The organism is Corynebacterium sp. KPL2680 (assembly GCF_040225675.1).
Taxonomy (GTDB): Bacteria; Actinomycetota; Actinomycetes; order Mycobacteriales; family Mycobacteriaceae; genus Corynebacterium; species Corynebacterium rhinophilum.
The window spans coordinates 1-41,832 of the sequence record NZ_JBEHFM010000017.1 but is presented as its reverse complement, the minus strand read 5'-3'; the positions used below and the strand labels follow the sequence as shown (position 1 = coordinate 41,832).

Genomic DNA, 41,832 nt, shown 5'->3' with positions numbered 1-41,832 from the left:
CTAAGCCTGTACACGCTGATGGTACTGCAACCGGGAGGTTGTGGGAGAGTAAGTCACCGCCGACACCAAACAACAAACAAACAACAAAATAAAGTTTGTACCGAGAGGGGCAAGGACACCGATTCCAACGGTGTGCTTGCCCCTCTTCTTCGTGATCCCAGAATTTTCTATACTGAATCCCATGAGAACTCTTGCACAGGCGGTAACCGGTCTTGTCCGGTCTAATGATCCCGATCTGAACAAAGGTGCCCGGGGCGTGTATTACAGTGACCGTATATATGAAGCCGCTGAGCTTTTAGAACAGGCAGAAGAGGATCCTGCACAACTTTCTGGGATCGTGCCGCCAAGTCCATCCGATATCGTGCTTGTTGGTCTAGATGCGGTAGAAGAGGTCCTCAAGACTATTCCTCGGGTCAATGACTACGCCCATGCCGTAAGGGATGCCGGCGAAGTCTTGGCGCGGGTAGTTTCCTCCGCGGCACAGCAAGCTAGTTATTCTGGTTGCGCTTTGGCCGACTGGTTTATACGAATGAATCAGATTCTCCCAGCGGAAGAAATCGGCCTCGACCCAGTCTATTTGGCACCTGCCTTTGGTGAAGAGGGGGTGGCTCGCATCCGTTCGTGGAATACGGCGGAGCAAGGTAGTGGATACGTGGGGCGTCGGTTAGCGGTACTAGAAGGAACTAGTGAGGCCGTCCTTCGTCCCCATGGTCTCAAGGGAAGTGCGGCGTCGCGCTATGAGGAGATTATTGCCGGCCTTTGTGATATAGGCCGCTACGATCTTGCCTTCGATTGGTCCGAGAAGGCAGTTGGTGAGTGCGCCCCAGCGGAAATCCGAAATATCGCCTCGGGTTGGGCCGTACTTGCTAAGGAGCATTTTCCCGAACACTCGGAGCGCGTGGCTCGCAGTGTATTCGACACATATCCAGAACTGTCGTTCGCTCAACAACTCTATGCTGCGGGCACCGACAAGGCGAAATCTGCGGCGCATATACAAGACACGTTGGCGGCGAAGCCGTGGGACTTAGCGATGTTCCAGCACTTGTGCCTTGAAGACCCTGGACTTGCCTGGAGAACCGTCATAAAGGCGGGAATGGAGCAGTCAATGGCGCAACGATTCCTCGATGACCTCCCGGCTCAGGCTCTTCCCTTCGTTCGCGACGATGTCGCAACTTACCTAGATTCGACTAAGGTTGGTCGCGACATGGGCATCGAGCTGCTGCAGACCATGAGAGAAAAGTCGGCGGAACTTGGGGATCCCTGGGATGTGGACTTCAACGTGTTTTTGACAGGACTGCGCCGTCGCTACGCCGAACGGCATGTCATTTTAAGGCGACTGGACGAGGTTTCCCTTATCGCTTGATTTGGTTACTGAGAAAACGCAAAATTCGTGACTATGAGTGTGCAGGAAGTCAGCATTACAACGTGACTACAGCAAACCGCGGGCAATGCTCATGGGGTGGTGTACAAATCGCTTTACTTGTTGTAAACATGTTTACATGAGCGAGTCAGTAATTAGTTTGCGCGTTAACGCGAAGCAGAAAGAGCGCCTAGATGCGCTTGCTTCGCGGACTGGGCGGACTGGAGCCTTCTATCTTCGCAAGGCCCTAGATTCCTACCTCGATGAACTTGAGTATGTGTATGCGCTCGAAGCCGAATCCGAAGCAGCCCGACGCGGAGAATTGGACACGATCTCTTTGCAGGATTTAGAGGACGAGTGTGGTTTGGTCGATTGAGTTCACCCCGCGTGCGGCGAAGGCGTTCCGGAAGCTCGACAAACCGGTACAGAAACAAATCAGTAAGTTCCTTCGTGAGGTAGCAGAGTTAGACGATCCTCGTGTGCGCGGTAAGGGGCTCGTCGCGGACAAGTCTGGATTGTGGCGGTGGAGAGTAGAGGATTATCGAGTGATTGTTTCCATCCTCGATGAAACGGTGGTCGTCAACGTCATCGATGTAGGACATCGACGCAATATTTACCTTTAACCATTTGGCAAAGGTAAAAGAAAAAGCACCAGAAACAATCTGGTGCTTGAGAGTCCTGACTAGAGGACGAGCAGGTCATAGCGGGTGGATTTGACATCGGAAAGCCGCTTTCGGGCGCGCTCTAGGCGCTGCCATTGTTCCTGGGGGATGGATTTGCGGGCGATGGTGACGGTTTCAGCATCGGGGGTTCCCCAAGCAATGGGCATGGGGGAGATTTGCTGCCAATGCTCCTTATCGGAAGTAGAACGCTGGCCGGACACAGCGGCGACAGGCACCTTGGTGCCCACGGTGCGTTGGACGCCGGGAATGTAGGTTACCGTGCGCAGGCACGCGCCCCAGCGTGGGGGAAGGGACGGATCCACATTGGTATTCACCAAGGCAAGAAGGATCATGTCTCGTTCGTTGACCTGTGCGATGACGGCGGGAGCGAGCGGATAAGAATCATACAGCGATTGGGCCGTTCCCACCTTGCTTGCGGCGGCGACGCCGACGACGGCAACGACGATGCCAAAGAGGATGAGCCCTAATCCCACGGTTATCCCCCAGGAAAAGCTCCACCACACGGCGGCGCCGGCGATGATCAGGATGAGGCCGAAGATAAGCCCGGATACGCGAAGGCGGTTGGAATCGCGCAATAACTCGTTATTGGCCTTAGCAAAGGACTCGTCAACGTCGAACTTAAAGATCTTCATTGGCCTAAGTCTACTGCGTCCATGAGCCGGTAGGCATATCCTTGCTCGGCGAGGAAGCGTTGGCGGTGCATGGCGTAGTCCGCATCTAGGCTGTCGCGGGTGACTAGCGTATAAAAGAGCGCCGCGGTTTCCTTCGGACGCAGCAGGCGGCCGAGGCGTTGTGCTTCCTCTTGGCGGGAGCCAAAGGTGCCGGAGACCTGGATGGCTAGTGCAGCTTCGGGCAGGTCAATGGAGAAGTTGGCCACTTTGGATACGACGAGGATGGATAGCACGCCCTTACGAAATTGCTGGAAGAGCTTTTCGCGCTTGGCGGTAGAGGTGGTGCCATCGATGACGGGGGCATCGAGGTGTTCACCTAATTCGCGCAGTTGGTCCACGTATCCGCCGATGATGAGCGCTTGCTGGTCGTGGGAAGCAAGGATCTTATCGACGGCGCGGAGCTTAGCCGAGGCTTGTGCGGCGATGCGGTAGCGGTCGCGCGGCTGCGCGGTGGCATAGAGCATGCGTTCTTCCGGATCCATATCCACGCGGACCTCGATGCACTCCGCGGTGGCGATGTAGCCGGCCATTTCCAGCTCTTTCCACGGCGCATCGTAACGCTTCGGTCCGATGAGGGAGAACACATCGCCTTCACGGCCATCCTCGCGCACGAGGGTGGCGGTAAGCCCTAGCCGGCGCCGCGATTGCAGGTCCGAGGTCATGCGGAATACGGGTGCGGGAAGCAGGTGGACCTCGTCGTAGATAATAAGGCCCCAGTCGCGGGAATCGAAGAGCTCGAGGGCGCGGTATTCACCCTTGGTTTTCCGCGTGACCACTTGATAGGTGGCGATGGTAATCGGCTTGATTTCCTTCTTCTCGCCGGAGTATTCGCCGATATCGTTTGGAGAAAGCGTGGTGCGGCGCAGCAGCTCGTCGCGCCACTGGCGGCCGGCGACGGTATTGGTGACCAAGATGAGGGTGGTGGATTGCGCCTTTGCCATGGCGGCGGCACCGACGATGGTTTTGCCGGCACCGCAGGGCAGCACGACGACGCCGGAGCCGCCGGACCAGAAGGCATCGGTGGCGTATTCCTGGTAATCGCGCAGGTGCCAGCCGTCCTCGTTGAGCGCGATGGGGTGAGATTCGCCGTCGATATAGCCGGCAAGGTCTTCGGCGGGCCAGCCGGCCTTGAGGAGTTCTTGCTTGAGGCGGCCGCGTTCTGAAGGAGCCACGGCGATGGTGTTGTCATCGATGCGCGAACCCAGCAGTTTTCCTACCTTGCCGCGGGAGAGCTCGGTGAGGATAGCGGGCTCTTCGGATTCGAGGATGAGCCCGTGGGCGGGGTGCGCCTGGAGGCGGACGCGGCCGTAGCGGGACATGGTCTCGGCGACATCGACAAGCAGCGATTGCGGGACCGGGAACCGGGAGTAGGTTTCTAGGACATCGACGACCTGCTCGGCGTCGTGCCCGGCGGCGCGGGCATTCCAGAGTGCCAGGGAAGTAATGCGGTAGGTATGCACGTGCTCTGGGGCGCGCTCCAGCTCCGCGAACGGCGCGAGGGCGGTGCGCGCAGCTGCGGAATCTGGATGATCGACTTCCAGCAAGACGGTCTTGTCCGACTGCACAATCAGTGGTCCGTTCATGCGTCTAGGGTAACGGAGGTGATGCGGTGCAAGGGAAACCGGATGGTGGAGCCATCGGCGGCGCGGGCATCGATTTGGCCACCGGCGACGGTCAGTGGGGTGACGGTGCGGGTCTTGGTATTGCCATTTTTATCGGCGTAGCCAATGGTGATGGGGCGTGCGGTGCGCGCGGCGGCGTGGACCAGATCCAGGTTGGGCAGGCTCGGGGCCTCGCCGGTGGTGAGGTTGCGCAGCGCACGCGCTATATCCGGCGGCGCGGCCTGGGCGCGAGGGCTGGGTGTGGGAAGCGTTGCGGGCTCGGGCGCGATGGACAAGCTAGCGCCGTTTTCGTCCTCGGCAGCGGGGGAGAGGCCGTTTTCGCGCAGGCGCTCCAACAGCTCGCTGACGCGCAGCTGGGAAATCGCGACCGTGGGGGCCAGCAGGCGCAGCGGAGCGGCCTTCGCGGCGATCTGCAAGAGGGCTGGGTCCTCGCTGCGCAGGTAGGACAGGGCAGGACCGGAGCGCAAGGTGCCGTGGCGCTTGGTGATGTCCTCGATGTGGAACTCCAACGTATGCGGGACATCGCCATGCGCGGCGAAGAAATCGCGGATCTCCGTGCCCGTCATCCCGCGGTCGAGGCCGCGGCGAAGGGAGGCATCGCTAATGCGGTAAACGCTGGCGAGTCCTGGTGATTCCAAGTCCGCGAGGGACTCCAGGGTGTGGTGGGCCGCGGGCTCGAGGGGCCCTGGCACTAGCACGGTCATATCCGCCTGGACCAGGAAATAGTCGATGGTGTCGGGGGTGAGGGTATCGGCGGCATCGAAGCCATCGATAAGCACGCTGGTGGCTCGCCCGAGCGCGATGGCGCCGATCCATTCCGCCTCGCGGTGCAGCTCCTCGATGGTCTCTGGGGAGGTGTGCGTGGCAAAAAGGGGAAAGGAAAAATGCAGATCCGCTTGAAATTCAGCTGCGGACAGCGGCTGTGCGGAGTTGAGGTAAACATCGAGGATATGCCGGCGAAACTTGGGCAGGCGGTCGGTGCTGGCGGCGAGTACCCGGCCAGATTCCCACGGGGTCCAGGGGGAGTGTTCCCAGGCCACGAGGAGCACGCGCCACTGCGCGGCTAATCCTGCATCGAGCCACTCTTGGGCGGAATCGGTGGGTGCAAGGAAGTTTCCCTCGTACCCGGACGGTTCGCCGCGGTTGATAAGCCGCGCGGACAGGCCAAGCGTAATCAGGCGGCGCAGTTCTGGTTCCGCGATGTCCAGCTGCTTGCTGAGCTGGGCAAGGGGGCGCACGCCGACGGTTTTATCCTTGAGCAGCTCGATCGGCCGGGCACCGAGGGAAGAAATCAGCTGTTGCATGCCGCGCACCACGGACAGGCCCGCGGCGGTACCGGCGTCATCGGCCTTGCGGTCAACGGTGGGCTCGCCGCGCCGCGCGGAGGGCTCGGTGGGAATGTAGGGGACGGTCTGCCCCTTCATGGCGCGGTGCACCTCGCGCGGGAGGCGAACGGTCTGGGAGTCGACGCGCTGCAAGAGATGCTTGGCAATCAGCCGCGGCACGGGGTGGGACGGATTGGTCTCGCGGGTGGTACCGATGCCATTGGAGCGCGCCAGGGTGGCAAGGACGTGGCGTTCGTCTTCAGCAAGGGTATCGATTGTTGCGGGCGATACCTCGAGCTGATTAAGCAGCGACCAGCCGGTGGGCAGCGCAGGCATGACCTCTGGCGGAATCTGCACCGCGCCAAAGGCGAGGCCGCGTTCCTTGAGCTCGCGGGTGATGGCGGGGTTGTGGTCTTCTACCTCTGCAAGCTCGCCGCCGCGCTTGGCGATGTCCTCCAGCACCGCCAACTGCTGTGCGTTACACTCTGCTAGCGCTCGGGCGATAGAGGTGCGCAAGAGGAGCCGCGTGGCCAGCGCCGCGATGGAGGGCGGCAACGGGGTTAAAACATCGGGGCGGTGGCGAAGGATGGTGGCCAGTTCCTCTTCTGAAAGGGAATTAAGCCAGGTGCGAAAATGCGGGAGGTGGGAGGACTGAGTCATGATAAATCACAATTTTAGCGCCCGATTGAGTTACGTTTTTGCCCGAGGTTTGAAATAATAAAGCTATGTCGAATGAAAAGAATGGCTTTGTTTCCCCGGCGTGGCCGGACAATGAACACCGCGAGCATGCAATTACGGAAATTTCTGCGCCTTTTGCTGGTGCTTCCAGCCCTTATGGCGATGATTTGGTGTTGCCGATGCCGGCAGAGAAGTTGAACTACGTTCACCCTTATACCCGCATCAACCGCTAAAAAATTCCCCTTGCCGCAGAAGGCTAGGGGAATTTTTATGCGCTTATTTAGCGGCTGAAGGTCTCAACCAGCTGTGCAATCGGGTCGATGACGTCGCGGTTAGCGGAGTAGAACGCGTTAAAGTCGTGGCGGTTGGCGTGGTAGGCGTCCGAAATCTGTGCCGGTAGCTGCAGGCCGTAAGCGTTAGCGGTGTCCTTAACGAGGTTGTAGACGGCGTCTACGGCGAGCTCATCGGACTTGTTTTCTGCTGCCTGCTGTACTGGCTGCGGTGCTTCAGCAGGTGCGGAAGGGGCGGTGCGCTCGGTCGGCGCGGAGTTCAGGCCAAGGGAAGCCGAGCATGCAGGCCATGCGCCCCATCCCTGGTTAGCCAGGGTGCGCTCAGCGATGACAATCTGCTGCTCGCGGGTTGCCTGGTTAGCGGTAGGGGCGAACTCACCGCCACCGTATGCCTGCCAGGTCTGGGGGTTGAACTGCAGGCCGCCGTGGTAGCCATTGCCGGTGTTGATGTGCCAGTCACCGCCGGACTCGCACTGCGCGAGGCGGTCCCAGTCGGAGTCAGGGGCAGCGGCGGCGTTCGGTGCCATGATGGCAGCGGCTGCGCCCAAGGCAACGGTGCCTGCGGTGAACTTGGCGGCAAAGTGGTTAGTCTTAGCGGAGTGGCGTCCCATAAAAGTAGTCCTTTCCGTAGTGCCCGTTTTCGTGTAAATGTTTTGCGCCTAGAAGAAAGGATGGGCAGGGAAACCTTCTTTGCGGCGACACTGAGGGCCAGCGTAGTGGTTTATAACGAAATAGTCACGTTCTGGGCACTAAATGGGAAAGAATTGAGACTATTGTGGTTCCGTCCGCAATATTTCCGCAGGTAGTGACAGTGTTGTGAACTATGCCACACGACACGTGGAACTTCTGTTCTGTATAACTTCCAGCTAAACTTAAGAATTTACCCAAGAGAAGAGGTGGATACCTATGCCCATTGGCAAAGTGAAGTGGTATGACGCCGAGAAAGGTTTCGGTTTCGTTAGCAATCCGGGCGATGAAGACGTCTACGTCGGCCGGAATGTCCTGCCCAAGGGAGTAGAAGAAATCTTTCCGGGTCAGCGCATCGAATTCGATTTCGCGGCGGGGCGCCGCGGGCCGCAGGCACTGCGGGTGCGTGTGCTGGACAAGCCGCGCCGTCGCACGCCGTCGCGCAAGCCGGAAGAGCTCGGCAGCATGGTCTCAGATGTTATGACCCTGCTGGAATCGCAGGTGCAGCCGGTACTGAACTCGGGGCGCTACCCCGAGCGCAAGACTGGGCGCCAAGTAGCAGAAATCCTCCGCGCAATTGCGAAGGATTTAGATAGTTAATCATCCATGGTGGATAGGGACCACACGGTGGCGAGGGGGGTTTCTTCGCCATCGTCATCGGTGCCAATCATGAGGGAGGAGACTTCCACCACCATGAGCCGGGGGCGCTCGCCAGTTGATGCCTCGATGGGGTCTACCGAACCGGGGATATCTACCTCGGTCGTTTCATTCGCACCATGAGAGGTTTCGTCATTGGCGGCGGGGTCATCATAAATGGACAGCACCTTCCATTCGTGATTAGAAATCTCCCCGGGGATTTCCAGATGCAAGGTGTCATCCTCGCCCACCGTTAGTTGGGGGACATCGCCTTCGGGGCAATCGGTTCCCGGCTCGCATACGAGGTAGGGCGTGACCTCCTTGGTGTTATCCCCCACGGAGGCGGTAATAGCAATCTCGCTCGGCTCTGGGCCCGGGCGCGAATTGCGCCAGCTCTGAAAGATCACCACGGAGGCGACGATGACCGCCACGACCACGATGAGCGCGAGGATTTGCAGCAGCGACTTTTTCCTTGCTTCCTTACGGGTTGCCATGGCCCATTACTTTACTCGAACGCGGTAGAGCTCATCCCACCGCTTGCCGGTAAGCCAGAATTCATCGGTGCCCTCGATATGTGCGATGCCGTTTAAGACGTCATCGGGATCGGTATATTTCGATTTATCGATGGCATCGGTAGAAATCACCGCGGTTACCTTGCCAGAGGAGAGATCGATGCGGTGGATATCTTCACTGCCCCACACATTGGCGTAGACATCACCGTCCACGCATTCCAGCTCATTGAGATCTTCCACGGGCGAGCCATCGAGGGTGACCTCGGTGGTCGAGAGCTCCGCAAAGGTCTCTGGATCCATGTGCCGCAGGGTAGAGGTGCCATCGGACATGATGAGCTCGTCCTGGTTGGCGCATAGTCCCCAGCCCTCGCCGGCATAGGTGGCGGTGTCGGTGCGCTGGAAGTCGCCGTCATAGCGCAGGGATTGCCCGCGCTTCCAGGTCAATTGCCAGATGGAATTACCATATTGGGTAATGCCCTCCCCAAAAAGTGAGTCATCGAGGGCGCGCTCTTGCAAGATTTCGCCGGTTTCAGGGGAGAAGCGGATGAGTTTGGATTCGCCCCATTGCCCGGTGCCGAGCAGGAGGTTGCCCTCGCCGTCTTCTTCGAGGCCTTGTGTAAAGGAGTTCTCTGGTAGCGGCGCCCTATCGAGGACTTCCACTGAAAGGTGATCGGGGGAGGAAGCATCGGGAGAGTCTGAGGAACAAGCGGTCAAGGCGCAGCAGGGCACGGCAATGAGAGCGGCGCGGCGGAGAAACGGCATGCACCATATGTACCACTGTCGGCGGGCCATCATGAATAATGAGGGGCGTGAGTAAGCGAAAAGCAAATCCGTTGATCGATTCCCGCGCCGTACGCATCGCGCGTGAGGCATTGGAAGAGGTGGGGGAAGGGGGCATCGGCAAGCATAGGGGCGTAGCCGGAATGGGCCGCAACGTTGTCACCCATCGCTTTGAGGCGGATATGCCGGGCTACCCAGGCTGGGAATGGCAGGCCGTGCTCGCGTGCGCGGAAGGCTCGCGCTACGTCACCGTCAATGAGGTGGCGCTGGTACCGGGCGGGGAGGCGCTGCAGGCACCAGAATGGGTGCCGTATGAGGACCGAGTGCTGCCGGGGGATTTGGGTCCGGGGGATCTCATGCCGCCAGCCATCGATGATGAGCGCCTGAACGGAAATGAGCTTTCTGCCAAAGGTCTGGCGGATGCCAAGCAGCGCTGGCAAGAAGAATATGGCCCGACCTCGGAGATGGCAGCCAAGGCGCACCTGCAGTGTCGCACGTGCGCGTTTTATATGGGGCTCATGGATAACTTTGGGGTATGTGCCAATGAGTATTCCGCTGATGGCCGCGTGGTGCATGCGCGCTACGGGTGTGGTGCGCATTCGCAGACGCGGGTGAGTGAGGAGAAGGCGCCGGCCGCGGCCTTCGATGACGAAAAGCCTATTTACCAAGATTTTGAATTTGGGGATTAAAGCAGCACACTTAGGGCGTAAAAATACCGCTCTACGTGAAAGGGCACGGCGTGAAAGCCACTCTCGATCGCTATTTCCACATTTCTGAACGCGGTTCCACCATCGGAACCGAGCTACGCGCGGGAACGGTCTCGTTCTTCGCCATGGCATATATTATTTTGCTCAACCCGCTCATTCTGGGCACGAGCCCGGATGCGGAAGGCTATACCTTAGGCGTGCCGCAGGTTGCTGCGGCCACGGCGCTGGTCGCCGGCGTCATGTCCATCGCTTTTGGTGCGATTGCGAAGTACCCCTTCGCCATGGCTGCGGGCCTGGGCATGAATACCTTCGTCGCCATCAGCATGGTCGCCACCAGCGGGCTGACCTGGCAAGAAGCCATGGGCCTGGTGGTAATCGAGGGCCTTATTATCGTCCTGCTCGCCGTGTCCGGTTTCCGCACCGCGGTATTTGACGCCATCCCGCAGCCCATGAAGGCCGCTATGGGCGTGGGCATTGGCATGTTCATCGCCATGATCGGTTTCGTGGACGGTGGGTTTGTTACCCGCGTGCCCGATGCCGCGCAGACCACCGTGCCGGTGGGCCTAGGCATTAATGGTTCGATTGCCACCTGGCCGGCGGTGGTCTTTGTCATTGGCCTTATCATTTGCGCCTTCATGGTCATCCGCAATGTGCCCGGTGGGCTATTTATTGCCATCATCCTGAATACCGTGATTGCCTTTATTGTCCAGGCGCTCACGGACTCGGAGGACTGGGGCATGGCCGCCCCAGAGGCCCCAGATGCGCTGGGAGGCCTGCCGGATCTTTCCATCGTGGGCGATGTGAACCTGGTTGGCGCCTTTGCCAATATTGGCGTGATCTCCACGGTTCTGCTCATCTTTACCCTGCTGCTGACCAACTTCTTTGATGCCATGGGTACCATGACCGGGCTGGGTAAGCAGGCCAAGCTCGTGGATGACAACGGCAACCTGCCGGGAATGAAGAAGGCGCTGGTTGTGGAAGGTGCCGGCGCGGTTGCCGGTGGTTTGGGCTCGGCGTCCTCGAATACTGTCTTCGCGGATTCCTCTGCCGGCATTGCCGATGGCGCCCGCACCGGCCTGGCCAATATCATGACCGGCCTGCTGTTTATCGCGGCCATGTTTTTCACCCCGCTCTATGAGATCGTACCCATCGAGGCCGCAGCACCGGTGCTGGTCATCGTCGGCGTGATGATGGCCGCGCAGCTTACGGATATCCCGTGGACGCGCATGGAAGTAGCCATTCCAGCCTTCCTTACCATCGTGGTCATGCCGTTTACCTATTCCATTGCCAACGGCATTGGCGTGGGCTTTATTACCTTCGCGCTCATGTCCACCTTCGCCGGTAAGGCCAAGCAGGTGCACTGGATCATGTGGCTACTGGCGGGCTTGTTCGTCATTTACTTTGGCATCGATCCGATTTCGGAGGCCATCGGCTAGCCTGGAAGGCATGCATATTTCTGATCCCCGTGACCCTCGCCTGGACGATATTCGGAACCTCAACAAATCCGATAAATCCGGCGAGGGTTTGGTCATTGCAGAAGGCCCCTTGGTGGCCGCCCGCCTGATGGAATCGCGGTTCCCCATGCGCTGCCTGGTGGGCTTTCCCCACAAGCTGGAGGCCTTCTTTGCCGAGTACGGCGAGCCGGAGTGCCCCGTCTACGAGGTCTCGCGCGAAACCCTCGCGGAGGTCGCAGGCTTTGATATGCACCGCGGGTTGGTTGCCGCTGCGGGCCGCGCCCCAGAGCCGGAGGTGGGCGAGATTCTGGAGCGTTCCCGCACCATCGCCGTGCTGGAGGGCGTGGGGGATCATGAAAATATCGGCGCCATTTTCCGCCACGCGGCCGGCATGAACGTGGATGCGGTGCTGCTGGGCTCAGGTGCGGCGGATCCGCTCTATCGACGCTCGGTGCGCGTATCCATGGGCCACGCGCTGCGCGTGCCCTTTGCCCATTTGGAGGGAGGTTTCACCACGTGGCAGCGCTCCTTGCAGGCGCTTGCCGATGCCTCCTTTACCCTCATTTCCTTAACCCCCAACCCCCAGGCGGTGCACCTGGCAGAGGCCATGCACGGGCAGGACAAGGTGGCCATGCTCGTTGGCGCGGAGGGCCCTGGGCTTACCGAGCACGCAATGAAGGCCACCGATATCCGCGCGCGGATACCAATGGCCCCAGGAACTGATTCCCTAAACGTTGCGACCGCGGCCGCCATTTCCTTTTATGAGCGCCAGCGATCCTTAAGTGACTTAAACGTCTGACGCAGCCAGTTGCCAATCAGCGAACCGAGCTGCTTCGCGGTGGAAAGGATCTCATCGCCAGTGGAATCCGGCTCGGCATCGTGGTCCTCGTAGTCGTCATAGTCGTTGAGGCCCAGCCTGTTTGCGGATTGGGCGGCGAACTCGCTGACCGGCTGCTTTGGCTTCGGCGGATCGATCTTGGGCTCTGGGCGCCCGTCGACGGCATAGCCCACGACGTCCAGGTCCGGGCCTTCCTGTCCCACGGTGATGCCCAACCAGTGTTCTTGGGCGGCCTCCATTATGCTGTGGGGCCGAAACGGCAGGGAAATGCCGCCGAGGGATTCGTCCTTTTCACCGGCCCAGAACGGCGCCTCAAAGGGCTCGGGTAGGCCGGTGTCCTCGTAGAGGCGGTCACGGGTGGCGCACAGGCAGCGCTTGAGCTCGCCGCCTTCCCACAGCGCGAAGCCTGCATAGTCTTCGTCCGCGTTGCTAACCAGCGCGATAACCCGCTGGGAAGGAACCGCGTTTAAGAGGTCCTTCGGCAGCTGGGAAAGCAGGACTGAATCGCCCTCGCAGACCGTTTGCACCACGGTAATGCCCGGGTAGCCGCCGATGTAGTACTCATTCGGATCCGTCTGCGCGGAGCGGTTCAGGGGGAATTGCCCAATCGGGGTGACCGGGAACTTGGGGTTGAGCTGGGCTAGGAACTTGCGGCCGAACCCGCGGTCCGCCTTGGGCTCGGTCTTGAGAACTTCTTCGGCGCCGGGCTTGGAGATGTACCACAGCGTGAGAACGGCATGAGAGATGTCCACTGTTTAGTCCCTCGGGCGCTTGGTGTTGGAACGAACGCCCAAGAGCACGTCCTCCCAGTGTGGGGTGACGGCCTTGCGGCGGCGCTTCGAGGGCTTGGACTCGGAGGACGGATTCTGCAGGAATTCCTCTTCTTCCGTCTCCTCGCTGGAACCGGAAATATCGGTGACATTGGCGGGCTGATCGCCGTCAATGGCTTCGTCGTAGCGGCCGCTGCCCAGGGAGGTCAGCGAGCGCACCGGTTGCACGAAGTCCGGGTCCGTAAGGTCTGCCGCGACCGAGTTGCGGGCCTCGACCGTAGCGGGGGAGGACATGGACTGCTTGAAGGTCCATTCCGCCTCGTTTTCAGAAAGTCCCGCCTTCCAGGTCACGCGCACAACCCACGGCTCGCCCTGGTGGCGGTAGGCGTCCCACGTGGACTCCGAAAGGGAGTGGCCGCGGGCGGCAAAGGAGCTCGCCAGTACTTCCCACAGGGTGAGCTTGGCGGGGCCGTCGTCGCGCACTGGGTGGGCCTGCTTGGCCACCTCAGAAATGCGATTGCGCTCCAACATGACTGGGTAAGCAAAGGGCTCGATGCGCGATTCATCGACGTGTATCTCTTCCGCGAGCTCTGCCGTGGAAGCACCGGCACGGATGCGGTTTTGGATCTCCGCCGGCCGGATCTGCTTTTCTTCCTCTTCGTGGGAGGGCTTGGGCATCGGCGCTAGCTTCGGCGGTTCTGGCTTGCTAGCGGTGGGCGTGAGGGCGGAACGCAGCTCATCGGTGATGGGAAGGGAAAACTCTTCGCCTTCTTCGGTGCGTAGCACCAATGAGTCTTCGCTAGATTCGCTGTCAACGAGAAACAGCTCGCGCATAGTGTGGCGCTCCTTTGCCTATCGACGGAAGGACGGATCTGTGATGCAGTCAACTATAACGCGAAAACGCCCCGCGCCATGCGAGGCGGCGGGGCATGTTGATGACTTAGTTGGCATCCAGCACGTAGTCGATGCACTGCGTGAGCTTGGCGATGTCCTCGGTTTCAATCGCCGGGAACATGCCCACGCGCAGCTGGTTGCGGCCCAGCTTGCGGTACGGCTCGACATCGAGGATGCCGTTGGCGCGCAGGGTAGCGGCAAGTTGTGCGGCATCCACGGATTCGTCGAAATCAATGGTGCCCACGACCAGCGAGCGCGCTGCTGGCTCGCTGACGAATGGGGTGGCCTCTGGGCGGGATTCGGCCCAGTTGTACAGCGTGGAGGAGGATTCGGTGGTGCGCTTGACCATGCCGTCGAGGCCGCCATTGTCATTCATCCACTGAATCTGGTTATCCAGCATGAGCAGGGTGGCAATCGCCGGGGTGTTATAGGTCTGGTTCTTGCGGGAGTTATTCACCGCGGTCTGCAGGTTCAAAAACTCCGGAATGAAGCGGTCGGAGTTATTGATCTTTTCGATGCGCTCCAGCGCGGCCGGGGACATGGCGGCGAGCCAAAGGCCGCCGTCGGAAGCGAAGCACTTCTGCGGCGAGAAGTAGTACACGTCGGTCTCTGCGATATTAACGGGAAGGCCGCCGGCGCCAGAGGTGGCATCGACAAGCACGAGCTGCTGGTGGTTGTGGGGGTGGGGGCGGACAACCTCCGTCATCGCACCGGTTGAGGTCTCATTGTGGGCCCAGGCGGCGACATCGGCATCGGCAGCAAGCTCGCGCGGATCCGGGGCGGTGCCGACAGGGGATTCTGTCAGGGCCGGGGCATCGAGCCATGGAGCCTTGGAAGAGGCCTTGGCAAACTTGGTGGAGAACTCACCAAAGGTAAGGTGGGCCGACTGGCGCTCGATGAGGCCGAAGGTAGCCGCATCCCAAAAAGCGGTGGCGCCGCCCAAGGACAGAACAATTTCGTATCCCTCCGGAAGCGAGAAGAGATCGCTTAAGCCCTCGCGCACGGAACCGACGAGGTTTTTCACCGCCGGCTGGCGGTGCGAGGTGCCCACGATAGCGGGGTCAATAGCCTCGATCTGGGCGGGGCGTACCTTGGAGGGTCCGCAGCCAAAGCGGCCATCGGAAGGCAAGAGATCTGCTGGCAGTGTGATTTCTGGAGTACTCATGCCGCTAGTGTAGAACAGTTCCGGTTGGATGGCAGGTATTTTGATGTCCATAAACTTGTTGGCAGTATCACAAAGTTTGCTAGAGTGTGAATAGGTCAAAGGCTCACGGCGTAAGTTGGCGCCTTTAAAGAACTCTTTAACAGGGAAAGGAAATTCCGTGTCTACTGAAGAAAACAAGGTAGTACTCAAGCACGCTGGCAACGAGTACGAGATGGATATCAAGCAGTCCACTGAGGGCGATTCCGGCTTCGATATCTCCAAGCTTCGCAAGGAAACCGGGCTTGTTACCTTCGACCCCGGCTACACCTCCACCGGCTCCACCGAGTCCAAGATTACCTTTATTAACGGTGAGGAAGGCATCCTTCGTTACCGTGGCTACGATATTGCTGAATTGGCAAATAACGCCACCTTCAATGAGGTTTCCTACCTGCTGATCAAGGGCCACCTGCCGGATGAGCAGGAACTGGCGCAGTTCAATAGCGCCATCCGCCACCACACCCTCTTGGATGAGGACTTTAAGGCGCAGTTCAACATCTTCCCGCGCGATGCCCACCCGATGGCCGTGCTTGCTTCCTCCGTGAACATTCTCTCCAGCTACTACCAAGACCAGCTGGATCCACTGGATGAGGAGCAGCTGGACAAGGCTACCGTTCGCCTGCTGGCTAAGGTGCCGATGCTGGCCGCTTACGCTTACCGCGCATCCCAGGGCAAGCCTTATATGTACCCGGATAACAATCTCAATGCGCGCGAGAACTTCCTGCGCATGATGTTCGGTTACCCCACCGAGGAGTACGAGGTTGACCCGGTTGTCTCCAAGGCACTGGACAAGCTGCTCATCCTGCACGCTGACCACGAGCAGAACTGCTCCACCTCCACCGTCCGCATGATTGGTTCCGCACAGGCCAACATGTTCGTCTCCATCGCCGGCGGCATCAATGCCCTGTCCGGCCCGCTGCACGGCGGCGCAAATCAGGCCGTGCTGGAGATGCTCGAGGACATCGAGAAGAACAACGGCGGCGACGCTACCGACTTCATGAACCGCGTGAAGAACAAGGAAAAGGGCGTTCGCCTGATGGGCTTCGGCCACCGCGTGTACAAGAACTACGACCCACGCGCGGCCATCGTCAAGGAAACCGCACACGAGATCATCGATCACTTGGGCGGCGACCCGATGCTGGACTTGGCCATGAAGCTGGAAGAGATTGCGTTGAATGATGACTACTTCGTCTCCCGCAAGCTCTACCCGAACGTGGACTTCTACACCGGCCTCATCTACCGCGCCATGGGCTTCCCGACGGACTTCTTCACCGTCCTCTTCGCCATCGGCCGCCTGCCGGGCTGGATTGCTCAGTACCGCGAGCAGCTGGAGATGAACTCCAAGATCAACCGTCCTCGCCAGATTTACACCGGTGAAACCCTGCGCAAGGTTACCCCTCGCAGCGAGCGCTAATTAGCGCTTTTGGTCGCCCCAATTCAACCGAATCGGGCTTGAGCACTATAATTGGTGCAGCTCGGTTCGGTTTCATTGCGACCGCACGAACAAACTAGATTTCCCAAGGAGACTAATCCCCATGGATAAACCTGTTATTGAAGCCCAGTCTGGCCCAGCGCCGACCGACCTCGTCATTGAGGACATCGTCGTAGGCGATGGCGCTGAAGCTCAGCCTGGTGGCGTAGTGGAGGTCCACTACGTTGGTGCCGAATATGAGACCAACCAAGAATTCGATTCCTCGTGGGACCGTGGTCAGTCCATCGAGTTCCCACTGACCGGTCTCATTGCCGGCTGGCAAGAGGGCATCCCGGGAATGAAGGTGGGCGGTCGCCGTCAACTCATCATCCCGCCGGAAAAGGCCTATGGCCCAGCCGGCGGTGCGCACCCGCTGTCCGGCCGCACCTTGGTCTTTATCATTGACCTCATCCGCGCTGACTAAACTGCGCTAAAAATCGTTGAACCGGCTTCCCTTAAGGGGAGCCGGTTTTTCGCTGTGCTGGGCAGTCAGTTCCCGCAAGGGGCCGCATGAGACGGCAAACTGGGGCACAATGGGAACTATGACTGTGCCACATATTTCTTTCAATGATGACCGTGAGATGCCCCAGCTGGGTTTGGGCACCTACAAGCTCAATGAAGATGAATGCATTCGCGTAGTCCGCGAAGCCATTGACCTGGGCTATCGCCACTTTGATACGGCAACGCTGTATAAGAACGAAGAGGCATTGGGTACCGCGCTGAACCAAGCCATTGACGCGGGCGACGTCACCCGCGAGGACCTGTTTATTACCTCCAAGGTCTGGCACTCCCACCACGGCGCGCAGAAGGCGGAACAGGCCTTCCAAGAGTCCATGGAGAGGCTGAAGCTGGATTACTTGGACCTGTACCTGATCCACTGGCCATGGCCACAGGGTGGGCTGTACGTGGAGACCTTTGAATCCATTGCCCGCCTACAGGGGATGGGCCAGATCGCTTCCATCGGTGTCGCTAACTTCTACGAGGAGGTCCTCGAGGACCTCATTGAGAAGACCGGCATTACCCCGGTTCTCAACCAAGTAGAGCTGCACCCTGGCTTTACCCAGCCGGAGCTGCGCGAATTTCACCACAAGCACGGCATCGTGACCGAGGCGTGGTCTCCGCTGGCGCGCGGCGTGGTGCTTAATAACCCGGAGATTGAAAAGATTGCCGCTGCGCACGAGGCTACCGAAGGCCAGGTGGTACTGGCGTACCTGATGGCCAAGGGCATTTCCGTTATTCCGAAGTCCGCCCGCAGCGAGCGTCTCAAGGAGAACCTGGCCGCCGCGGAGCTAGAGCTGGGCAAGGATGAAATCGCGGCTATTGACTCCTTGGAAGGCCAAGAAGGCTTCGGCCGCATGTTTAATGACCCCCGCGAATTCCCGGGCGAAGAGGGCTAAGAAGGCACTCTCGGGCAAAGGAGCCACCGACGACGACGTCGTCGGTGGCTCCTTTGCCCGAGAGTGCCCGTTGGGTGGGGGAGTGCGTGCTGGTCAAGGCACTAACCGCGTTAATAGGTGGTTCCTTTCGTGCAACCTTTACTCATTAGCTAATGTCTAGTTAACAAAATTTGCGAACCACTTAAATCCTGGGTGGAGGGGGTGATTTGCAAAGAATATTAGCCCAGTTCACCGGAGCCTATCGGGCTAAAAGGGGGAGTTTATGTGAGGTGTATTGGCAATATTTACTGCTTTGCAAACAATGTTCTGTATCTTACATAGCAACGCGGGTAGTGATGAACAACACATTGCTCCTCGTTTGTACAGAACCTCTCTCACCCAAGGAGACAACCGTTCTATGAGTGATACAACTGCTCCCGTCGAGCGCCGTGACCTTACGGCAGCCGACTACATAGAAATGCGCGATAGCGAAGAGTTTGGCGAACTGCGCAGCGCTTATCGTAGTTTCACTTTTCCCATGACCGTCGCGTTTTTCGTGTGGTACATCGTCTACGTGCTCACCGCCGTGTTTGCGCCTGATTTTATGGCCATTGAGCTTGGCGATGGCGGCTGGAACGTCGGCCTCGTCTTCGGCCTGGCCCAGTTCCTCACCACGTTCATCATTACCTGGATTTACGTGAAATATGCCAATAAGAATATTCAGCCTAAATCGGTTGCTATTCGCGAGAAGTTGGAGGCCAAGTAAATGACTACCACTTACCTTGCACAAGAAACTTCTGCCGGTAACCCGATTCTGAATATCTCCATCTTCGGTATCTTCCTCGTGGTGACGATGACCGTCGTGCTGAGCGCTGGCAAGTCCACGAAGAAGGCTTCGGACTTCTATACCGGTGGTGGCGCGTTCTCCGGCCGCCAGAATGGCTTGGCCATTTCCGGTGACTACCTTTCTGCGGCGTCCTTCCTCGGCATCGTCGGTGCAGTGGCGCTCAACGGCTATGACGGATTCTTGTACTCCGTTGGCTTCTTCGTCGCCTGGCTCGTGGCCCTGATGCTCGTGGCCGAGCCGATGCGTAACGTGGGCCGCTTTACCATGGCGGACGTTTTGTCCTTCCGCCTGAAGCAAAAGCCGGTGCGCGTGGCTGCGTCCATCGCCACGCTCTTCGTGACGCTGTTCTACCTCATTGCCCAGATGGCCGGCGCCGGTTCGCTGGTGGCCGTGCTGCTGAACATCCATGACTTCAAGTGGCAGGCAGTCGTCGTCGGCATCGTCGGCGTGCTGATGATCCTCTACGTCTTGGTCGGCGGCATGAAGGGCACGACCTACGTGCAGATGATTAAGGCCGTCCTGCTGGTGACCGGTGTGGTCGTCATGTGCATCATGGTGTTTGTCTCCCTGCGCGGTGGTTTCAGCAACATGTTCAGCACCGCGATTGATATGCACGCGTCGTCCGATTACCTCCATGAAAAGGGCTATGAGGCCAAGGAAATCATGGAGCCGGGCCTGAAGTACGGTGGCTCTACCGCCGCTAAGTTGGACTTCATCTCCTTGGGTATGTCCCTCGTGCTGGGCGTGGGCGGCTTGCCACACGTGCTGATGCGCTTCTACACCGTACCGACCGCCGTTGAGGCTCGTCGCTCCGTGACTTGGGCCATCGTTATCATCGGTGCCTTCTACCTGATGACCCTGATTCTGGGCTACGGTGCAGCCGCACTGGTTGGACCGGACCGCATCCTGAACGCACCGGGTGGCGCGAACGCCGCGGCACCGCTGCTGGCACTGGAAATCGGTGGCTCCATCTTCATGGCCATTATTTCCGCCGTGGCCTTTGCTACCGTGCTCGCCGTGGTGGCGGGCCTGGCGATTACCGCCTCCGCTTCCATTGCGCACGATATCTACCACGCGGTCATTCGCAACGGTGAGTCCACCGAGGCAGAGCAGGTGCGCGTCTCGCAGGCCACCGTGGTAATCCTGGGTATCGTCTCCATTATCTTGGGCATCTTGGCGATGACCCAGAACGTGGCCTTCCTGGTCTCCCTGGCCTTCGCAGTGGCGGCATCGGCTAACCTGCCGACCATCCTGTACTCGCTGTACTGGCGCCGCTTCAACACCGCGGGTGCCGTGGCCTCCATGTACACCGGTGTTGTCTCCTGCTTGGTTCTCATCTTCTTCTCCCCAGCGGTATCCGGCACCGAAAGCGCCATGTTCCCGAACGCGGACTGGGCTATCTTCCCGCTGACCTCGCCGGGTCTGGTCAGCATCCCGCTGTCCTTCTTCGTCGGTTGGTTTGTCTCCATCGTGACCAAGCCGGACAACTTGGACGAGCTGGCGGCAGAAATGGAAGTTCGTTCCCTGACCGGTGTGGGCGTCGAGGCCCCAGTCCAGCACTAATTGCCCGCAAAGTAGCAATTACCGGTAATATGGTTCGACGTGTTTAATCCGTCCTCTCTCAACGCGGCGGCATCAGTAAAGGCTGGTGCCGCCCTTGCCGTGTGCATGCTTGCTTGCTCTACGGTTGCTGGGTGTAGCAATAGCGAGCGAGATAGCACCGCTAAAGCCGAAGACACCACGATCACCGCGCACAGAGCCTCAAAGGTGCCTCCGCGCATCAATGAGTTCCTCAAGGGGGATGAGGACCATTCCATTAGCTATATTCGTCTGCACGATGGCATGTATATGGGCTCTGCGGCAGAACACGATCCTCGCCCGGCGCTCAGCCTCATCAAGCTCTACATCGCCACCTACGTCATTGAGCAGGGCGAGTATGAGGACAAATACGAGGCGCTCGGCATGATTGCCAGCTCTTCTGATAAGAGCGCCGAGGAGCTGTTTAAAAAGTACCCGGATTCCATCGATAAAATTGCCAAGGAATACCACCTGGAATCCACCAAGGCGGGCGAGACTTGGGGCTATTCGGAAACCTCCACCTATGACGTAGCCAGCTTTATCTCTCAGCTCATCAAGCGCGATGAGACCCACCCCGTGCTGGTGGCGATGTCGCACGCGGATCCCGTCTCAGAAGATGGTTATGACCAAGATTATGGCACCGCGAAGCTCTCTAATGTGGTGGGCAGCAAGTGGGGCTGGTCCAACGATAAGTCGATCAATTCCTCGGTGTCCTTTGGTAAGAACTTCGTCGCCGCGGCATCCATTAATGGATCCGCCGATGACCTCACGGACTACGTGAAGAGCGAAATCAACGGCGAGAATCTGGGCAAGGCCACCGAGCGGTTCCTGAAGTACAAGAACGGCGAGGACGTCCCACCCATCGAGACAACCTCAGAAAAGCCGACCTCGAGCGAGAAGAAGGACGAGGGCAAAAAGGACGAAAAGAAGTCCTCCGAGCCCAAGGGGAAATAGGCCTACTTAATGGCCTTGGCGATGTCCTGGGCGGCATCGGCAAGCCCGCGAATTTGCTCGTTGCTTAGCGATGACCCCTTAAAACTCACCCCATCCGCGGTGAGCTGCGGCAAATCCGGCATATTGGGGATAGCCTCGTCCAGGGTAGAGCTGAGATCCTGGATGCCTGGCTGCTTGGAGCCGGGTGTCCATTGGCCCCAGTCGCTGGCGTAGACCTCGTTGACATCGACGATGACGTTCTCGATGGTCTGCTGGCGCGACTGCGGAAGCTGGTGAATGGTGGTCTTGGGGTGGATTTTCCCGTTGGAACCCCAATCGTGCATCCAGTAGAACGTGCCAATCCCATCGCGGCTGGCCCACTCGATGGTGTTGTAGTTGCCGTAAACGCCGGTCTGGTAACCGGCTACAGACAGCGCCTTGGAAAACGCCTGCAGGTAAGGCCGGATGAACTGGTTGTAGTGCTCGCGGGTGGGGTTATCGTCGATGGCGATATAAATGGGCCGGTTCGTGGGGCCACCGGCGGCTTTGTGTAGTGCGATGGCCTGCGGGGCGTGGATGGCGGCGCCTGCCGCGCCCTGCTTCCAATCGGCTGTTTCGGCGCGGCCGAATTGATAGACCGAGGCCGTGGGCAGGCCGGCGGCGGCATTGGCAGCAGTCTCTTGCAGCGTGACCGGCTTGCCGGTCATCCAGGCCGCGCCGGGACGCTTATTGGAGACGTAGCGAATAGCGCCGATATGGCCCGCGCGCTTGATGGCGGCGGGGGAGGGGACGCCGGAGGAAAAGTCAATGATGGTCCCGCGCACCGGGCCGAGGGCGGCGGCAGAGGGTGCGGCCGTACCAATGGCCCCAGCGGTAAGGGCAAGGGCGCTTGCCTTCAAGAGGCCGCGACGAGACAGAGACGGTGACATGAAAAGCTCCTGCAGTGATCGCATTAGTCACAATAGTTAACAAATGCACCATAGCAGGAGGCGGTGGGTGGATCATGTTTATTTTGACACGTTGCTAAATTCCACGTTTGTGGCGTGTTCCACGGTGCGCGATACCGTGCAGTCCTTCTCGTGGGAAATGCGGATGAGGTTATCCACGAGCGCGCGGGCCTTATCGCCGTCTGGGGTGGAGGGGAAGGCGAGGTCGAAGGCGACGCGGACATCGGAAAGCCGCGAGGCGCCATCCTCATCCACGCGGTTGCCCTCTGCGCGCACCTGGAAAGACTCCGGCTCGGTGCGCCGGGAGGTTACAACATCCACGTCTACCGCGGTGCACCCAGCGACGGCGGCCAGCAGGAGCTCGACCGGCGATAACAGGCCCTCCCCGCGGCCGAATTCGATGCTGGCGCCGTCCGCATTGGTGGCCCGGTACACCGAATTTTCTACGCGGGTAAGATCAACGGAATACTGCTTCGTGATTTCACTCATGGCTTAAAGCTTAAGCCAGGCTCGGGATATAGGCCACGCTGCAGCAAAGGATTAAATGCAGCGATAGGAAATCGGAGGCAGTGCGCACTTAATAAATCAACGGCGGCGAGAAGCGGATACGCACCGATTGTCCAAGCTCTGGTTTATTATCTGCGGTAGTCCGGAACGTGACCCCAGATTCATGGGAGGCGGTAACGGAGTAGTGTCCGGCTTCGAAAATGGCGGAGTCAACCACCGCAGCAACCGTGGCACCTGGATGGTTTTCCTCCACGATCGTCGCGTGGTGCGGCAAGATGGCGGCCTTAGTGCCTTCTCCTCGCACGGTTACGTCACTCAACGGCCAAGAGATACCAAGAGTTGGGCACTCGACGCGGCTTCCTGAAATAGTGGTCTGGACAATCGTGGCATCCGCAATAAATCCCGCGACCACCGGGCTAGCGGGATTTTCCAGCAGCTGTTGCGGAGTAGCAATCTGCTGGATTTCGCCGCCGTCTAGAACCACGACTCTATCTGCGATTGCCAGTGCCTCGGCGCGATCGTGGGTGACGTGCACCGTGGTTAGGCGTTGCTTTTGTGTCAGGGCTACCAGCTCGCGGCGCAAATTATCGCGCAATGGTTCATCGAGGGCGGAAAGCGCCTCATCCAGTAATAAAACTTTGGGTTTAGCGACGATCGCCCGGGCCAGGGCAACGCGCTGGCGCTGCCCGCCAGAAAGGCTGTCTGGTGTACGGTCTTCGAATCCTGGCAGGCCCACGAGAGCTAAAGTCTCAGATATACGCTCTTCGCGCTCGGCCTTTGCTATTTTCGCCTGGCGCAGCGGGTAGCCAACATTGTCCTTTACAGACATGTGCGGCCAGATCGCGTGCTGTTGGAAGACCATGCCGATGCCGCGTTTCTCCGGCGGAATATCAGTCATCTGCCGGCCATCTATGTAAAGCTCACCTGACGATGAAGAAATAAAACCAGCGATGGTGCGCAGGAGCGTGGTTTTACCGGAGCCTGACGGGCCAACGAGTGCAATGAGTCCCCCAGGCTCGATGGAGAGGTTGATATCGCGCAGGCCGGTGGTTCCATCCGGAAAAGTGACCGTGAGGTGGGAAGCTGCAATTTTCGCCATTATTAAGTCCTTACCTTAGGAGCGCGGATAGTCAGTGCGAGGGCAATGCTGCCTAGCAGTGCAAAGAGCAAAGCGAGTGCCGATGCCTGGTTGTAATTTCCTGCCTGTTGCAGTTTGAAGACTTGCACACCCAGCGTTGTGGTTCCGGGCGCGACGAGAAGTACGGAAATAGTAAGTTCTCGAATCGCGGTCACCGCGACGAGCACCGCACCGGAGATTGCCGCCGGAATGGTCATTGCGCCGGTGGTAGTAAAAAGCGCTTTAAGAGGCGTGGCGCCAGAAATGCGCGCTGCTTCTTCCACGGTGACCGGGGTGCTTATTAGCGGGGCACGCACGGACTGGACAACGAGTGCGGTAAAAGCACAGACGTAGGCGATAAGGATTATCCAAATGGTGTTATATAACCCGGTATAGCGCCCGGCAATCAGCCAGGCGACGCCGATGATGAGCCCCGGCAGCGCGCTCGGCAGGAGCGCAGAAAGTGTTAAAAGGGTATTTCCCCGCGCCTGGGTCCGAGTCACTAGAATTCCGATGACCCAGCCAAGAATCCCGCAGATAATCGCGGCGGTTATTGACAGAAATGCGGAATTGGTAAGGCCGTCGAGAACGCGCGGGTTGGATAAAGCACTGCTAAAGTTCGCCAACGAGATGGTTTCTAATGTAAACGGAACTCCAGGGGCTGGCAGCAACGCGCGGTAAGCCAAACCAAGGATTGGGCCAATGGAAATGGCGAGTCCGCACACCCACATGATGATCGTGACCGGCCAACGCGCTGAATGCAGCGCAAAGCGCGCCGGGCTTCCGGAGTCATGGGTAGAAGACGAGTTTTTCAGGGAGGTGAGGTAGTCCATGATGACTGCGCCGATTCCCAAAAATAAGAGGACGACGCCGATGGTCGAGACCACCTGTAAGGGGTTCGATACGGTGCCGGAATCAATGAACCGGTAAATCATCGTTGCGAGCGTTTCGAATCGAGCCGGCGAGCCGATAATGGCAGGAATTCCGAAATCCGCCAGATTAGCAATTGCTGTGAGGGTAAACGCGGATAACAGGGCGGGGCGCAGGAGCGGAAGGGTGACCGTGCGCAGAACAGTCATCACGGAAGCACCAGATACTCGGGCGGCTAGCTCGAAATCGGGAGAGATGGAGCGCAGGCTCGAAGAAATGATGACGTATGCCGTGGGAAAAGAGTGGATGGTCATCAGCGCTATGACCCCGTCTGCGCCGTAGATATTCCATATTTCGAACCCAAAGAGTTTATTCAAGCCCTGATTCGGGCCGAAGAGTTGAATCCAGGCGATCGCTCCGATAAATGGCGGAACCAAGAGCGGGGAAAGCAGGAATAGGCGCAGTACCGAAGAGCCGTAGATATCCGTGCGGTCTAGCGCGATGGCAATAACGGCGCCGATGATGACGGCGGCGAGAGCCGAAAGTGCCGTGGTGAAAAGCGAATTCCATGTAGCAATACCGAGCCCTTGCTCTAGCAGGACGGGAATTTGGTTTCCACCCAGTGCAAGGGAGACAACAAGGGCCAAAGGCGCGATGAACAGGCCAATGGCAATGAGCCACACGCCAACGCGCAGCGCGGATACAGAGGGATTTTTCAACAAACGAGCCATCAAGAACTAGGAAGCCACTGCCTTTTGGAATACCTCGACGGCGGCGTCTTTATCCTTGGTGATTTTCTTCAGGTCTTGATCCATGAGCTCAATGTCTGCGAGTTCAGGGGTGCCCGCTGGGGTTCCCACATCCTCACGCACCGGGAGGTAAGACTGATCGACGGCGATTTCTTGTGCCTTCTTCGAAAGCAGGAAATTGATGTACTTCTGTGCCGCTTCTTGCTCCTTGGAGTCTTTGAATACGCCCGCGGGCTCAGAAATAAAAGGTGATCCCTCGGTGGGGTAGGCGAGGGCAACCGGGGATCCCTTATCCGCTAGGTCGCGGACTAAGTAATCGACGACCACGCCCACGGGCCTAGAACCGGAGGCGATTTCCTGGGAGGTAGGGCCATTGGACTCTGCGATCATCGGGGAATTCTCGCCCAGGTCTTCGATCCACGCTTCACCGAGGTCTGGATTGTTCTTCCATGCTGAGGCATTGAAGGCCGCCGCACCAGAGACCGCTGGGTTAGGCATGACGAGTTTGTCCTTGTACTTCGCATCGGTGAGATCCGCCCACGAGGTCGGGGCATCGCCTTCTGCGATTTCATCGGTGTTATAAGCTATGACCGTGGGGATGATGCGTGTGCCGACATAAAAATTCTCGTCGTCCTTGGCCTCGTCGATGATGTCGTCGGAATCGACATCGGCAAGCTCGATGAGATCTCCGTCCTCGGCGTAATTTTCAAAGGTAGGAGCATCAGCCGCCCAGAAAACGTCTGCTTCGATATCGCCAGATTTCTTCTCCGAAGAAATGCGCGCGTTCAAATCGCCGGTACCGGCCCGGTACACCTTGACCTCGATATCGGGGTTGTCTTCATTGAAGGCGGCATTGATTTCATCGACCTTCTCTTCCGGCTCTGAGGTATAGACGGTAATGGTGGTTGAATCGCTTGCGGCCTGCGTATCTTCATTGTCGGTCGCAGGCTCACCGCACGAGCTAAGAAGAACGGTTGAAGCAAGGGCTAGGGCAGCGAGGGATGAGTGCTTCGGCTTCATTGGGGGAGTTCCTCCAGAGAGAGTAGTGATCAGGAACGTCAATCTAACTGCACTGAAGTTAAGGCAACTTAGGATCGATGTGAACGTACAGTAAAATCTTTGAGCTCCTGGGCGGATGTTGTGGAGGGAGGGCTCGCCAAGGAACCCCGCTCGAATGGGCAGCCTTTTAGTGGTGAAAAGCGGGAAACCAGGAGGTGACAAGCTTAAGGTAACCCCACATGGGGGATTAATCTATAGGTCAATAGATATTTATATACCTGTAGTACTACCGTTATAAAAAGCAATGAAGGAACCCTGCAAGGAGAAATAATGGATTCGGTGATCGCAGGCAATGCGAGCTGGATGCTCATGAGCGCGGCTCTCGTGCTGCTCATGACCCCAGCCCTGGCACTTTTTTACGGAGGCATGACAGAGCGCCGCGGTGTGCTCAACATGATGCTGATGTCCTTCGGCTCACTAGCGGTAGTCAGCATCATTTACATCCTCTGGGGCTGGTCAATGAGCTACGGCACGGAGTCTTGGGGCGGCATCGTTGCCAACCCCTTCGAGTTCTTTGGACTGAAGGACTCCATCTTTGATGCCAATGGTGAATACCTCGAAGGTGCGGAAGGCTACGCCAATATCATCGATATCGGCTTCCAGCTCACCTTCGCCGTTATTTCCACCGCGATTATCTCCGGTGCACTCGCCGGCCGTGTGAAGTTCGGTACCTGGATGCTTTTCAGTGGCCTGTGGGCAACCTTTGTCTACTTCCCGCTGGCCCACATGGTCTGGGGCGGCGGCATCCTGGGTGAGGGTGAAAGCAGCGTCACCAGCTGGATCTTTGGCAGCGAAGGTGGGGAAGCGCTCGTCGCACCCATTGACTTTGCTGGTGGTACCGTCGTCCACATTTCCGCCGGTACGGCAGCACTGGTTCTGGCGATTGTCGTGGGCAAGCGCCAAGGCTTCCCGAAGAGCGTCCAGCGCCCCCACAACCTGCCCATGGTCATGCTCGGTGCCGGCTTGCTGTGGTTCGGTTGGTTCGGCTTCAACGGCGGTTCCGCCTTCGCTGCCGATGGCCTCGCCGGCCTGGCCTGGGTCAACACCACCGCCGCAACTGCCGCCGCAATCCTAGGCTGGTTGTTCGTGGAAAAGCTGCGCGATAACTACTGCACCTCCCTGGGCGCAGCCTCCGGTGTGGTCGCAGGACTTGTCACCATTACCCCGGCCGCGGGCGACCTGAACCCGGTGACCTCCCTCATCATGGGCGCCCTCGGCGGCATGCTGGGTTGTTTGGGCGTGGGCCTGAAGTTCCGCTTCGGTTTCGATGACTCCCTCGACGTCGTGGGAGTCCACCTGGTTGCCGGCCTGTGGGGCACCGTGGCAGTTGCCTTCTTTGCCAATGACCGCGGCATCTTAACCGGCGGCGGTGCCGAAGGCTGGAAGCTGCTCATCGTACAGATTCTCATCGCAGCGATCGCCGTAGTCTTCGCCGCAGTCATTACCGCCATCATCGCGGTGATTTTGAAGGCGACCATCGGCTGGCGCGTGACCGACCAGATCGAAACCGACGGCATTGACTTTGGTGGTCACCGTGAGACCGGCTACGACATTGGCGGCCGTGCGATGCGCGGTACCACCAGCCGCAACTAAAACGCCCAGCGATACCTAGGAGCAACAATGAAACTCGTAACAGCCGTGGTCAAGCCCTTTACGCTTGATGATATCCAGCAAGCCCTACAAAAGCTCGGCTCGCCCGGCATGACGGTGACCGAAATCGAAGGCTTTGGCCAGCAACGCGGTAACAAAGAAATCTACCGCGGCGCCCAATTCGCCACCTCCTTTGTCCCCAAGGCCAAAATCGAGCTCATCGTGGCAGACGATGACGCCGAAGCGATTGTCGATGCCATCGTCGACGCCGCCTGCACCGGCGAAATCGGCGACGGAAAGATTTGGATAGCGCCCGTCGAAGACGTCATCCGCGTCCGCACCGGTGAGCGTGGAGAGAAGGCTATTTAAGCGTCCCGCGCACCAACGCCCCAGGCCTCCAAAGAGGGGAGGGCTGGGGTTTTGTTGTGGGTCCCAGTTTTATTTCTCTAATTGGTCGGTGTCTTTAGCCGTCGCCATGATGTTAGCTAGGGCATCTATCATGCTATTGAGTATGCTCTCATCGTTTGAAACAAGAGCATCGCGTTGCTTGCGTTGCTCAATGCCGCTAAAAATCGCACGCTTTGCTTCGACTTTAAAGAGCTTTGAACGCTTGAGCTGCTCCTTGGAGTTTTCTTGGCCAAGTTTCACGGCCGCGGGCTGGCTGGAGAGCGTACCCCATGCAGCAACGATCATCTGAGCTGTATCACCGCTGTCAACGTCCACTCCCGCGAGCGAGAAAAGATCGTTCACTTTTTCTACTGCCTCATCAAAGGCACTACGCAGGGGTGTCTGTGGCTCTCCTAGGCGGACCGTGAACTCCGGCACTTGCAAAGCCTCAGATTCGCTGCCGCTAACGCTATGGTCTTCTTCAACGTGACCCTGGGCAATGGCGACGCCAGCCAGCGTGACACCGGTGAGGAAGTCCTCGCTGTCATCCAGTTCGGTGATATGCAGGTTTGGCTCAAGGACGCTGCACAGCATTGCGCGCTTCGATACGTCAGCATCGGCATAAGCAATGATCTGGGATAAGAACTCGTAGGCGTGGCGATATTTCAGCACGTGGGCCCTGAAATCCTTGGCGTGCTCGCGAGTGCTTTTATCGGTGGAGCTACGGTCTGCGCGCCAGCGGCTAAGGATCGCGTCTGCTGCACCGCGTAGGCGTTCGGAGTCATTGCCAGCATTGTAAGCTTCTGCCACCGCGTTCATCTCATCGAGGTCATAGTAGCCGGAGGTATCTAGCTCGTCTGCAAGTGTGTGAAGCGAGTTTGGATCTACGTCTGTATCGATGGATGCGCCCTGGTAGTAGCGCTGGAAGTCGGCCACAATTAGCGCGGGATCGTTGACAAAATCCACCACCATAGGTGCGGGCTTATCCGGATGAATCCTATTGAGACGCGACAAGGTCTGCACCGTGGCTACGCCGGAGAGGCGCTTATCCACATACATGGCGCATAGGCGCGGCTCGTTGAATCCGGTTTGGAACTTGTTGGCTACGATGAGCACGCGGTAGGAAAGATCGTCGTCCTTGAATGTTTGCTCCACATCGGACTCGCCGTTGAGACTTACTTCGGTGACCGGTTCCGGTTCATCCTCCATGCGTACCGCGTCAGAAAACGCCACGAGCGAGTGGAAACCGTATCCCTTCTCGGTGATGTAGCGGTTCATTTCGCGTGCCCAGTGCACCGCCGCTTTGCGCGAGGAAGTTACCACCATGGCACGCGCCTGCCCATCCAAATGATGCGCGACGTTACGGCGATAATGATCAACAACAACCTCGACTTTTTGGGCAATGGAGGTCGGGTGCAGGCGCACAAACCTCACCATATCGGTGACCGCTGCAGACTGGTCTACCTCTTCGGTCCGTCCTAATTCATCGCGTACTTCGGCCCACATGGAATACGTGGAATAGTTGGTTAGCACGTCCATAATGAAGCCCTCAGCAATCGCCTGACCCATGGGATAGGTATCAAAGGCTATGTAATGACCGTCTTGGGTCTGCGAACCAAATAGGCGCAGCGTCTTGGCCTTTGGCGTGGCGGTCAAAGCCACAAAGGTCATATTCGACGCATTAGCCACCGCTTCTTGGCGCAGCTCTAGCAGGTCATCAGCGGTGTATTCTTCGTCCTCATCTACGTCAACGTCGGACAACAACTCGCGCAACGCAGACGCGGATGAGCCAGTCTGGGACGAGTGTGCTTCATCTGCAATAACGCACCAGTTCCGTCCTTGAATTTCTGGGTTGTTGTCCAATAAGGAGAGTACGTGCGGGAACGTCTGCAACGTGCAGGTAATAATGTGTCCGCCCTCGACCAGTGCCTTGTGCAGTTGCGGTGACTTTGAACCAGAGTTTTCACCCACTGAGACCACCAGGCCACGTGATGCGGCCAATGCCTGCATGTCCTGGCGGATATTGGTATCGAGCGCGGTGCGATCAGTGACGACAATGACCGAGTCAAACGTCTTCGTGCCATCCGCGGCCACTTGTCTAATGAGCCGGTGGGCAAGCCACGCGATCGTTTTGGTCTTACCCGAGCCAGCCGAGTGCTCAATCAAATAGCGCCCGCCAGCCCCGCGTTCGGCCACGTCAGTGGTGACTCGCTCCACCGCGCGCAACTGGTGGAAACGTGGGAAAATCAACGTCCCGTTGGCCCCGCGTTTGGACTTCTTATCCGGTTCCCACACGGCGAAGTCGCTCAAGATACGCAGCAACAACCGTGGCTGCAGTACCTGCTCCCATAGATAAGAGGTCGCAGACTTGCCCGCAATTGGCGGGTTGCCGCCTGCGCCGTCATGTCCCTGATTAAATGGTAGGAACCTAGTTTCGCTGCCATTGAGCGTCGTGGTCATGTACGCCTCATCGTTCGATACCGCGAAGTGAACGAGTGCGCGACCTGGCAGCAGGACGCGCCGGTTCTTCGACGGCACACGATCCTCGCGATACTGCTTCATTGCCTTCTTTACGGACTGCGTGTTGTCCGTCTTTAGCTCGAACGTGGCAACCGGAATGCCGTTGACCGTAGCAACGAGATCCAGTGTCTCATTGCTGTCGTCGTCGAAATGTACCTGCCGGATAATGCGCAGCCGATTAGCTTCGGCGCGCTTGGCCGCGGTTACGCTCAGTGGATTGGCCGGTGGGAATGCCACCATAGGGCCAAAGGTCGCCGAGCGTGCGTTAGTCTGCGCGTATTTAAAGCCCTCGCGCAGCGTTCCCAACAGACCACCCCGGATACGTCCGGTTTGTGCGTCCTTGCGCGTCGCGGACTCTAGCCGCTTGGCAACATATTCCAGAAGCAGACTCCGCGCATTCTCGCGGGTGGTATCCGTTGCGTCCTGCGGCACAGCTTTGGCGTAGTTCTCTGGGTACTGGGACTCCAACCAGTGCAGCACGTCAGCAGGAAATAGACCGAGCCGTGCATCCCAGCCGGTATCTTTCATACCCGGCTCATAGATCCAGCCACTAGCTTGTAGGGATTCGCAGATCGTTTCTTCCAAGCGTTCTTCACGCATGATGTCACGTTTAGGCATGAGTTTCGTCCTTGTTAGTAGGGGAGGCAGGAATATCAATCTGGCCAGTCACCGCCGCCGAAATAACTGCCGCGCGCCGCTCGGTGAGCAAGTCTCGCAGCTCCTTAATATCTGCCAGCATCGAGTCAATCTCGGCGGTCTCACGGTCAATCTCGTCTGCGATACGGCGCTGTTTGGTAAGAGGCGGAACTGGAATACGGAGCTGACTCAAGACTGTAGAAGTCATACTCGGCAGCGCGGTATCTGTGGAGTATTTCTCAAAGGGAATAGTTGTCGCCCATTTGTGGAGAAATGATGGAAGAATATCTCGGCTTAAAACCGTGTAGTACATGGTGTCTACTGTCCAGAACTTGCCGTCGACCAATAAGGGCTTATCTAGTGTCCCTTTTCGACCAAAGAGCACCGATGGGCCATCAAAAAGAAAAGAATTTGCTCGTTTGAACACGCCACCAGAGCCATAAACTGGATGATCCCCGGACATGTCCTCAACTCCCTTGGTGTCTTGACCATTACGGAATTGAGCCACATACCCTAATTTCTGGTAGTTGCACCCAGATTCCCGCAATTTAGAGAAGACACTTTTACAATATTTCGGCGTCTTTCCTCGAGCAGCCGTTCCATTTCGTCCAAATCGGCGCGCATGCCGTCGATCTCGGCGGTCTCGCGGTCGAGGTAGTCAGCGATGGCGCACTGTGTGTCTAGCGGGGGCACTGCCAAATAAAGCTGTGCTAGATCGGACGAAGTCATACTGGGGACTGCTGTGTTTGTGGAAAGAATGGACAACGGGGCATCTAATGCCCAGTAGTAAACAAAGCGGGGATCAACGTCAGGTCTAGGGACTGTAAAGTACATCGTATCAACAGTCCAAAACCGTCCATTCACCAATAATGGTTTGTCAATGGTGCCTTTTCTTCCGAAGAGAATGGAGGTGCCATCAAACAGGTACTTATTCGTCCGTTTAAATTCCCCGCCTGAGCCGTAGACCGGGTAGCTTTTGGATTCATTGTCAGTCCCCGGTACGTCTTGACCGTTTCGGAACTGTAAAAGTGATCCGAGTCGTCTTTTATTCCAGTCCGCTGGAAGTTCACCTCTGGAATAAGAGAATGGGCTATCCATTACTTCCTCACCTGCCCGAACTTGTCCATGAGTCGGGCCATGACCTCAGCCACGTCTGCATCAATCTCGGCCAGGGAGCGCACGGGTTCGGGCTTGTAGAACACGCGCTTAAAGGGGACCTCGTAACCGGTGACGGCTTTGTCGGCGTCCCAGGTGACATCGGGTGCGAATGGGAGCACTTCGCGCTGCATGTGCTCGTCGATGTCTTCGGTGAGTGGTACGCGCTCGGCCATGGTAAACGACGGGTCAAGGACAGGGTTGCCCTTGCGGTCTACTGCTGGTTCTGCGTCTGGGTCGTTGACCGCAATGGCTTTGGAAATGGCATCGATAAGCGTGGCGGGCATCTTTACGCCGTGTTCCTTGGCTGCGGTTTTAAGGGCGTCCGGCAGCTCGTTGTAGGAGGTGCCAGCTACCGCGCGCATTACGTCGGCGTGTTCGTTAACGGCCTGCTTGTGCTCCAGAACCTTGGCGGTGGCTTCGTCAGTGACTTTCACGCTAAGGCGTGCCTGCTTGGTGACTTTAACGTCTCGGAAGCCCAAGTCGTCCGGCGTGAGTACTTTGGATATATCACTATCGGCGAAGGCGCTGTAGGTTTGCAGCACTTTGTTTCGGTCGGCTTCGCGCATCTCGCGGCGCTTGTCACCTAATCCCGTATCCGGGGCAGACCAGCACTCGGAGGCGTCGATAAGCTGTACATAGCCCTTGCGGTGGTCTTCCTTGTTTGTGTCAAGAATCCACACGTAGGTGGAAATGCCGGTGCCGTAGAACATGTTGGTGGGCAGCTGGATGATTGCGTCCACGAGGTCATTCTCTAGTAGCCACGCGCGAATCTGATCAGGGCCTGAACCTGGGCCACCTGTAAACAGTGGCGAGCCGTTGGATACCACCGCGCCACGTCCTCCGGAACCATTCTCGCCTGCGGGCATGAGCTTGGAAGCAACGTGGGCAAGGAACAGCATCTGGCCGTCGCCCTTATTGGGCAGGCCATGGCTAAAGCGGGAACCAGGAACCTTGGCCTGCTCCTTGACCGACGATTGCTGCACCGACCAGTCGGAGCCGAACGGCGGGTTGGACAAGATGTACTCGAATTGCTCGCCCTCATAGAGATCAGTCAGCAGAGTGTCACCGTGGCGAATCGCGTCCGGCTCACCGCCTTGAATAAGGAGATCAGCTTTGCCAATGGCATAACCAGTGGACATAAGTTCTTGGCCGGCGAGGTTAACTTCAATATCGGGGTTAAGTTCTTTTAACGCGCGTGCTGCAACTAACAGCATTCCGCCCGTACCGGCTGTGGGATCGTAAACGGTACGTGAAGCGCCAGAGGAGGTAAGCCCAGCGTCATCGGAAGCGAACAGAATGTCTACCATGAGACGGATAGCGTCACGCGGGGTATAGAACGCACCTGCAGCTTTGCCTTTGGTATTGAATGCGCGGTACATGACATTCTCGAACAGGTCACCCATCTGTGCATCGGGAAGGGCCTCGAGAGACATGTCAATAGTGGAGAAGTGCTTGACCACTGGCCACAAACGGCCTGCTTGGTCGAGCGTTCGCATTTTGACCGAAAAGTCGAACGCATCCCAGATATCCCGGACAGATTGTGAGAAAGCGCCCACATAATCCATCAATGAGTCGTAGACGTGGTCATCAGTTTCAGCGATGCGAGTGAGGTCCAACCGCGAAGAGTTGTAGAAAGAAAGCCCGAACTGGGACTGGACTTCCCAGTCCATATAGGCCTCGCTGACCCCGTCTGCGTGCAAAGAACTGACCAGCTCAAGCACCTGGTCCTTGGTCGGCGCCAAAATACATTCGAGGCGGCGGAGAACCGTCAGTGGCAGGATGTAATCGCCGTAATCCTCGGGTTCCACGATGGATCGAAGGTACTTATCGGCAGTGTTCCAGACAACAGACTGGTTGAGATTAGCGGTGCTCAAAATGGAAGTTCTTTCTAGCAAAGCGTGGGGCAGTACCTCTGTAACCTTAGTTCTCTGGGGTAAAAAAGTGGTGGAAGCTGGGCCTCAGAATACAGCGGGGCGGGTGACATGGCCAGCAACGACGGTGCCTGAGCCCAGCCAGCAACGACGGTGCCTGAGCCCAGGCTATAATCAGCTGTATATACTTACGGGAAGTTTCTTAATTTTTTCGAACGTGGCAACAGACATATTTGTTGCATTTGCGCTTTTATTCTTTATTTTTGTGGAAGTTGATTCTAGAGCTCTTTAATGTCGGCCCACAGCGTGCTGTAATTAGAAATTATCGGTTCCAAGCCGTCCTACTGGCAGGAGCCCGGGAAATGGAAATGGAGACGTCTTTCCGCTCAGATAGATTTACATGTGGAAGTGGAACATGGTTATAAGGGACAATCGTAGAAACGCTCTAATTAACCCCAGAATAAAGTGCAAACGTCGCCTATAAGCGAATTAAGAATACGTGAAATGTAGATAGGTGAATATATAAGAGAACTGTAATGACGTCATATTTGTTCCGGTATGAAAAATATTTCAGTAGGATGTTAAAATGAAACTCGTCATAAAGCCTCTATTCTATTCATTTCGGAATTGATCCATTATACAGTAGAAAACAGTAAAACTCCGGGTTGTATGACCCATGGGGGTTTTGGGCAATCTTGTCCGGGGATTATGGCTGAGAGAGGTGCATCGGAATTGACGTAGTACTACGGGAAGAAACCTTTGAATTGAAATAGTTTTCGTCTCCGCAGCTTAGATCTTATTAGGTTGTCTAGCTTCGGGATTAGGGAAGCTGCCTGTCGGCCTGCACTCAATATATCCTGTGTGTACAATTATTCCATTGTCCTTTAGCTGCGCATGAAAGCAACTAGCTAAAATTTAATGATTCGGAGATTTGATTTATTTTGGCTAAAGTTTCCTTACAAACTACAAATTTTACCCGACCTTCTGGAGTGTCAAACGGTAGCACCGTTTTGGATGTGACGGGCAGAGATATCTGGCAAGCTGCCGCTGAAGTTGGAGCTACTTCGTCAATCTTTAACTCCCCCAAGCGTACACAACTTGAAATCGCATGGCGCACAAGCATGGCTCTAGCTCACTTGGAAGCAGCTGATGGTGGCTGGGTACAAAATCGTTCTTATAAACGGTTAGACCCGAGTGAAAAAAGCGGAATAAGCTATTATTTGGGTATGGTCTTACCAGCGATAATTGCCAAAAAAGAGCTGAACATACCTCATCTAGTGCATGTTGATTCCGTGCTGCAGATCCTCGGGAAAAAGAAGAGAAATGTGCAGCGTCCAGATTTGGTAGGTTATAGATGGGGATCAAATGGTAATAGTCGGGGAAGGTTGCTCCTCGAAGCGAAAGGTAGAACAAACGGGTTCGTCCAGGCCCCGCTTGATAAAGCGATGGATCAATTGAAAAATGCTCCACCAGAAGTATTACAGCTGGTAGGCGGCAGTGCTCTAAGGATTGCTTCTCTTTCATATTTTGAAAAGTCCGGTGTTAAGAGCAATAAAGCGGTTTGGCAGGCGTTCATGACAGATCCACCTAGTGAACCTGTGCGATCTCGCTATCGTGATAACGAATATCAAGCCTTAGTAGACACTTCATATTGTTGGCCTTTTTGAAAATTTTTAATGATCCGAGTATGGATACTCAGGAGAAGAACAATGTAACTACAGCCTGGATGCCAGTCGCAAATATGAAACTATCCATTCCATCTATTATTCTGGAACAGTTTAGAGAAGTGGGACTGAAGGAAGGTATAGAAGTCGGGGCTGAAGGTCTTCAAAAGGTTTGGAAACAAATATATAACGAATTATCAGAAGTGGGAAACGGAACGGAAAGAAATCTCGTGGAGATTGAGCAAATAGAACAAGAATATGAACAGTAAATATTTAACCCTGTTTCCTGTCATGTCGATACCAACGGAGTGAGAATTATCGGTTTTCTGATTAAGTAGACCGGTATCTTTGGAACGTGTCAAAGTATTTTTAATATCACACTAAAATCTCGTAGTACGGATAGTAGAACACAGGATATTGGCAGAATTTTCTACATTTAAACAGTTCGCGACGTCATAGCACGATTGCGTCCGTTGGCTTGGTGTATCTGTGGTTTGTGGGAAGCCTCGCGCCGTTGCACAACAAGGCGACGAACTCAGTCCCATTTGGGAATCGACTTCTACTTATCCTTGAAAGGGTTGTACCCGCGATAGCCGTTTGCCTCAGTAAAATTGATCCAACAGTGTATCTGGAGAGGTTATTACCCCAAAACTCCTCAAGCGCGAATTGTCAGATAGTCGTGGGCATCATTGACTAGGTCTTTCTGTTCAATCTGACACTGTCTGCGGCGCTGTTGGTGCCACTGAAGCTCCATAACGGGCCAGTACCCGCATTGGTCCCCGTCACTGGTATTTGGAAATTAGTGTGAATTGTCCTAACTTTTGTTGCTAGTCTTTTGCCCTGATTTCTATTATTCCTTGTCGTAGATTGTGCTTTCACGTTTCGGGTTCAACCCTGGGCGGTGTGTGGAATCCCAGGCTCTGGTGGAGCCTAGCCTCGTTTCACCAAAGCCCCACTAAAACGTCGTGATTCTCGTATTGAAAAGATCATCTTACGCTCGGGCATGGGTCACTCGTTCTTGTAGGAGCCGTTAACGTTTTCAGCTAAAGAATTTTCATACCAGCCCAGCCCCTGTGGAAGGATTAATCACGTACTGGGCATGCCGCTCAATGTAGACAACACCGACATACAGCGAGCCGTGATCCGAATGGTGAATGAGGCCTGCTGTTTATTTAGCACACGCGATCGCCTAGTTGGGGCCTTGCGGGGGCAAAGCTTCGGTGCGCATGGAATCTGACATTGCCCATCTGACGATGCGTCGTGAAAACACATTATAGACAAGCGCAGCATACGCAAAGCTGTTCTTCGTGCATACGTAAGTAAGTAATGTCGGCCACTCACTGCTTGTTCGGACCCTGGACTTTAACCTCATGCCCCACCAAATCCGGGCAGTTTGTTCACGACTGATATCGATTCCATAACGGCGAAGAGTATGCCACGTTTTCCGTAGACCGTAGTCACCGTCATAATCCCTATGAGAAGCACTAACTCCTTTAGTCGGTACAGCATCACGAAGGCAACGAGCACTTAAGCCACGGCCCTTGGATTAGTAATAACCACGCGAGGTGATGAACCCACCAGTCCGGTTATTCTTCAATGTCCTTCCAGATGAACTCGACAGAGAACCGACCCCGGTATTCATCGATGAACCGGTTTATAACCGAGGCTGTAGGCCTGGTTCCGAGGAGAAAAAGCTGCGGTAGCCGTCAGAAGCTCATTAGCGTCGGATAGATTTTGATTTTCAAGGCGTATCCTGGCCTTTTCGGGGGCTAAATCGCTAAGCACAGGTGCTGGTGAGATTCCTGCACAGGGGGTTTGCTTAGTCCATTGCCGGGCTGTACGCCATCAAACCCCCAGCTTCGGGGCTGCTGCCTGACATCAATCTTGCATTGACACGCCGTTCCGCCCAGCTGCGGTCTTCAACGAGACGGAGCACACGATCCCTTACATCCTGTTCAAATTTTCTCTGCACATTCAGAATTTCCGTGTGCTCAAACGGAATAAAACCTGGGACACTTCGTGCAAAAAATAATCCCAATGTTACTTCGATATTGATAAACTGATTGGACATCAAGATGTGCATCCAGATTATCACGAAGGTGAGACCGATGACTAAAGGAACAACTTGGTTTAAAGCCGACCTCCATATTCACGTGCCTCAGACTGCAATGAACGACCAGTATAGACTTGATGCGGAAGCTAAGAAAGAGATTTTAAGTACGGAACAGTTCAAAACTGGGAATCCGGACAAAAAGCAACTTACCCCTCAGTCATTGGTCGGCCCTATCCGAAAAAAATTTTTGGAAGATTTGATTCGCTCCGATGTTGACATGATCGGTCTTACAGATTATTTTTCGGTAGAGCATTTTGATTTTTATGCTTCCGAACTTCGAGCTAAAGGCAAAAAAGTATTTCCAAATGTCGAATTTCGCCTAACTGAAGACGCTGGCCGTGGGCATATTAATCTTCACGTGGTTTTCTCGGACAAGATTTCGACAGAAACCATCTCTGAAATGCTCAAACGTTTGCAGTGTAATGGAAATCGGCTGGGCAATATTCCTCGTAGTGAATACGACAGTCTGACGGTCTCCCTGAGCGAACTTAAAGAAGAACTCAAAAGAACTTTTCCCGATCGAGAAGAAAGCTTTTTTGTAATCGTTCCAGTTCGTGGTGATGGGCTATATGACCCCGACATGAAAGATGGTATTTCAAGGCGATCCCGCAGTGTTGCTCAGGAAGTTGCAGAATATGCAGATGCTCTCTTTGGAAATTTAACAGACTTCCAAAAGATTAAGTCGATCGACTGGAGCGGGGTGCCTAGAGGAAAACCCGAAAAGAAACAACAGTCCGCGCTGTTAGAACTTGCTTCGCGAATCGGTAGACCGATGGCTGTTTTCCAAGGATCTGATGCGCATGACTTTGAAAGACTCAGCAGAAGTCTCAAGGAGGGCCCTTTCACTTGGGTGCGTGGCCTTCGAGATTTTAGCGCTTTGCAACAGACTATCGTCGAACCGCGTAGTCGCATATGTATTTCTCAAAGAAAACCCGGGATGAAGAACCCAGCGCACGTAATTAAAAAGGTGACATTCAGCGATGAAAGCTATATGTCCGGCGTAGAGTTTAATCCAGGCTTGAATTCAGTGATCGGCCCCCGTAGCTCGGGAAAGTCAACGCTTCTGGCTCATACCGCCTATGCGGTAGATTCGGAGAAGACTCTAAAAGCTCAAGAAGCATCTTTGCCAGAAAGATCACGTGAAGATTTCGGCCCAGCCGAAGGGTATAACTGGAAAGACGCCCTTAAAGAACTGGAAGTCCAGGTAGAATGGGCTGATGGAAATGTGACCTCTTATAAGACAAAAAATGGAACGAAAATGGTTCATTACGTTCCACAGAATTTTCTTTTTCAACTTTCTTCTGGGGACCGCGATAACATCGATAAGCTGATTCAAAAGCAAATATCGCAGATTGAAGGTGCCAAGAGTGTAGCTGATCTCATAGAGACTGAATATAGTCGGCATCGGGGATCAGTTCGTCAAGCAGCTGAACGCTATAGGGTTGCATGCATCAAAAAAGCAGCGCTCGAACAGAAAATTCGGGAAGTTGGCGACCCGAAAGCGGTTCAGCATGAATTCGAGGAGTCTAAAAAGACGCTGAAAAGTATTAATGCGGAAGGTGAAGACCTAAGTGGCCGTAAAGCCGTGGAAATTTTAGAATTTAAAGAAGATGTGAACGTAAAGGTGGACTCGCTTAAGGAAGCTGTGGGCGTTATAGAAGAACGGATCAATCAGTTGACGCCTAAGGGGATTTGGGAAACCTTCTTTGGCGGTGAGAGTGAGTATCCTTATTCACATATGGTGTATAAACGAGTGGAGCCTGCTGTACGCGAGGCGATCGGCTCCATTACTTCGGAGGTTGAGAGAGTTTTAGATCAAGACACCAAGTTTGCGTCTGTAGTTCAAGAAAACCTAGCTTCCTATATCGAAACCAGTGGTTTAGCGCAACGGGCGAAGGCTTTTTCTAATCTTCGGGGGCCTCGTTTGTCGGAGGCTAAAAAGAAGTACGAAGAAGATAAAGCGCGGTTGGCTGGCTTTATGGAACTTCAGGAAGAGCTCAAGGCTTCTGAAAAAGCGGCGAAAAGTGAATTAGACTTGCTAGTAGAGAATTATCAAAACTGGTCCCGCCGTTCCATGGATTTGCGGGACAAATTTGAGCAAGAAATATCATCGGGAAGCAATAACTCATCTTACGTGAATTTTGTTGAATTCTCTCGTGAGCGTCAAAGAGTCAATAATTTCAGGGACTTATTCCTCGAACGTAAACAAGACCGAGGCTTCAAAGAAGTCCTATCTAGCCTTGACGAAATTGATTTCTCAGCTGAGACGCTTTCTAGTGTGTCCGAAAAGTTGTTGAGTGGGAAGGCGAAAGTGGCAGCAAAATATCGTGATCGAGAAGACTTGTTCATGGAATTCTGCGACGTTCTGATCCCCAAACCCCGTTTCGGTTGCAGTTTCGAAGGAGACACTATCGGCGGGTTTCAACCAACCACTATGACCGCGGGAAAGCGGGCTCTTTTTGCACTAACGGTACTTCTTGAGGACGATGATTCTCCTTGGCCGCTGCTCCTGGATCAACCCGAGGACGATCTCGATTCTCGATCAATTTTTAAAAATATTGCACCTTTTCTAAGGAATGGTAGCCTGCATCGTCAAATTCTGATGGTGACGCACAATGCTAATCTTGTCGTGGGAGCAGACTCCGATTTAATTATTGTGATTAATCGGCATAGTAAAGATTATCCGAATGGTAAAAGCAACCCACCTATATTTTCTACAGTGTCAGGTGCATTAGAAGAGTCGCAAAGAAAGGAGAAGCCGCATTCTCCTGTGTTCTTGAGAAGGAAAACCATAAAGCGGCATATTTGCGAGGTAGTCGATGGCGGGAGGGAAGCCTTCGAAAAGCGTAAGGTGAGATATCGAGGGGTTGAGCCTGAGTACGATAATAGATGAAGAATCGCCGATGGACCTGACCCCTGTTGAGCGTGTCAAGTTGTTTGTGTGTGGGGCTAGGTTTATAGGTATTTGTCGAATCGGTCGGGGAAGGCTACTGCCATTTGGTTGATGGCTTGTTTCCAGCCGGATACTCGTGCTCCTTCCACGAGTCTGCTGGCTGTAGCTGAGGCTCGTTTGCCTTGTTTCGCCCGCTTGATAGCTCGTTTGTCTTCAATATTGCAGATCATCAACCACAGCGTCTTTAACGCGGATTCATCATTAGTAAATTGGACCCGGTTACGCGTGGCTTTACGCAGCTGGTTGTTAAAAGATTCAATCGAATTCGCCGTCATAGATAACCTTCCTGGCCGCTGGAGGAAACTGCAAAAATGGCACGAATCTATCCCATGCGTCCTGCCAGACCTTGACCGACTGAGGGTACTTCACACCCAGTTC

Annotated in this window: 38 protein-coding genes and 1 pseudogene; 19 read left to right on the top strand and 20 right to left on the bottom strand. The window is 56.0% G+C overall.

Annotated elements, in window-relative coordinates:
- Window positions 1-181 precede the first annotated feature (181 nt).
- The 3 genes from ABRP66_RS09095 (at window position 182) to ABRP66_RS09085 (ending at window position 1,983) form a co-directional block, all read left to right on the top strand.
- Window positions 182-1,363 (top strand): hypothetical protein, encoded by a 1,182-nt coding sequence (locus ABRP66_RS09095; protein WP_349838602.1) that lies wholly within the window; start codon window positions 182-184, stop codon window positions 1,361-1,363.
- Window positions 1,364-1,499: 136 nt separating this feature from the next.
- Window positions 1,500-1,736, top strand: a complete 237-nt coding sequence (relB, locus tag ABRP66_RS09090; protein WP_284630014.1) for a type II toxin-antitoxin system RelB family antitoxin — start codon at window positions 1,500-1,502, stop codon at window positions 1,734-1,736.
- Window positions 1,720-1,983, top strand: coding sequence for a type II toxin-antitoxin system RelE family toxin (locus tag ABRP66_RS09085; RefSeq protein ID WP_284783513.1), 264 nt, complete (start codon window positions 1,720-1,722; stop codon window positions 1,981-1,983). The genes relB and ABRP66_RS09085 overlap by 17 nt, the downstream gene beginning before the upstream one ends.
- A gap of 59 nt (window positions 1,984-2,042) precedes the next feature.
- Here the strand turns inward: ABRP66_RS09085 and ABRP66_RS09080 are convergent, their stop codons facing one another.
- Genes ABRP66_RS09080 through ABRP66_RS09070 form a run of 3 tightly spaced genes read right to left on the bottom strand, consistent with a single transcriptional unit; the run spans window position 2,043 to window position 6,321 of the window.
- A complete protein-coding gene (locus tag ABRP66_RS09080; RefSeq protein WP_349838601.1) occupies window positions 2,043-2,675 on the bottom strand; it encodes a DUF3239 domain-containing protein in 633 nt (210 codons plus the stop codon).
- Window positions 2,672-4,297: a DNA repair helicase XPB gene (locus ABRP66_RS09075; protein ID WP_284770560.1), complete on the bottom strand. Its 1,626-nt coding sequence runs from the start codon at window positions 4,295-4,297 to the stop codon at window positions 2,672-2,674. The genes ABRP66_RS09080 and ABRP66_RS09075 overlap by 4 nt, the downstream gene beginning before the upstream one ends.
- Complete coding sequence (locus ABRP66_RS09070; RefSeq protein WP_284770561.1) at window positions 4,294-6,321, bottom strand: helicase-associated domain-containing protein; 2,028 nt, start codon at window positions 6,319-6,321, stop codon at window positions 4,294-4,296. The genes ABRP66_RS09075 and ABRP66_RS09070 overlap by 4 nt, the downstream gene beginning before the upstream one ends.
- 65 nt (window positions 6,322-6,386) lie before the next feature.
- Between ABRP66_RS09070 and ABRP66_RS09065 the strand changes: the two genes are divergently transcribed.
- Complete coding sequence (locus tag ABRP66_RS09065; protein ID WP_005279826.1) at window positions 6,387-6,572, top strand: hypothetical protein; 186 nt, start codon at window positions 6,387-6,389, stop codon at window positions 6,570-6,572.
- A 47-nt stretch (window positions 6,573-6,619) separates the two neighbouring features.
- Here ABRP66_RS09065 and ABRP66_RS09060 read toward each other — a convergent pair whose 3' ends face one another.
- Window positions 6,620-7,240, bottom strand: coding sequence for a resuscitation-promoting factor Rpf1 domain-containing protein (locus ABRP66_RS09060; protein ID WP_284770562.1), 621 nt, complete (start codon window positions 7,238-7,240; stop codon window positions 6,620-6,622).
- A 295-nt stretch (window positions 7,241-7,535) separates the two neighbouring features.
- Between ABRP66_RS09060 and ABRP66_RS09055 the strand changes: the two genes are divergently transcribed.
- Window positions 7,536-7,916, top strand: a complete 381-nt coding sequence (locus ABRP66_RS09055; protein WP_005279828.1) for a cold-shock protein — start codon at window positions 7,536-7,538, stop codon at window positions 7,914-7,916.
- Here ABRP66_RS09055 and ABRP66_RS09050 read toward each other — a convergent pair.
- A complete protein-coding gene (locus ABRP66_RS09050) occupies window positions 7,913-8,446 on the bottom strand; it encodes a DUF2771 domain-containing protein (protein ID WP_284770563.1) in 534 nt (177 codons plus the stop codon). The genes ABRP66_RS09055 and ABRP66_RS09050 overlap by 4 nt on opposite strands.
- Before the next feature lie 6 nt (window positions 8,447-8,452).
- A complete protein-coding gene (locus ABRP66_RS09045) occupies window positions 8,453-9,259 on the bottom strand; it encodes a glutaminyl-peptide cyclotransferase (RefSeq protein WP_410757473.1) in 807 nt (268 codons plus the stop codon).
- Between the two features lie 5 nt (window positions 9,260-9,264).
- Here ABRP66_RS09045 and ABRP66_RS09040 point away from each other — a divergent pair, with 5 nt between their 5' ends.
- Genes ABRP66_RS09040 through ABRP66_RS09030 form a run of 3 tightly spaced genes read left to right on the top strand, consistent with a single transcriptional unit; the run spans window position 9,265 to window position 12,204 of the window.
- Window positions 9,265-9,933 (top strand): DUF3027 domain-containing protein, encoded by a 669-nt coding sequence (locus ABRP66_RS09040; RefSeq protein WP_284770565.1) that lies wholly within the window; start codon window positions 9,265-9,267, stop codon window positions 9,931-9,933.
- 50 nt (window positions 9,934-9,983) lie between these two features.
- Complete coding sequence (locus ABRP66_RS09035) at window positions 9,984-11,387, top strand: NCS2 family permease (RefSeq protein WP_284817032.1); 1,404 nt, start codon at window positions 9,984-9,986, stop codon at window positions 11,385-11,387.
- 10 nt (window positions 11,388-11,397) lie between these two features.
- Entirely contained in the window at window positions 11,398-12,204 is an 807-nt protein-coding gene (locus ABRP66_RS09030; RefSeq protein WP_284770567.1) for a TrmH family RNA methyltransferase, read from the top strand.
- Here ABRP66_RS09030 and ABRP66_RS09025 read toward each other — a convergent pair.
- The 3 genes from ABRP66_RS09025 to serC form a co-directional block, all read right to left on the bottom strand.
- Entirely contained in the window at window positions 12,165-12,995 is an 831-nt protein-coding gene (locus ABRP66_RS09025; protein ID WP_284770568.1) for a DUF6928 family protein, read from the bottom strand. The genes ABRP66_RS09030 and ABRP66_RS09025 overlap by 40 nt on opposite strands.
- A 3-nt stretch (window positions 12,996-12,998) precedes the next feature.
- Window positions 12,999-13,847 (bottom strand): septation protein SepH, encoded by an 849-nt coding sequence (gene sepH, locus ABRP66_RS09020; RefSeq protein WP_284770569.1) that lies wholly within the window; start codon window positions 13,845-13,847, stop codon window positions 12,999-13,001.
- A gap of 106 nt (window positions 13,848-13,953) precedes the next feature.
- Window positions 13,954-15,072 (bottom strand): phosphoserine transaminase, encoded by a 1,119-nt coding sequence (gene serC / locus ABRP66_RS09015; RefSeq protein ID WP_284783498.1) that lies wholly within the window; start codon window positions 15,070-15,072, stop codon window positions 13,954-13,956.
- 157 nt (window positions 15,073-15,229) lie between these two features.
- On the opposite strand from serC, the gene ABRP66_RS09010 reads away from it, so the two are divergent.
- From ABRP66_RS09010 to ABRP66_RS08985, 6 genes are all read left to right on the top strand, one after another.
- Complete coding sequence (locus ABRP66_RS09010) at window positions 15,230-16,522, top strand: citrate synthase (RefSeq protein ID WP_284796821.1); 1,293 nt, start codon at window positions 15,230-15,232, stop codon at window positions 16,520-16,522.
- A gap of 121 nt (window positions 16,523-16,643) precedes the next feature.
- On the top strand, window positions 16,644-17,003 hold the full coding sequence (locus ABRP66_RS09005) for an FKBP-type peptidyl-prolyl cis-trans isomerase (RefSeq protein ID WP_005279843.1): 360 nt from the start codon (window positions 16,644-16,646) through the stop codon (window positions 17,001-17,003).
- A gap of 109 nt (window positions 17,004-17,112) precedes the next feature.
- A complete protein-coding gene (locus tag ABRP66_RS09000) occupies window positions 17,113-17,976 on the top strand; it encodes an aldo/keto reductase (protein WP_284796822.1) in 864 nt (287 codons plus the stop codon).
- A gap of 397 nt (window positions 17,977-18,373) precedes the next feature.
- On the top strand, window positions 18,374-18,721 hold the full coding sequence (locus tag ABRP66_RS08995; protein WP_284770573.1) for a DUF485 domain-containing protein: 348 nt from the start codon (window positions 18,374-18,376) through the stop codon (window positions 18,719-18,721).
- Window positions 18,722-20,365: a monocarboxylic acid transporter gene (locus tag ABRP66_RS08990; protein WP_284852303.1), complete on the top strand. Its 1,644-nt coding sequence runs from the start codon at window positions 18,722-18,724 to the stop codon at window positions 20,363-20,365.
- Window positions 20,366-20,404: 39 nt separating this feature from the next.
- On the top strand, window positions 20,405-21,334 hold the full coding sequence (locus ABRP66_RS08985; RefSeq protein ID WP_284851777.1) for a hypothetical protein: 930 nt from the start codon (window positions 20,405-20,407) through the stop codon (window positions 21,332-21,334).
- Between the two features lie 2 nt (window positions 21,335-21,336).
- Here ABRP66_RS08985 and ABRP66_RS08980 read toward each other — a convergent pair whose 3' ends face one another.
- The 5 genes from ABRP66_RS08980 to ABRP66_RS08960 form a co-directional block, all read right to left on the bottom strand.
- A complete protein-coding gene (locus ABRP66_RS08980) occupies window positions 21,337-22,242 on the bottom strand; it encodes a DUF1906 domain-containing protein (protein ID WP_284852320.1) in 906 nt (301 codons plus the stop codon).
- Window positions 22,243-22,320: 78 nt separating this feature from the next.
- Window positions 22,321-22,749 (bottom strand): OsmC family protein, encoded by a 429-nt coding sequence (locus tag ABRP66_RS08975; protein WP_284852304.1) that lies wholly within the window; start codon window positions 22,747-22,749, stop codon window positions 22,321-22,323.
- A gap of 88 nt (window positions 22,750-22,837) precedes the next feature.
- Window positions 22,838-23,866: an ABC transporter ATP-binding protein gene (locus tag ABRP66_RS08970; RefSeq protein ID WP_349838600.1), complete on the bottom strand. Its 1,029-nt coding sequence runs from the start codon at window positions 23,864-23,866 to the stop codon at window positions 22,838-22,840.
- A gap of 2 nt (window positions 23,867-23,868) precedes the next feature.
- Complete coding sequence (locus ABRP66_RS08965) at window positions 23,869-25,473, bottom strand: ABC transporter permease (RefSeq protein WP_410757479.1); 1,605 nt, start codon at window positions 25,471-25,473, stop codon at window positions 23,869-23,871.
- Between the two features lie 18 nt (window positions 25,474-25,491).
- Window positions 25,492-26,523 carry an ABC transporter substrate-binding protein gene (locus ABRP66_RS08960; RefSeq protein ID WP_349838599.1) on the bottom strand — a complete coding sequence of 344 codons (1,032 nt, stop codon included), beginning with the start codon at window positions 26,521-26,523 and terminating at the stop codon, window positions 25,492-25,494.
- Window positions 26,524-26,832: 309 nt separating this feature from the next.
- On the opposite strand from ABRP66_RS08960, the gene ABRP66_RS08955 reads away from it, so the two are divergent.
- Together ABRP66_RS08955 and ABRP66_RS08950 are read left to right on the top strand one after the other, a co-directional pair.
- The gene (locus ABRP66_RS08955; RefSeq protein ID WP_284783488.1) at window positions 26,833-28,155 is read left to right on the top strand and encodes an ammonium transporter; all 1,323 of its coding nucleotides are present in this window, start codon (window positions 26,833-26,835) and stop codon (window positions 28,153-28,155) included.
- A gap of 27 nt (window positions 28,156-28,182) precedes the next feature.
- On the top strand, window positions 28,183-28,521 hold the full coding sequence (locus ABRP66_RS08950; protein WP_023025886.1) for a P-II family nitrogen regulator: 339 nt from the start codon (window positions 28,183-28,185) through the stop codon (window positions 28,519-28,521).
- Window positions 28,522-28,590: 69 nt separating this feature from the next.
- On the opposite strand, the gene ABRP66_RS08945 is transcribed toward ABRP66_RS08950, so the two are convergent.
- Genes ABRP66_RS08945 through ABRP66_RS08930 form a run of 4 tightly spaced genes read right to left on the bottom strand, consistent with a single transcriptional unit; the run spans window position 28,591 to window position 34,727 of the window.
- On the bottom strand, window positions 28,591-31,677 hold the full coding sequence (locus tag ABRP66_RS08945; RefSeq protein ID WP_349838598.1) for a type I restriction endonuclease subunit R: 3,087 nt from the start codon (window positions 31,675-31,677) through the stop codon (window positions 28,591-28,593).
- Window positions 31,670-32,158, bottom strand: coding sequence for a restriction endonuclease subunit S (locus ABRP66_RS08940; RefSeq protein ID WP_349838597.1), 489 nt, complete (start codon window positions 32,156-32,158; stop codon window positions 31,670-31,672). Before ABRP66_RS08940 ends, ABRP66_RS08945 begins: the two co-directional genes overlap by 8 nt.
- A 50-nt stretch (window positions 32,159-32,208) precedes the next feature.
- The gene (locus ABRP66_RS08935; protein WP_349838596.1) at window positions 32,209-32,793 is read right to left on the bottom strand and encodes a restriction endonuclease subunit S; all 585 of its coding nucleotides are present in this window, start codon (window positions 32,791-32,793) and stop codon (window positions 32,209-32,211) included.
- Entirely contained in the window at window positions 32,793-34,727 is a 1,935-nt protein-coding gene (locus ABRP66_RS08930; RefSeq protein ID WP_284783483.1) for a type I restriction-modification system subunit M, read from the bottom strand. The genes ABRP66_RS08935 and ABRP66_RS08930 overlap by 1 nt, the downstream gene beginning before the upstream one ends.
- A 938-nt stretch (window positions 34,728-35,665) precedes the next feature.
- On the opposite strand from ABRP66_RS08930, the gene ABRP66_RS08925 reads away from it, so the two are divergent.
- On the top strand, window positions 35,666-36,391 hold the full coding sequence (locus ABRP66_RS08925) for a hypothetical protein (RefSeq protein WP_284783482.1): 726 nt from the start codon (window positions 35,666-35,668) through the stop codon (window positions 36,389-36,391).
- Window positions 36,392-36,411: 20 nt separating this feature from the next.
- Window positions 36,412-36,657 (top strand): hypothetical protein, encoded by a 246-nt coding sequence (locus tag ABRP66_RS08920; protein ID WP_284783480.1) that lies wholly within the window; start codon window positions 36,412-36,414, stop codon window positions 36,655-36,657.
- Between the two features lie 1,550 nt (window positions 36,658-38,207).
- On the opposite strand, the gene ABRP66_RS08915 is transcribed toward ABRP66_RS08920, so the two are convergent.
- On the bottom strand, window positions 38,208-38,459 hold the full coding sequence (locus ABRP66_RS08915; protein ID WP_349838595.1) for a hypothetical protein: 252 nt from the start codon (window positions 38,457-38,459) through the stop codon (window positions 38,208-38,210).
- A 37-nt stretch (window positions 38,460-38,496) separates the two neighbouring features.
- Between ABRP66_RS08915 and ABRP66_RS08910 the strand changes: the two genes are divergently transcribed.
- Window positions 38,497-41,394, top strand: coding sequence for a TrlF family AAA-like ATPase (locus ABRP66_RS08910; protein ID WP_349838594.1), 2,898 nt, complete (start codon window positions 38,497-38,499; stop codon window positions 41,392-41,394).
- Window positions 41,395-41,456: 62 nt separating this feature from the next.
- On the opposite strand, the pseudogene ABRP66_RS08905 reads toward ABRP66_RS08910, so the two are convergent.
- A pseudogene (locus ABRP66_RS08905) lies at window positions 41,457-41,832 on the bottom strand (transposase); the annotation flags it as partial.

Excerpts from the sequence above, each read along its gene's own strand:
- ABRP66_RS08950 (WP_023025886.1), top strand. The coding sequence starts at position 28,183 with ATGAAACTCGTAACAGCCGTGGTCAAGCCCTTTACGCTTGATGATATC.
- sepH (WP_284770569.1), bottom strand. The coding sequence starts at position 13,847 with ATGCGCGAGCTGTTTCTCGTTGACAGCGAATCTAGCGAAGACTCATTG.
- ABRP66_RS08990 (WP_284852303.1), top strand. The coding sequence starts at position 18,722 with ATGACTACCACTTACCTTGCACAAGAAACTTCTGCCGGTAACCCGATT.
- ABRP66_RS08945 (WP_349838598.1), bottom strand. The coding sequence starts at position 31,677 with ATGCCTAAACGTGACATCATGCGTGAAGAACGCTTGGAAGAAACGATC.
- ABRP66_RS08940 (WP_349838597.1), bottom strand. The coding sequence starts at position 32,158 with ATGTCCGGGGATCATCCAGTTTATGGCTCTGGTGGCGTGTTCAAACGA.
- relB (WP_284630014.1), top strand. The coding sequence starts at position 1,500 with ATGAGCGAGTCAGTAATTAGTTTGCGCGTTAACGCGAAGCAGAAAGAG.
- ABRP66_RS08955 (WP_284783488.1), top strand. The coding sequence starts at position 26,833 with ATGGATTCGGTGATCGCAGGCAATGCGAGCTGGATGCTCATGAGCGCG.
- ABRP66_RS08915 (WP_349838595.1), bottom strand. The coding sequence starts at position 38,459 with ATGTCCAATCAGTTTATCAATATCGAAGTAACATTGGGATTATTTTTT.
- ABRP66_RS08960 (WP_349838599.1), bottom strand. The coding sequence starts at position 26,523 with ATGAAGCCGAAGCACTCATCCCTCGCTGCCCTAGCCCTTGCTTCAACC.
- ABRP66_RS08975 (WP_284852304.1), bottom strand. The coding sequence starts at position 22,749 with ATGAGTGAAATCACGAAGCAGTATTCCGTTGATCTTACCCGCGTAGAA.
- ABRP66_RS08910 (WP_349838594.1), top strand. The coding sequence starts at position 38,497 with ATGACTAAAGGAACAACTTGGTTTAAAGCCGACCTCCATATTCACGTG.
- ABRP66_RS08920 (WP_284783480.1), top strand. The coding sequence starts at position 36,412 with ATGGATACTCAGGAGAAGAACAATGTAACTACAGCCTGGATGCCAGTC.
- ABRP66_RS08980 (WP_284852320.1), bottom strand. The coding sequence starts at position 22,242 with ATGTCACCGTCTCTGTCTCGTCGCGGCCTCTTGAAGGCAAGCGCCCTT.
- serC (WP_284783498.1), bottom strand. The coding sequence starts at position 15,072 with ATGAGTACTCCAGAAATCACACTGCCAGCAGATCTCTTGCCTTCCGAT.
- ABRP66_RS08970 (WP_349838600.1), bottom strand. The coding sequence starts at position 23,866 with ATGGCGAAAATTGCAGCTTCCCACCTCACGGTCACTTTTCCGGATGGA.
- ABRP66_RS09065 (WP_005279826.1), top strand. The coding sequence starts at position 6,387 with ATGTCGAATGAAAAGAATGGCTTTGTTTCCCCGGCGTGGCCGGACAAT.
- ABRP66_RS08995 (WP_284770573.1), top strand. The coding sequence starts at position 18,374 with ATGAGTGATACAACTGCTCCCGTCGAGCGCCGTGACCTTACGGCAGCC.
- ABRP66_RS09050 (WP_284770563.1), bottom strand. The coding sequence starts at position 8,446 with ATGGCAACCCGTAAGGAAGCAAGGAAAAAGTCGCTGCTGCAAATCCTC.
- ABRP66_RS09005 (WP_005279843.1), top strand. The coding sequence starts at position 16,644 with ATGGATAAACCTGTTATTGAAGCCCAGTCTGGCCCAGCGCCGACCGAC.
- ABRP66_RS09040 (WP_284770565.1), top strand. The coding sequence starts at position 9,265 with ATGAGGGGCGTGAGTAAGCGAAAAGCAAATCCGTTGATCGATTCCCGC.
- ABRP66_RS08935 (WP_349838596.1), bottom strand. The coding sequence starts at position 32,793 with ATGGATAGCCCATTCTCTTATTCCAGAGGTGAACTTCCAGCGGACTGG.
- ABRP66_RS09060 (WP_284770562.1), bottom strand. The coding sequence starts at position 7,240 with ATGGGACGCCACTCCGCTAAGACTAACCACTTTGCCGCCAAGTTCACC.
- ABRP66_RS09095 (WP_349838602.1), top strand. The coding sequence starts at position 182 with ATGAGAACTCTTGCACAGGCGGTAACCGGTCTTGTCCGGTCTAATGAT.
- ABRP66_RS09000 (WP_284796822.1), top strand. The coding sequence starts at position 17,113 with ATGGGAACTATGACTGTGCCACATATTTCTTTCAATGATGACCGTGAG.
- ABRP66_RS09030 (WP_284770567.1), top strand. The coding sequence starts at position 11,398 with ATGCATATTTCTGATCCCCGTGACCCTCGCCTGGACGATATTCGGAAC.
- ABRP66_RS09080 (WP_349838601.1), bottom strand. The coding sequence starts at position 2,675 with ATGAAGATCTTTAAGTTCGACGTTGACGAGTCCTTTGCTAAGGCCAAT.
- ABRP66_RS09070 (WP_284770561.1), bottom strand. The coding sequence starts at position 6,321 with ATGACTCAGTCCTCCCACCTCCCGCATTTTCGCACCTGGCTTAATTCC.
- ABRP66_RS09045 (WP_410757473.1), bottom strand. The coding sequence starts at position 9,259 with ATGATGGCCCGCCGACAGTGGTACATATGGTGCATGCCGTTTCTCCGC.
- ABRP66_RS09075 (WP_284770560.1), bottom strand. The coding sequence starts at position 4,297 with ATGAACGGACCACTGATTGTGCAGTCGGACAAGACCGTCTTGCTGGAA.
- ABRP66_RS09055 (WP_005279828.1), top strand. The coding sequence starts at position 7,536 with ATGCCCATTGGCAAAGTGAAGTGGTATGACGCCGAGAAAGGTTTCGGT.